The organism is Ramlibacter sp. (genome assembly GCF_028292805.1).
GTDB lineage: Bacteria > Pseudomonadota > Gammaproteobacteria > Burkholderiales > Burkholderiaceae_C > Ramlibacter.
In genome coordinates, this window is sequence record NZ_JAQGLS010000101.1 from 1 (window position 1) to 46,306 (window position 46,306).

The 46,306-nt window shown below is 68.3% G+C and carries 45 protein-coding genes and 2 tRNA genes; 37 read left to right on the forward strand and 10 right to left on the reverse strand.

All coding sequences use genetic code 11. From position 1 onward, the window contains the following. A partial coding sequence (locus JWP65_RS05555) for a M23 family metallopeptidase (protein WP_299761166.1) occupies positions 1 to 487 on the forward strand: 487 nt, incomplete at its 5' end. Between the two features lie 113 nt (positions 488 to 600). On the opposite strand, the gene JWP65_RS05560 is transcribed toward JWP65_RS05555, so the two are convergent. Next, positions 601 to 1,821: a YbfB/YjiJ family MFS transporter gene (locus JWP65_RS05560; RefSeq protein ID WP_299761169.1), complete on the reverse strand. Its 1,221-nt coding sequence runs from the start codon at positions 1,819 to 1,821 to the stop codon at positions 601 to 603. A gap of 61 nt (positions 1,822 to 1,882) precedes the next feature. Here JWP65_RS05560 and JWP65_RS05565 point away from each other — a divergent pair, with 61 nt between their 5' ends. Next, the gene (locus tag JWP65_RS05565) at positions 1,883 to 2,785 is read left to right on the forward strand and encodes a hypothetical protein (protein WP_299761172.1); all 903 of its coding nucleotides are present in this window, start codon (positions 1,883 to 1,885) and stop codon (positions 2,783 to 2,785) included. A 7-nt stretch (positions 2,786 to 2,792) separates the two neighbouring features. On the opposite strand, the gene JWP65_RS05570 is transcribed toward JWP65_RS05565, so the two are convergent. Beyond that, positions 2,793 to 3,233 (reverse strand): universal stress protein, encoded by a 441-nt coding sequence (locus tag JWP65_RS05570; RefSeq protein ID WP_299761175.1) that lies wholly within the window; start codon positions 3,231 to 3,233, stop codon positions 2,793 to 2,795. 77 nt (positions 3,234 to 3,310) lie between these two features. Here JWP65_RS05570 and JWP65_RS05575 point away from each other — a divergent pair, with 77 nt between their 5' ends. The 6 genes from JWP65_RS05575 to JWP65_RS05600 all read left to right on the forward strand — a co-directional run bounded on the left by JWP65_RS05575 (position 3,311) and on the right by JWP65_RS05600 (position 6,245). Next, positions 3,311 to 3,763, forward strand: coding sequence for a DUF2721 domain-containing protein (locus JWP65_RS05575; protein WP_299761178.1), 453 nt, complete (start codon positions 3,311 to 3,313; stop codon positions 3,761 to 3,763). 79 nt (positions 3,764 to 3,842) lie between these two features. Continuing rightward, positions 3,843 to 4,466 (forward strand): FHA domain-containing protein, encoded by a 624-nt coding sequence (locus tag JWP65_RS05580; protein ID WP_299761181.1) that lies wholly within the window; start codon positions 3,843 to 3,845, stop codon positions 4,464 to 4,466. 15 nt (positions 4,467 to 4,481) lie between these two features. Further along, the gene (locus JWP65_RS05585) at positions 4,482 to 5,180 is read left to right on the forward strand and encodes a hypothetical protein (RefSeq protein WP_299761184.1); all 699 of its coding nucleotides are present in this window, start codon (positions 4,482 to 4,484) and stop codon (positions 5,178 to 5,180) included. Between the two features lie 159 nt (positions 5,181 to 5,339). Next, entirely contained in the window at positions 5,340 to 5,720 is a 381-nt protein-coding gene (locus JWP65_RS05590) for a hypothetical protein (RefSeq protein ID WP_299761187.1), read from the forward strand. Between the two features lie 4 nt (positions 5,721 to 5,724). After that, complete coding sequence (locus JWP65_RS05595; RefSeq protein WP_299761190.1) at positions 5,725 to 5,985, forward strand: DUF5985 family protein; 261 nt, start codon at positions 5,725 to 5,727, stop codon at positions 5,983 to 5,985. Between the two features lie 2 nt (positions 5,986 to 5,987). Further along, positions 5,988 to 6,245 carry a DUF5985 family protein gene (locus JWP65_RS05600; protein WP_299761193.1) on the forward strand — a complete coding sequence of 86 codons (258 nt, stop codon included), beginning with the start codon at positions 5,988 to 5,990 and terminating at the stop codon, positions 6,243 to 6,245. Between the two features lie 10 nt (positions 6,246 to 6,255). On the opposite strand, the gene JWP65_RS05605 is transcribed toward JWP65_RS05600, so the two are convergent. Beyond that, on the reverse strand, positions 6,256 to 6,909 hold the full coding sequence (locus tag JWP65_RS05605; RefSeq protein WP_299761196.1) for a CDP-alcohol phosphatidyltransferase family protein: 654 nt from the start codon (positions 6,907 to 6,909) through the stop codon (positions 6,256 to 6,258). A gap of 138 nt (positions 6,910 to 7,047) precedes the next feature. Between JWP65_RS05605 and JWP65_RS05610 the strand changes: the two genes are divergently transcribed. Next, positions 7,048 to 8,331 carry an MFS transporter gene (locus JWP65_RS05610; RefSeq protein ID WP_299761199.1) on the forward strand — a complete coding sequence of 428 codons (1,284 nt, stop codon included), beginning with the start codon at positions 7,048 to 7,050 and terminating at the stop codon, positions 8,329 to 8,331. 4 nt (positions 8,332 to 8,335) lie between these two features. Here the strand turns inward: JWP65_RS05610 and serB are convergent, their stop codons facing one another. After that, positions 8,336 to 9,058, reverse strand: a complete 723-nt coding sequence (gene serB, locus JWP65_RS05615) for a phosphoserine phosphatase SerB (RefSeq protein ID WP_299761202.1) — start codon at positions 9,056 to 9,058, stop codon at positions 8,336 to 8,338. 24 nt (positions 9,059 to 9,082) lie between these two features. Continuing rightward, positions 9,083 to 12,529, reverse strand: coding sequence for a transcription-repair coupling factor (gene mfd, locus JWP65_RS05620; RefSeq protein ID WP_299761205.1), 3,447 nt, complete (start codon positions 12,527 to 12,529; stop codon positions 9,083 to 9,085). A 162-nt stretch (positions 12,530 to 12,691) separates the two neighbouring features. On the opposite strand from mfd, the gene ispD reads away from it, so the two are divergent. After that, positions 12,692 to 13,390, forward strand: coding sequence for a 2-C-methyl-D-erythritol 4-phosphate cytidylyltransferase (gene ispD / locus JWP65_RS05625; RefSeq protein WP_299761208.1), 699 nt, complete (start codon positions 12,692 to 12,694; stop codon positions 13,388 to 13,390). An 85-nt stretch (positions 13,391 to 13,475) separates the two neighbouring features. Next, positions 13,476 to 13,970, forward strand: a complete 495-nt coding sequence (gene ispF / locus JWP65_RS05630; RefSeq protein ID WP_299761211.1) for a 2-C-methyl-D-erythritol 2,4-cyclodiphosphate synthase — start codon at positions 13,476 to 13,478, stop codon at positions 13,968 to 13,970. A gap of 56 nt (positions 13,971 to 14,026) precedes the next feature. Here ispF and JWP65_RS05635 read toward each other — a convergent pair whose 3' ends face one another. Together JWP65_RS05635 and ompR are read right to left on the reverse strand one after the other, a co-directional pair. After that, entirely contained in the window at positions 14,027 to 15,496 is a 1,470-nt protein-coding gene (locus tag JWP65_RS05635; protein WP_299761214.1) for a sensor histidine kinase, read from the reverse strand. An 80-nt stretch (positions 15,497 to 15,576) separates the two neighbouring features. After that, the gene (gene ompR / locus JWP65_RS05640) at positions 15,577 to 16,308 is read right to left on the reverse strand and encodes a two-component system response regulator OmpR (RefSeq protein ID WP_169419489.1); all 732 of its coding nucleotides are present in this window, start codon (positions 16,306 to 16,308) and stop codon (positions 15,577 to 15,579) included. Positions 16,309 to 16,516: 208 nt separating this feature from the next. On the opposite strand from ompR, the gene JWP65_RS05645 reads away from it, so the two are divergent. The 23 genes from JWP65_RS05645 to JWP65_RS05755 all read left to right on the forward strand — a co-directional run bounded on the left by JWP65_RS05645 (position 16,517) and on the right by JWP65_RS05755 (position 41,452). Beyond that, entirely contained in the window at positions 16,517 to 17,230 is a 714-nt protein-coding gene (locus JWP65_RS05645) for an SIMPL domain-containing protein (protein ID WP_299761224.1), read from the forward strand. 86 nt (positions 17,231 to 17,316) lie between these two features. Further along, positions 17,317 to 18,303, forward strand: a complete 987-nt coding sequence (locus tag JWP65_RS05650) for a diacylglycerol kinase family protein (RefSeq protein WP_299761227.1) — start codon at positions 17,317 to 17,319, stop codon at positions 18,301 to 18,303. Next, complete coding sequence (locus JWP65_RS05655; RefSeq protein WP_299761230.1) at positions 18,300 to 19,115, forward strand: metallophosphoesterase; 816 nt, start codon at positions 18,300 to 18,302, stop codon at positions 19,113 to 19,115. The genes JWP65_RS05650 and JWP65_RS05655 overlap by 4 nt, the downstream gene beginning before the upstream one ends. Before the next feature lie 74 nt (positions 19,116 to 19,189). Next, positions 19,190 to 20,134 carry an alpha/beta hydrolase gene (locus tag JWP65_RS05660; RefSeq protein WP_299761233.1) on the forward strand — a complete coding sequence of 315 codons (945 nt, stop codon included), beginning with the start codon at positions 19,190 to 19,192 and terminating at the stop codon, positions 20,132 to 20,134. Then, entirely contained in the window at positions 20,106 to 22,307 is a 2,202-nt protein-coding gene (locus JWP65_RS05665) for a bifunctional (p)ppGpp synthetase/guanosine-3',5'-bis(diphosphate) 3'-pyrophosphohydrolase (RefSeq protein WP_299761236.1), read from the forward strand. The genes JWP65_RS05660 and JWP65_RS05665 overlap by 29 nt, the downstream gene beginning before the upstream one ends. A gap of 167 nt (positions 22,308 to 22,474) precedes the next feature. Continuing rightward, positions 22,475 to 22,551 (forward strand) — tRNA-Val (locus JWP65_RS05670). A 527-nt stretch (positions 22,552 to 23,078) separates the two neighbouring features. Further along, positions 23,079 to 24,455: an acyclic terpene utilization AtuA family protein gene (locus JWP65_RS05675; protein ID WP_299761239.1), complete on the forward strand. Its 1,377-nt coding sequence runs from the start codon at positions 23,079 to 23,081 to the stop codon at positions 24,453 to 24,455. Positions 24,456 to 24,466: 11 nt separating this feature from the next. After that, positions 24,467 to 24,778, forward strand: coding sequence for a hypothetical protein (locus JWP65_RS05680; protein ID WP_299761242.1), 312 nt, complete (start codon positions 24,467 to 24,469; stop codon positions 24,776 to 24,778). Between the two features lie 3 nt (positions 24,779 to 24,781). Further along, entirely contained in the window at positions 24,782 to 26,386 is a 1,605-nt protein-coding gene (locus tag JWP65_RS05685) for a carboxyl transferase domain-containing protein (protein ID WP_299761245.1), read from the forward strand. A gap of 2 nt (positions 26,387 to 26,388) precedes the next feature. Continuing rightward, positions 26,389 to 28,350 carry a biotin carboxylase N-terminal domain-containing protein gene (locus JWP65_RS05690; protein WP_299761248.1) on the forward strand — a complete coding sequence of 654 codons (1,962 nt, stop codon included), beginning with the start codon at positions 26,389 to 26,391 and terminating at the stop codon, positions 28,348 to 28,350. Positions 28,351 to 28,451: 101 nt separating this feature from the next. After that, the gene (locus JWP65_RS05695; RefSeq protein ID WP_299761251.1) at positions 28,452 to 29,228 is read left to right on the forward strand and encodes an IclR family transcriptional regulator; all 777 of its coding nucleotides are present in this window, start codon (positions 28,452 to 28,454) and stop codon (positions 29,226 to 29,228) included. Then, complete coding sequence (locus JWP65_RS05700; protein ID WP_299761254.1) at positions 29,228 to 30,040, forward strand: helix-turn-helix domain-containing protein; 813 nt, start codon at positions 29,228 to 29,230, stop codon at positions 30,038 to 30,040. The genes JWP65_RS05695 and JWP65_RS05700 overlap by 1 nt, the downstream gene beginning before the upstream one ends. A 15-nt stretch (positions 30,041 to 30,055) precedes the next feature. After that, positions 30,056 to 30,925: an enoyl-CoA hydratase/isomerase family protein gene (locus JWP65_RS05705; RefSeq protein ID WP_299761257.1), complete on the forward strand. Its 870-nt coding sequence runs from the start codon at positions 30,056 to 30,058 to the stop codon at positions 30,923 to 30,925. Between the two features lie 103 nt (positions 30,926 to 31,028). Beyond that, on the forward strand, positions 31,029 to 31,475 hold the full coding sequence (locus JWP65_RS05710; RefSeq protein WP_299761260.1) for a MaoC/PaaZ C-terminal domain-containing protein: 447 nt from the start codon (positions 31,029 to 31,031) through the stop codon (positions 31,473 to 31,475). Positions 31,476 to 31,509: 34 nt separating this feature from the next. Next, entirely contained in the window at positions 31,510 to 32,649 is a 1,140-nt protein-coding gene (locus JWP65_RS05715; RefSeq protein ID WP_299761263.1) for an acyl-CoA dehydrogenase family protein, read from the forward strand. 17 nt (positions 32,650 to 32,666) lie between these two features. Further along, entirely contained in the window at positions 32,667 to 33,911 is a 1,245-nt protein-coding gene (locus tag JWP65_RS05720; protein ID WP_299761266.1) for a CaiB/BaiF CoA-transferase family protein, read from the forward strand. Beyond that, a complete protein-coding gene (locus JWP65_RS05725) occupies positions 33,908 to 34,414 on the forward strand; it encodes a MaoC family dehydratase N-terminal domain-containing protein (protein ID WP_299761269.1) in 507 nt (168 codons plus the stop codon). The genes JWP65_RS05720 and JWP65_RS05725 overlap by 4 nt, the downstream gene beginning before the upstream one ends. A 38-nt stretch (positions 34,415 to 34,452) precedes the next feature. After that, on the forward strand, positions 34,453 to 35,427 hold the full coding sequence (locus tag JWP65_RS05730; RefSeq protein ID WP_299761272.1) for a tripartite tricarboxylate transporter substrate binding protein: 975 nt from the start codon (positions 34,453 to 34,455) through the stop codon (positions 35,425 to 35,427). 61 nt (positions 35,428 to 35,488) lie between these two features. Then, positions 35,489 to 36,907 (forward strand): MmgE/PrpD family protein, encoded by a 1,419-nt coding sequence (locus JWP65_RS05735; RefSeq protein WP_299761275.1) that lies wholly within the window; start codon positions 35,489 to 35,491, stop codon positions 36,905 to 36,907. A gap of 50 nt (positions 36,908 to 36,957) precedes the next feature. Then, positions 36,958 to 38,199 carry an acetyl-CoA hydrolase/transferase C-terminal domain-containing protein gene (locus tag JWP65_RS05740; RefSeq protein ID WP_299761278.1) on the forward strand — a complete coding sequence of 414 codons (1,242 nt, stop codon included), beginning with the start codon at positions 36,958 to 36,960 and terminating at the stop codon, positions 38,197 to 38,199. Further along, entirely contained in the window at positions 38,160 to 39,353 is a 1,194-nt protein-coding gene (locus tag JWP65_RS05745; RefSeq protein ID WP_299761281.1) for a CaiB/BaiF CoA-transferase family protein, read from the forward strand. Before JWP65_RS05740 ends, JWP65_RS05745 begins: the two co-directional genes overlap by 40 nt. Positions 39,354 to 39,361: 8 nt before the next feature. After that, on the forward strand, positions 39,362 to 40,249 hold the full coding sequence (locus JWP65_RS05750) for an alpha/beta hydrolase (protein ID WP_299761284.1): 888 nt from the start codon (positions 39,362 to 39,364) through the stop codon (positions 40,247 to 40,249). A 36-nt stretch (positions 40,250 to 40,285) separates the two neighbouring features. Continuing rightward, positions 40,286 to 41,452, forward strand: a complete 1,167-nt coding sequence (locus tag JWP65_RS05755; RefSeq protein WP_299761287.1) for an acyl-CoA dehydrogenase family protein — start codon at positions 40,286 to 40,288, stop codon at positions 41,450 to 41,452. Positions 41,453 to 41,482: 30 nt separating this feature from the next. Here JWP65_RS05755 and JWP65_RS05760 read toward each other — a convergent pair whose 3' ends face one another. Together JWP65_RS05760 and JWP65_RS05765 are read right to left on the reverse strand one after the other, a co-directional pair. Then, positions 41,483 to 42,511, reverse strand: coding sequence for a tripartite tricarboxylate transporter substrate binding protein (locus JWP65_RS05760; protein ID WP_299761290.1), 1,029 nt, complete (start codon positions 42,509 to 42,511; stop codon positions 41,483 to 41,485). A gap of 47 nt (positions 42,512 to 42,558) precedes the next feature. Then, positions 42,559 to 42,930 (reverse strand): hypothetical protein, encoded by a 372-nt coding sequence (locus JWP65_RS05765; RefSeq protein ID WP_299761295.1) that lies wholly within the window; start codon positions 42,928 to 42,930, stop codon positions 42,559 to 42,561. A gap of 277 nt (positions 42,931 to 43,207) precedes the next feature. Between JWP65_RS05765 and phaR the strand changes: the two genes are divergently transcribed. Both phaR and rimO read left to right on the forward strand, forming a co-directional pair. After that, positions 43,208 to 43,744: a polyhydroxyalkanoate synthesis repressor PhaR gene (phaR, locus tag JWP65_RS05770; RefSeq protein WP_299761298.1), complete on the forward strand. Its 537-nt coding sequence runs from the start codon at positions 43,208 to 43,210 to the stop codon at positions 43,742 to 43,744. A 29-nt stretch (positions 43,745 to 43,773) separates the two neighbouring features. Then, complete coding sequence (rimO, locus tag JWP65_RS05775) at positions 43,774 to 45,162, forward strand: 30S ribosomal protein S12 methylthiotransferase RimO (protein ID WP_299761301.1); 1,389 nt, start codon at positions 43,774 to 43,776, stop codon at positions 45,160 to 45,162. A gap of 170 nt (positions 45,163 to 45,332) precedes the next feature. Here the strand turns inward: rimO and JWP65_RS05780 are convergent. Beyond that, a tRNA-Leu gene (locus JWP65_RS05780) sits at positions 45,333 to 45,417 on the reverse strand. 19 nt (positions 45,418 to 45,436) lie between these two features. On the opposite strand from JWP65_RS05780, the gene JWP65_RS05785 reads away from it, so the two are divergent. Beyond that, on the forward strand, positions 45,437 to 46,306 hold an 870-nt coding region (locus JWP65_RS05785; protein WP_299761304.1), incomplete at its 3' end, for an RNB domain-containing ribonuclease.

Here is a 46,306-nt window from a genome sequence, read left to right on the forward strand (position 1 = left end):
CGCCGAGGGCGCGCGCATGCTGGCGGCGCGCCAGCTGGTGGTGCCGGTGGTCGGCATCGCACCGTCGACACTGGCCGACCACTACGACGACGCCCGCGGCCGCCGCGTGCACGAGGCGATCGACATCATGGCGCCGACCGGGCGGCCGGTGGTGGCGGTGGACGACGGCAAGATCGCCAAGCTGTTCACCAGCCCCGGCGGTGGCGGCCTGACCATCTACCACTACGACACGCAAGGCCAGCTGGCCTACTACTACGCGCACCTGCAGTCGTACGCGTCCGGGCTGCGCGAAGGCGCGACGGTGCGACGCGGCGAGGTGATCGGCTTCGTGGGCAGCACCGGCAACGCCGACCCGGCGGCGCCGCACCTGCATTTCGCGGTGTTCCGGCTCGGGCCGCAGCGCAACTGGTGGCAGGGCGAGGCGATCAATCCGTACCCGGCACTGCGCCAGGGCGCGCCGGCGCAGGAACTGGCGGCGGTGCGCTGACGTCGCTGGACTGCGGGGCAGGCCGGCAACGACAAACAGCCTGTCCCGGGCTTGACCGGGCATCCATGCGCGTCCGCTCGGTCTCGGCCTGCCGGCCGCCCTGGCGCGGATCATCAATTCGCCACCGGATACCGCTTGGCCAGCCACAGGTAAAGCCCGGCCCCCGCCAGCAACGCCCCGGTCGCGATCCACAGCGACAGCTGGAAGCCGGCCGCCGCGCTGGCGCTGCGCGTGACCAGCCAGGCCGCCAGCGGTGGGCCGGCGATCTGGCCCAGCCCGTACATGGCCGTCAGCAGCCCCATGAAGCTGGTCGCGCGCAGCGGCTGCAGCCGCCGCACCTCCTGCATCGCAAAGAAGGTGATGGCCGTGAATGGCAGGCCCAGCAGCAGGCTGCCGATGGCGAAGCCGGCGAGCGTCGGGCTGACCAGGCTGGCGGCCACGCCCGCCGCCTGCACCGCGTAGCAGGCCGCCAGCCGCAGCCGCAAGTCGCCGGCGCCGCGGATGCGCGAGGCCAGGAACGCGCCGGCCATCACGCCGGCGCCGAACAGCGGCCAGAACAGGTCCAGCCAGGCCGAGCCGGGCAGGGCCTGGCGGGCGATCACGGGCAGGAAGGTGGCGGTGACGATGTAGCCGATGCCAGCCAGGCCGTAAGCCAGCGCCAGCAGCGCCATCGCGGTGCCGTCCGCGGCGGCCGGCAACGGCGCGGCAGCCGTGGCGTTCGCCGCGACGACAGGGCGGGGGTCGCCGGCGCCGAAGGTGCGCCGGACTGCCGCCGTCAAGGCGGCGGCCAGCAAGCCGAAGGCAAGCCAGGCCGCGGCCGCGTTGGCTTGCATCACGACCAGCCCGCTGGCGGCCAGTCCGCTGGCCAGGATGCCGGCACCGGGGCCGATGTAGATCAACGCGCCCATCGCCGGCACTTGCCGGCGCGCCAGCTGCTCCAGGCACCAGCCCGTGGTGTAGAGGAACACCACCGCGCTGGCCACGCCGGCCAGAAAGCGCAGCCACACCCAGGCGGCGGGCCAGTGCAGCGCCATGCCGAGCGTGAGCAGCACCGTGGCCACCAGCCCGGTGCGCACCAGCGCCGGCCCGTCCACGCTGGTGCTGCTGCCCAGGCGCCGCCACAGCCAGGGCTGGAAGGTGCAGGCCAACGCGCCGATCAGGTAGCCCAGGTAATTGGCGCTGGCCAGCAAGCTGGCGCCGGGCAGGTCGACCGCGCCTTCGGCCAGCATCATGGGCAGGATCGGCGTGAAGGCGAAGCGGCCGATGCCCATGGCGACGGCCAGCGCCACGAGGCCGGCGACGGCGATGGAGGCGGGGCGCAAGGCGGCGGTCATGCCGCGCGCAGTTTCGCATGCGCGGCGGGCGCCCGCCGGGCAACGGCTACCATTGGTCCCCATGAAAATCATGCTCGCGCTGCGGCCCTGCAGCCCCGCCCTGTCGCACCGCCTGGCCGCCGATGCGGCGCTGGCCAAGGCGCTGGGCGCCAAGCCCAATGCGGCGGTCGGCTACCTGTTCCCCAAATTCTTCGACGGCTCCGGCGCCGTGCTGCCCCGGCTGCTGCAGCTGACCGAGGGCGAGCCGGTCAGCTTCCTGCGCGAGCTGCAATGCAGCCCGGCGGAACTGGAAGCGGCGTCGCACCTGGAGGCCGTGTGCCGCTCCACCATCGGCCAGAGCCGGGCCGATTCCAAGGCCACCATGGCCGCCTATCACCAGGACAGCCTGCATCCCACCGCCAGCCGCTGGCCGGTGCGGTTGCCGCAGCGCATCTACCTGAGCAAGCCGGTGGCCGACGCCACCATCAGCCATGTCGACGAGTGGACCGGGGAGTACGTGGTGGGCAGCCAGGCGGCGCAGGGCCTGCGTGACAGCGGCCTGACCGGCTTCGAGCTGCGCCCGGTGCTGCATGCCAGGACCGGCGAGGCACACGCCGCCGGCCACCACCTGGTCACGCGCGAGCTGTTGCCGGCGGCGCTGGAGGACGCGACGACCTTCGAGACCTTTGACGACGGCCCGCGCCAGCCTTCGACGCCGCGCCGTTACGGGCTGCTGTCGTATGCGCGTGGCGCGCTGGAGGCCAGCCCCGACCTGGCGCGCACCGCGGAGCCCTGGGGCGCTTGGCGCACGCCGGTGTGGATCGTGCGGCAACGCGCGCGCGCCTGGCTCGATGCGGCGCAGGTGCGCGGCTGGAAGTTCCAGCCGGTGCTGGACCAGGACGGCCCGCTGCACGGCGAGCACAGCCAGCGCTGGGAAGAGTTGCTGGGCCGGCTGCGGCCGGCGGGCGCGAGCGTGCTGGCCTGAGGGGCTGCTAGCGCACCACCAGCACCGGCACCGTCGCCTCCGCCAGCACCCGGGTGGTGACGCTGCCCAGCACGATCTTGCGCAGCGCGCCGTGGCCGTGCGAGGCCATCACGATCAGGTCGGCGCCCTCGTCGTGCGCGGTTTGCGCGATGCCGTGGGCGGCCGTCGCTTCCTCCACGATCCGTGTTTCCAGCGGGGTCGGCTCGCCGCCGTCGTCGCACAGCTCGGCGACCCGCGCCAGCGCCCGCCCGGCATGCGAGTGGGCCGCGGAGATGTAGGCCTGAAAGCCCATCGGATTGGTCTGCCCCATGCCCAGGTAGGGAAACGGATCGATCACGTACACCGCCGTCAGGCCGGCATCGTGGGTGCGCGCCAGGCCGATGGCGACGCGGGCCGCCTGGTCGCAGGCGGGCGAGCCGTCGGTGGCCAGCAGGATGTGTTTGAACATGGCAGCGTCCTCATGCGCGAAGGCGCCCGGGCAGGGTAGGCCGCACCAGCGCCCGCGTCAACCGCATAATCGGCGCCATGGTCTTCGCCATCGACAACACCGCCATCACCCATGGCATCCAGCTGGCGGTCGCGCCCGTGTTCCTGCTCACCGCCGTCGCCGGGATGATCGGCGCCGTGGCCGGCCGGCTGGCCCGCATCATCGACCGCGCGCGGCTGGTGGAGGGCCGCTCGCTGGACGCGACCGATTCGGCGGTGCTGCAACGCGCGGCGCAGGAGCTGCAGCAGCTGCGCCTGCGCGGGCAGCTGGCCAACGGCTGCATCGCCTTGCTCACCTGCTGCGCGCTGCTGATCGGGCTGACCATCATCGTGCTGTTCCTGCGCGAGACGGCGGCCATGCAGATCAGCGGCTACGCCGTCGCCAGCTTCCTGCTGGGGGTGCTCTGCTTCATGGCGGCGCTGCTGTGCTTTCTGGCGGAAACCTTCCTGGCCACCCGCCTGCTCGATTTCCAGGTGGCGCGGCGGCATTGACAACCTGATCCGGGCTTGAGCCGGCGGCGGCGCGGCGCTAGCATGGGCCCACGGCCGCCTTCGCGGCACGGAGGTGCACATGCCGCAGCTGATCGCCAGCGTCAAGGGTGTCGAGCTCAACCACGTCTACCTGACCAAGGACCGCACCACCCTGGGCCGCAAGCCCGACAACGACATCGTGCTGGACACGCTGGTGGTCAGCGGTCGCCACTGCGCCTTCGACCTGGAAGGCGTGGCCGACGTGTTCCTGCAGGACCTGGGCAGCACCAACGGCACCTACGTCAACGACCACATGGTCAAGGAGCGCACCCGCCTGGGCGACGGCGATGTCATCGCCATCGGACCGTTCCGCATCCGGTACCTGCAAGCGTCCGGGGATCCCGCCAGCACCTTCGGCGAAACCCAGATGATGGCAGCCGACAGCCAGATGCCGAGCCAGATCCGGGCCAGCTTCGAGCTGGTCTCGGGCACCTCCGCGGGGCTGGAGGTGCCGGTGGTCAAGGCCGTCACCACCTTCGGCAAGGCGGGGGTGGCGGTGGTTTCGGTGGCGCATCGGCGCAACGGTTTCTTCGTCACCCATCTGGCCGGCTCCAGCACGCCGCTGCTCAATGAGAAGCCGCTCGGGGCCGACGCCGTGCAGTTGTTCGACCACGACGTGCTCGATCTCGCGGGCACCCGGATGCGCTTCCTGTTGAGCGAATGACGCACAATGGAGCCCATGGGCTGGCTCCAGAAAATCTTTGGCGGGACACACAGGCAAGCGGCTCACGCCGGCGCGCCCCCGACCTCGCAATTCCACGAGAGCGAGCCGACCGGGGACGACGACAGGGTCTCGCGCAACGCGCCGCGGCGCGAGCTGGTGCAGGTGATCCTGCGCGACACGATGCGCCAGCACGGCATCCCGTCCGACTGGATCGAATGCCGCATCCTGTCCACGGGCGGCCGCGGCGGCCGCCCCGGCATGCACGTGAACTTCGTCGTCAAGCAGGCGCATGAGCGGCTGCTGAACTACGTCTTCGCCTTCCAGCAAAGCTTCGAGCGCGAGCTGTCCCGCTTCGAGCCGCGGTCCCGGGAATGGATGCTCGGCCTGAGCTGGGAATTCCAGGACTACAAGGCCGGCCCCCACGGCATGCCGGAGCCGGGCAGCTGGGTACGCGCCTCGGCGCAGCAAAGGTCGCTGGTCGCGGCGGGCCTGCCGGGACCCGAGGAGGCCGACCTGGAGCGCGGCTTCGCCCCGACCACCGATCCGCTGGGCAACGAGGCGATGAAGTCCGAGGACGACGTGCAGCGGGACCTGGAGGCGCTGTTCGCGATCCGCGATGCGGCGATGGCGGACACCGCCCGCAAGGCGCCGGCCCACCACAAGGATTTCGAGAACACCCGCCCGTTCGAGGATTCGGGCGGCGGCCGCGACTGACCTTGCGCCGGCGCCGGGGCAGCGTCGGCAAAAACCCATGGATGAGCAGGACGGGCCGGTGAATCGCGGTACAGTTCCCCCGATGCATACGCGCAGCCAGACGCACCGATACCGGGAATCCACCGCGCCCGCGCGCGCCGGCCCGCGCCGCCGCGGGTGATGGCCAAAGGCGAAGTGCCGGCCGAAATTCGCCGGTTCATCCTCACCACCATCCCGTCCGTTCCCTACCTCGAAGCCGTGCTGCTGTTGAGAGCGGAGCCGGACCATGCCTGGGACGCTTCCTTGCTGGCGCGCCGCCTCTACGTGGGCGAACGCACGGCAGCGGAGCTGCTCGCCCTGCTGACCGCCGCGGGCGTGGCCAGCGCCCAAGCCGGCGTGGCCGGCGTGCGCTACGCACCCGCGCCGGAAGTGGCCAGCCTGTTCGACCAGGTGGCCCTTGCGTACGCCACCGACCTGGTGGCCATCACGGACCTCATCCATTCGCGCATCGACAAGCGGGCCCAGCAGTTCGCCGATGCCTTCCGGTTCCGCAAGGAGTGACGTCGTGGGTACCCTGATCTATTCGTTGTGCGCCCTGACCTCCGTCACCTGCGCCGTGCTGCTGTGGCGCAGCTGGCGCGCGAGCGGCGCCCGCCTGCTGTTCTGGTCGGCGCTGTGCTTCGCGGCCTTGAGCGCGAACAACGTGCTGCTGGTGATCGACCGCGTGATCCTGCCGGTGGAAGTCACCCTCTACACCTGGCGCCTGGTGGCGGCGCTGATGGCGGTGCTGCTGCTGCTGTTCGGCCTGATCTGGGAGGAGGACTGACCATGGCGGCCATGCTCACCGGCGCCATCGCGCTCGGCTGGCTCGCGGCCGGCCTGTTCTTTTTTCGGTTCTGGCGCCATACGCGGGACAAGTTCTTCCTGTATTTTGCGCTGTCGTTCTGGCTGGAGTGCGGCAACCGCGTGGCGCTGGGCCTGATGGCGAACGCCAACGAAGGCCACCCCGGCTTCTACCTGGTGCGGCTGGTGTCGTACGCACTGATCCTGCTGGCGATCTGGCAGAAGAACCGACCGCGCAGCTGAGCGCGCCGGCTCAGAGCTTTGGGATCCGCAGCGTCTTGCTGATCATCAACGTGCCCGACAGCGCGAACATCAGCGCCAGCGGGTGCAGCTCCCACGGGCCCAGCTGCAGCACCCCGCCCCACAGGTTGCCGGCCAGCCGGTCCTGCCAGGCCGCCAGCGCCAGCACACCGGTCAGCAGCACGCTGGTGGGGATGGGCGTGCCCTCGAAGTACTTCACCTTGCCCGATTCGTCGCCGGCCAGGCTTTCCGCGGTGACGTTGTAGCGCGCCAGCCGGCTGACGCCGCAGCAGACGAAGTAGATCAGCATGACCGCGTCCCAGCCGCCTTGCAGGCCGGCCGCGAAGCCCAGGGCGGCGGGCGCCACCCCGAACGAAATCACGTCCGACAGCGAGTCGAGCTCGCGGCCCAAGGCCGAGTGCTGGTGACGGGCGCGCGCGATCCGGCCGTCGAGCACGTCGAAGATGAAGGCGGCCGGCGCCAGCGCCGCAGCCCAGAAAAAATGCTCCAGCTGGCTGGAGGCCATGAACATCATGGCCAGCAGCACGGCCCCCACGCCGCAGGCGGCGTTGCCCAGGGTGAAGAAATCGGCCAGGTGGAATTCCCGGACCATGGAAAAGTGGCGAGGCGCGATGCGCTGCATGGGTGTCCCATCGTTGTTCTTCATCCACGCACCATAGTCCAATGCGGGCGCGCACGCGTCGGCTCGGGTCAGCCGCGGCTGTCGGTCGATGCCGACGGCTGGCCGCCCCCTGTGGAAAGCCCGGCTGGTGCGCAGGGGCCCGGATGCGGTCCAATCGTCGCCATGCACACAGCAACCCGCGACGCCGTCGAGTCGTCTTACGCCTGGGGCCGACTGGCCATTTCCCTGCTGCTGATGACCATCGGCGGCGCCGGCATGTACTCGATCACCGTGGTGCTGCCTGCCATGCAGCAGGACTTCAGCGTCAGCCGCGGCGAGGCCTCGCTGGCCTACACGCTGACCATGATCGGCTTCGGCGTCGGCGGCATCCTGATGGGCCGGCTGGCCGACCGCTTCGGCGTGATGGTGCCCGTGATGCTGGGCGGGCTGGGCCTGGGGCTGGGTTTCATCGGGGCCGGGCTGGCGCCCAGCTTGTTGCTGTTCTGCCTGGCCCAAGGGCTGCTGGTCGGGCTGCTCGGCACCTCGGCCACCTTCGCGCCGCTGGTGGCCGACACCACTCAATGGTTCGACCGCCGGCGCGGCATCGCGCTAGCCATCTGCATGAGCGGCAACTACACCGCCGGCACCGTCTGGCCGCCCATCATGCAGTTCTTCATCGACAGCGTCGGCTGGCGTCAGACCTACGTGGGCATGGGGCTGTTCTGCATGCTGAGCATGGTGCCGCTGGCCTTGGTGCTGCGGCGCCGCCCGCCGCCGGCACCGGCGCCGGTCTCCATGCAGGCCAGGACGGCGGCCGACGTGGCGGGACCGCGCACATCGACCCGGCCGCTGGGCCTGAACCCAAATCTGTTGCTGGGGCTGCTGTGCGTGGCCGGCGTGTCCTGCTGCGTGGCCATGTCCATGCCGCAGGTGCACATCGTCGCCTACTGCGGCGACCTGGGCTTCGGTGCCGCGCGCGGCGCCGAGATGCTGTCGCTGATGCTGGGGCTGGGCGTGGTGAGCCGGCTGGTCTCGGGCTGGATCTGCGACCGCATCGGCGGGCTGCGCACGCTGCTGCTGGGCTCACTGCTGCAAGGCGTGGCGCTGCTGCTGTTCCTGCCGGCCGACGGGCTGCTCTCGCTGTACCTGGTGGCCGGGCTGTTCGGGCTGTTCCAGGGCGGCATCGTGCCGGCCTACGCCCTGATCGTGCGCGAGTACTTCCCGGCCAACCAGGCCGGCGCGCGCACCGGCACCGTGCTGATGGCGACGTTGCTCGGGATGGCGCTGGGCGGCTGGATGTCGGGCGCCGTGTTCGACCTGACCGGCAGCTACCGCGCCGCCTTCTTCAACGGCATCGCCTGGAACTTCCTGAATCTGGCGATCGTCGGCTGGCTGCTGCATCGCGCCAGCGGGCTCGGGCTGGTCAAGCCCTGGCGGCTGGTGGAAGCGGGGCAGGTGCGGGCCTGAGGGTTCAGGCCATCAGCTCCAGCAGCCGGTCCAGCCCACCCGAATTGATCGCCACCATCGCCTGCTCGCGCACCGCCGGCTTGGCGTGGTACGCCACTGACAGGCCGGCTTCCTTCATCATCGGCAGGTCGTTGGCGCCGTCGCCGACGGCGATCGCCTGCTTGGCAGAGATCCCGAGCAGGGCGCAAGTCTCCAGCAGCATCTTGCGTTTCTCGGCGCCGTCGCAGATGTCGCCCCAGGGCTGGTCCAGCAGGTAGCCGGTGAGCTCGCCGCAGTTGGCGCCCGAGCGCAGCTCCAGCACGTTGGAGCGGGTGAAGTCGATCTCGAGCCGGTCGCGGATGCGGTCGGTGAAGAAGGTGAAGCCGCCCGACACCAGCAGCACCTTCATGCCCGCCGCCTGGCAGGCCCGCACCAGCTGCTCGGCGCCGGGGTTCAGCTGCAGCCGCTCGGTGTAGACCTGCTCCATGTCGGCCACGGTCACGCCCTTGAGGAGCCTGACGCGCCGGCGCAGGCTTTCCTTGTAGTCGGCGATCTCGCCGCGCATCGCCGCTTCGGTGATGGCCGCCACTTCCTCCTTGCGGCCGACCGCGTCGGCGATCTCGTCCACGCACTCAATGTTGATCAGCGTGGAGTCCATGTCGAAGGCGGCGAGCTTGAAGTCGGCCAGCTTCAGCGGCGGGGTGATGTCCTGGATGACCAGGCCGGGGGCGAATTCTTGGGCGGGCATGGGTGAATTGTCGCAAACCCGGACCTACGCCGGCTCCGCCACCTTCGGTTGCCCCAGCGACTTGAGCACGTCGCGAACCATCTGCGCCCGGTCTTGCGGATCGGGCAGGGCGCGTTCGATGCGCAGCTTGTCGTTGCCGGCCAGTTTGATGTGCTTGTTCTTTTGCACCAGCTGGATGATGGCCAGCGGCTCGATCGGCGGATTCGCCTTGAAGGTGATGTGGATCATCGTCGGCGCCGCATCCACCTTCACCACGCCGTACGGCCGCGCGATCACGCGCAGCCTGTGCACGTCGACCAGGGTCTGGCCCTGCGGCGGCAGCTTGCCGAAGCGGTCGACGATTTCCTCCAGCAGACGGTCGATCTGGTCGACCGTCTTGGCGGTGGCCAGCTTCTTGTAGAACGACAGCCGCAGGTGCACTTCGCCGCAGTAGTCGGTGGGCAGCAAAGCCGGCGAGTGCAGGTTGATCTCGGTGGTGACCGACAGCGGCGCCAGCAGGTCCGGCTCCTTGCCGGCCTTCAGGGAGCGCACCGCCTCCGACAGCATTTCGTTGTAAAGCTGGAAGCCGACCTCCAGCATGTTGCCGCTCTGGTTCTCGCCCAGCACCTCGCCGGCGCCGCGGATCTCCAGGTCGTGCATCGCCAGGTAGAAGCCCGAGCCGAGCTCCTCCATCTGCTGGATCGCCTCCAGCCGCTGCGACGCCGCCTTGGTCAGGCCCTCCACGTCCGGCACCATCAGGTAGGCATAAGCCTGGTGGTGGCTGCGGCCGACGCGGCCGCGCAGCTGGTGCAGCTGCGCGAGACCGAACTTGTCGGCGCGGCTGATCACGATCGTGTTCGCCGTCGGCACGTCAATGCCGGTCTCGATGATGGTGGAGCACAGCAGCACGTTGTGGCGCTGGCCGATGAACTCGCGCATCACGCGCTCGAGCTCGCGCTCGGGCATCTGGCCGTGGGCGACGGCGATGCGCGCTTCTGGCAGCAGGCGCTCCAGCGCCTCGCGCCGGTTCTGGATGGTCTCCACCTCGTTGTGCAGGAAGTAGACCTGGCCGCCGCGCTTCAACTCGCGCAGCACCGCCTCGCGGATCACGCCGTTGCTTTCGCTGCGCACGAAGGTCTTGATGGCCAGGCGCCGCTGCGGCGCGGTGGCGATCACCGACAGGTCGCGCAGGCCTTCCAGCGCCATGCCCAGCGTGCGCGGGATCGGCGTGGCGGTCAGCGTCAGCACGTCGACCTCGGCCCGCATCGCCTTGACAGCCTCCTTGTGGCGCACGCCGAAGCGGTGCTCCTCGTCGATGATCAACAGGCCCAGGTTGGCGAACTTGGTCGACTGCGCCAGCAGCTTGTGGGTGCCGACCACGATGTCGACGCTGCCGTCCGCCAGCCCCTTGAGCGCGGTGTTGATCTCCTTGGTGGAGCGAAAGCGGCTCATCTCCGCCACCTTCACCGGCCATTTGGAAAAGCGGTCCACCAGGGTCTGGAAGTGCTGTTCCGCCAGCAGCGTGGTCGGCGCCAGGAAGGCCACCTGCTTGCCGCCGGTGACGGCGATGAAGGCGGCGCGAAGCGCCACCTCGGTCTTGCCGAAGCCGACGTCGCCGCAGACCAGCCGGTCCATCGGCTGCGGCGACACCATGTCCTGGATCACCGCGTGGATCGCCGCGTTCTGGTCCGGCGTCTCCTCGAAGCCGAAGTCGTTGGCGAACTGCTCGTAGTCCTGCGCCGAGAAGCGGAAGGCATGGCCTTGCCGCGCCGCGCGCCGCGCATAGAGGTTCAGCAGTTCGGCGGCGCTGTCGCGCACCTGCTCGGCCGCCTTGCGCTTGGCCTTTTCCCACTGGCCCGAGCCCAGCCGGTGCAGCGGCGCCTCGTCGGCGGCCACCCCGGTGTAGCGGCTGATCACGTGCAGCTGGCTGACCGGCACATACAGCGTGGCGTCGCCGGCGTATTCCAGGTGCAGGAATTCGGTGCTGCCCTGGCCCAGGTCCATGTTGACCAGGCCCTTGTAGCGGCCGATGCCGTGCTGCGAGTGCACCACCGGGTCGCCCACGTTCAGCTCCGACAAGTCCTTGATCAGCGCCTCGACGTCGCTGACCTGTTCCTGCTTCCTGCGCCGCCGCACCACCTGGGTGCTGTGGAACAGCTCGGTCTCGGTGACCAGGTCGACGCCTTCTTCCACCCACGAGAAGCCGCTGGCCAGGGCGGCCGTGGCGATGCCCAGCTTCTCGTCGCCGTCCAGGAACTCCTGCAGCGACTCGAAGGCCGGCAGCGTCAGGTGGCTGGCGCGTAGGAAGTCCAGCAGGCTCTCGCGCCGGCCGGCGCTTTCGGCCAGCACCAGCACCTTGTAGGGCGTGCGCTGGGCGTGCTCCTTGAAGCGGGCCAGCGGGTCCTGGGCGCCGCGCACCACCGACAGGTCGGGCAGCTTCTGCACCCAGGCGCTGTCTTCCACGTCCTGGACACTGGAGCGCAGCGCCACCTGCGCCTGCTGGTTGGCGCGGATGAAGAACTGCTCGCTGCTCAGGAACAGCGCCTCCGGCGGCAGCACCGGGCGGTCCGGGTCGCCCTGCACCAGCCGGTAGCGGTCTTTCGTGTCCTGCCAAAAGCGCTGGAAGGCCGGCTCCAGCTCGCCGTGCAGCACCACCGTGGCCTGCTCGCCCAGGAAGTCGAAGACCGTCGCGGTGTCCTCGAAGAACAGCGGCAGGTAGTACTCGATGCCGGCGGTGGCCACGCCGTTGCCCATGTCCTTGTAGATGCGGCTCTTGGTCGGGTCGCCTTCCAGCAGTTCGCGCCAGCGGCTGCGAAAGCGCGCCCGCGCGTCCTCGTCCATCGGAAACTCGCGGCCCGGCAGCAGTCGCACCTCGGGCACCGGGTACAGGCTGCGCTGGGTGTCGGGGTCGAAGGTGCGGATGGAATCGACTTCGTCGTCGAACAGGTCGACCCGGTACGGCACCGGCGAGCCCATCGGGAACAGGTCGATCAGGCCGCCGCGCACCGCATATTCGCCCGGGCTCACCACCTGCGCCACGTGGTTGTAGCCAGCCAGGGTCAGCTGGGCCTTCAGCCGCGCCTCGTCGAGCTTTTGCTGCACCTTGAACTGGAAGGTGTAGCCGGCCAGGAAGGCTGGCGGCGCCAGCCGGTACAAGGCGGTGCTGGCCGGCATCAGCACCACGTCGGCCTCGCGCTGCAGGATGCGCCAGAGCGTGGCCAGCCGTTCGCTGATCAGGTCCTGGTGCGGCGAGAACTGGTCGTACGGCAGCGTCTCCCAGTCCGGGAACAGGGCGCAACGCAGGCCGGGGGCGAAAAAGGCGACTTCCTCCAGCAGGCGCTGGGCGTCCGTCGCGTCGGCCGTCACCACCGCGGTGATGCGCCCGGCGGCGTGCTCGCGCTGCGCCAGCCGAGCCAGCAGCAGCGCGTCCGCCGAACCCGTGGGTCGCGGCAGGGTCATTCGCCGGCCGGGGGTGAGCTTGGGTAATTCCATTGGAGACTGCGAAGCAGGAAAATGCAAAACACCCCGCGCCTGGACAGGGCGGGGTGTGCGAGGATTTGCGGGCTGCAGCGCAGGCTGCAAATCGTTCCCGGCGCGCGCATGCGTGCCGGGAAGATTGTAGGGTGAACAGTCTCTTGGGATGAGAATACGGACATGAATGGCAACGCTATCCAACAACGTTACTTCGCCTTGATCCCCTGCGCCGGCAACGGCAGCCGCGCCGGCACCTCGGGGCCCAAGCAATACGAACGTGTCGCCGGCCAGCCCATGGTGTGGCACACGCTGTCGGCCTTTGCCGGCGTCAAGCGCATCGCCCGCACCCTGGTGGTGGTGGCCGCCAGCGACGGCTTCTTCGAGCGCAACCCCACCACGTCGGCCCTGGTGGTGCCGTGCGGCGGCGCCACCCGGGCCGCCAGCGTGGCCAACGGCCTGCGCGAGCTGCGCCGGGTGGGCGCGACCGACGCCGACTGGGTGCTGGTGCACGACGCCGCCCGTTGCCTCGTCACGCCGGACCTGATCGACCGGCTGATCGACCGCTGCTCCGGCGACGAGGTCGGCGGCCTGCTGGCCCACCCGCTGGCCGATACGCTGAAGATCGCCAAGGACGGCCGCGCTGCCGGCACGCTGCAGCGCGACGACAAGTGGCTGGCCCAGACTCCGCAGATGTTCCGCCTGGGCATGCTGCGCCAGGCGCTAGAGGGGGTGGGCGACGCCATCACCGACGAAGCCGGCGCGATCGAGGCCATGGGCCTGCAGCCGCTGCTGGTGGAAGCCGGGGCGCAGAACTTCAAGGTCACCTACCCGGAAGACTTCGCCATGGCCGAGGCCGTGCTGCGTGGCCGGGCGCGATGAGCCCCCACGCTCCGCACTGCGTGTCGTCGCTGCTCCCCGGGGGGGCGCTGGCGCTCGTCGGGCGGCCGGGCAGGCGGGCTTGAGCATGCATTTGCGCATCGGCGAAGGCTGGGACACGCACGCACTGGTGCCCGGGCGCAAGCTCGTCCTGGGCGGGGTGGAAATCCCCTACGAACGCGGCCTGCTGGGGCACTCCGATGCCGACGCATTGCTGCACGCGATCACCGATGCCTTGCTCGGCGCGGCCGGCCTTGGCGACATCGGCCGCCATTTCCCGGACACCGACGAACGCTTTCGCGGCGCCGACTCGGTGCTGCTGCTGCAGGAGGCGATGCGGCGGGTGCGGGCCGCGGGCTGGCAGCTGGTGAACGTCGACAGCACCATCGTCGCCCAGGCACCGAAGCTGGCGCCGCACATCGAGGCCATGTGCGCCCGCATCGCCAAGGCGCTGGGCGTGACGCCGCAGCAGGTGAACGTCAAGGCCAAGACGGCCGAGAAGCTCGGCCCCGTGGGCATGGGGCAGAGCATCGAGGCGAGGGCGGTGGTGCTGCTGGTGGTGCTGCCCGAGGAGCGTGCCTAGCTTGCGTAGCCGGGGTAACCGCAGGGCACCTCAGCGCTTGCGCGCAATCGCCGCGGTCAGCCCGCCTCTTCCGGTTGCGCCTGCCGTTGATGGCCGTTTCCCCCGCCCGGCACCGGCGGCATTTGCCGCGGCCGCTGCAGCTTGATGTGCGCGGCCAGCCCGCCCGAGGTGGTGTTGGCCAGCGCGAAGATGCCGCCCATGCGCTGCACCGTCTTGTCGACGATCGCCAGCCCCAGGCCGGCGCCGGTGGCGGCGGTGCGGGCCGCGTCGCCGCGAAAGAAAGGCTTGACCAGGTTGGGCAGCGCCTCGGGCGAGACCCCCATGCCGTGGTCGCGCACCTTGAGCAGCACCCATTCGTTGCGCGCACGGGCCGCGATGTCCACCACCGCGATGCCGGTCTCCGGCGTCTTGCCGTAGCGGCGGGCGTTCTCCAGCAGGTTGGAGATCACGCGCGCCAGTTCCACCTCGTCGGCCAGCACCTGCACGTTCTTGGGCAGGTCGAGGTTGACGCGGATGTCGCCGTGGTCTTCGATGGCGTACATGCAGGCTTCGATCACGTCGTTCAGCACCACCGGCTTGAGCTCGGCGTGGTCCGGCCGCGCGTAGTCGAGGAACTTGTCGATGATGGCGTCGAGCTGGTCGATGTCGGCCGCCATGTGGTCGCGCGCGTCGGCGTCCACCACGCTCATCTCGGTTTCTAGTCGCAGCCGCGCCAGCGGCGTGCGCAGGTCGTGCGAGATGCCGGCCAGCATCACGGCGCGGTCCTGCTCGATCTTGGCCAGCTGCTGCGCCATCCGGTTGAAGCCGATGTTGACTTCGCGGATCTCGCTGGTGACGGCCTTCTCGTCCAGCCGGCTGGCGTCGAAGTCGCCGTCGCGCACGCGGCTGGCTGCGAACGACAGCTGCTTGAGCGGCCGGTTGATCAGCCGCGCGATCACCGCCGCGCCGGCCAGCGACAGCGCTGCCGCCGTGATCAGCCAGACCAGCCAGGTCTTGCCCCCCACCTGCGAAAAGCGGGTGCGGTCCATCAGCATCCAGTAGTCGTCGCGGTCGATCTTGAAGCCGATCCACAGGCCCTCCTCGCTGTTGACGCTGCTGGCCATCAGCGCGGCATCGCCCAGCCGGCTGACCAGCTCGTCGATGATGCGGCGGTCCATGGCGCTGGCCGACATCGGCGTGAAGCGGTCCCTGGGCTCGCGCGGCAGGATGCGCACGCCTTCCTGGTCGGCCAGGGTCTTGATCAGCGAGACGCGGGCGATCGGGTCGGCGTGGACCAGCGCCGCCCGGCTCAGGTTGACCAGCGAGGCGATCTGCTGCGCCGTCTGCACGGCCCGCGGCTCGAACTCCAGCGCCCGGAAGGTCTGCAGCCAGGCGACGATGGAGCCGATCAGCAGCAGCGAGAGCAAAAAGAAGGTGCGCCAGAACAGCGACAACCCCAGGCGGGGCCGCATCTCCAGCGGCGCGGGCGCGGTTTCCAGCGGCGCGGGGCTGGTGGCCTCCACGCTCGTGACGTTGCCGCGGATCATGAGGCAAGGGACTGCAAGGTCATCCCTCGATTAGAAGCGCAGCGCGGCAGCTTTGTCACCCGTTGCCGCGTAACTCAGCGTCAACCGGCGCCGTCCGGCACGAACACGTAGCCCACGCCCCACACGGTCTGGATGTAGCGCGGCGAGGCCGGGTCGGCCTCGATCAGCTTGCGCAGGCGCGACACCTGCACGTCCAGGCTGCGGTCGAACGGCTCGAACTCGCGGCCGCGCGCCAGCTGCGCCAGCTTTTCGCGCGACAGCGGCTGGCGCGGGTGCCGCACCAGCGCCTTGAGCATGGCGAACTCGCCGGTGGTCAGCGGCAGTTCCTCGCCATTCTTGCGCAGGGTGCGGGCCCCCAGGTCGAAGGCGAACGGGCCGAACGACACCACCTCGTTGTCGGAGGAGGGCGCGCCCGGCGCTTCCTGCGCCGGTCGGCGGCGCAGCACGGCGTGCACGCGCGCCAGCAGCTCGCGCGGGTTGAACGGTTTGCCCAGGTAGTCGTCGGCGCCGACTTCGAGGCCGACGATGCGGTCGACGTCCTCGCCCTTGGCGGTCAGCATGATGATCGGGGTGCGGTCGTTGGCGGCGCGCAGGCGCCGGCAGATGGACAGGCCGTCTTCGCCGGGCATCATCAGGTCCAGCACGATCAGGTCGGCGGTTTCGCGCAGCATCAGGCGGTTCAGCGCCTTGCCGTCTTCGGCCAGGATGACCTCGAAACCTTCCTGCGTCAGGTAGCGACGCAGGAGGTCGCGGATGCGAGCGTCATCGTCGACGACAAGAATCTTGTCGGTACGGGCTGCGGCTTGGGTCATGGTTCTCCAGAATCCAACATGTAACAACGGCCATTCTGAGGGCCTGCGTAGCGCGACAGCCGGATTTTGGCGAATGCCTTTCACAGTGTTACAAGTATTGCGCCCCATGGCCGAGCTTCACATCTGCTACGCACGCCGCAACGCTGGCGACGCCGTTTTCATGGGTCCGGCGGCTAGCATCGGCCCTGCCAGAACAAAGGATCCCCTGATGAAACTGAAAGCTCAAGCCTTGCTGCTCTCCTGTGCCTTGCTGGCTCCGGTGGGCTCCGCGCTGGCCCAGGGCGGCGTGCTGCCGCCGCAGAATGTGCTTGAGCTGCAGGCCAGCGGCACGGTCGAGGTGCAGCAGGACCTGCTGACGATCAACCTGACCACCACCCGCGAGGGCCCCGACGCCACGGCCGTGCAGACGCAGCTGAAGACGGCCCTTAACGCGGCGCTGGCCGAGGCGCGCAAGAACGCGCAGCCCGGGCAGATGGACGTGCGCACCGGCAACTTCGGGCTTTATCCGCGCCACGGCCGGGACGGCAAGATGACGGGCTGGAGCGGCACGGCCGAACTGGTGCTGGAAGGCCGCGACTTTGCGCGCATCACCCAGGCCGCCGGCCGCATCCAGACCATGACCATGGGCGGCGTCGGCTTCGGCCTGAGCCGCGAGCAACGGGCCAAGGTGGAAACCGATGCGCAGACGCTGGCCATCGAGCGCTTCAAGGCCAAGGCGGCCGAGCTGGCCAAGGGCTTCGGCTTCGGCGGCTACACCTTGCGCGAGGTGGCGGTCAACGCCAGCGACCAGGGCTTGCAGCCGCGCATGCGCATGCAGGCGATGGAGGCCAAGGCCGGCAGCGCGGCCGAGGCATCGGTGCCGGTCGAGGCCGGCAAGACCAGCGTGGTGGTGACTGTCTCGGGCTCGGTACAGCTGCGCTGAGTTCCGGCCAGCTTGCGCCGCCGGCTCATCCGAACCAAGCCCCAGTCCGACAGGCGGGGCCGGCCGCAGCCCCTAAGCTGCGGCCAATGTCAGCCATCCTGTCCGATCCCGAACTCCAGGCGCCGCCGCCCGGCGCGAGCCCCGAGGCCGAACTGTTCATCGTGATGAACCCCGGCTCGGGCCATAACGAGAAAGACGGCGTGCGCGAGGCCATCGAGGCCGAACTGCAGGCCGCCGGGCGTCGCTACCGCTTCGTGCCAGTGGCGCCCGGGGAGATCGTGCAGGCGTGCCAGCAGGCCGCCCGGCTGGCCAAGGAGAACGGCGGCGTGGTCGTCGGCGTCGGCGGCGACGGCACCATCAGCGCCACTGCCCAGGCAGCGCTGGCCCACGACACCCCGCTGGGCGTGATTGCCCAGGGCACCTTCAACCTGTTCGCCCGCACCCACGGCTTGCCGCTGGATGCCTCCGAGGCGATCCGGGCGCTGTTGCAGGCGCGGCCCGAGGAGGTGCAGGTGGGGCTGGTGAACCAGCGCGCCTTCCTGGTCAACGCCTCCCTGGGCCTGTATCCCAAGCTGCTGGCCGACCGCGAGCTGGTCAAGCAGAAGCTGGGCCGGCGCCGCTGGATCGCCATGCTGGCCGGCCTGGTCACGCTGTTCGAATGGCGGCTGCGGTTGCGGCTGGACATCGATCTGGACGGCACCGTCACGCGGCTGAAGACGCCCGGCCTGTTCATCTGCAACAACCGCCTGCAGCTGGAGCGGCTGGGCATCGCCGCCGAGGTGCTGGACCAGCTCGGCCAGGGTCGGCTGGTCGGCCTGCACGTGCCGTCACTCAAGCTGGGTACCAAGCTGCGGCTGGCGGTGCGGGCCTTGCTCGGCAACCTGGGCGACACCGAGGAGATGCAGAGCTTCACCTTGCGCTCGCTCACCACCGGCACCCGCAACGCGCGGCGGCTGAAGGTGGCCACCGACGGCGAGGTGCAGTGGATGCAGCTGCCGCTGCACTTCACCGTCTCGCCGCGCCCGCTCAAGCTGATGCTGCCGCCGCCGGAACTGCGAGTGGCTGTCGAATGACGGTGCTGCTGCATATCTCCGACACCCACTTTGGCACCGAGCAAGCGCCCGTGGTGGCGGCGCTGCAGGCGCTGGTGCGCGACCAAAAACCGGACGGGCTGATCCTGAGCGGCGACATCACCCAACGCGCCCGCAGCGCCCAGTTCGCGGCCGCCCGCGCTTTCGTCGACTCGCTGGGCATCGCCCAGGTGCTGACGCTGCCGGGCAACCACGACATCCCCCTTTACAACATCGCCGCCCGGCTGTTCCAGCCCTACGCCGGCTACACCGCCGCCTTCGGCCCTGACCTGGAGCCGGAGCTGGACTTCGGCGACGTGCTGGTGCTGGGCGTGAACACCACGCGGCCGCATCGCCACAAGGACGGCGCCGTCTCGGCCCGCCAGGTCAACCGGGTGGTCAAGCGCATGCACGCGGCCCGGCGCGAGCAGCTGCGGGTGGTTGTGACGCACCAGCCGGCCTGCGTGATGCGGCCGGAGGACGAGAAAGACCGGCTGCACGGCGGCGAGGTGGCGGTGCAGTCCTGGGCCCGGGCCGGCGCCGACCTGGTGCTGGGCGGCCACATCCACCTGCCCTACGTGAGCGACCTGTGCGCGCGGGCGAAAGGCACGCCACGCGCGCTGTACTGCGTCCAGGCCGGCACCGCCGTCTCGCACCGGGTGCGCCACGGCACGCCCAACTCGGTCAACATGATCCGCTGGACCGCGCCGACGCCGCACGAAAAGCGCGTGGTGCGGGTGGAGCGCTGGGACTACGACCTGGCCGACGACCGCTTCGAGGAGAGCAAGGGGCAGGAGCTGCCGCTGGCCGAGTAGGGCGGCCTGGGCCGCGATGATTTACGATGGCGCGAACCCTGCGGCAGCGTTTGCCGCCCGGCATTGCCGCTTTCATGACCGAACCCACGCTGAACCACGTCACCTGCCCGGACAGCGCCGGCAGCCACCGCATGGCCTACTGGCTGTGGGGCCCGGAGGACGCGTGCGACCTGGTGGTCTGTGTACACGGCCTGTCGCGGCAGGGGCGCGACTTCGACACCCTGGCGCGGGCCCTGCTGGCGCGCAGCCCGGTGCCGCTGCGCGTGGCCTGTCCGGACTTGGTGGGGCGCGGGCGCAGCGAGTGGCTGGCCGAACCGATGGGCTACGGCATTCCCACCTATGTGTCCGACATGCTCCAGATGCTGCAGCAGTTGCACGCGGCCGCGCCGCTGGGCAGCCTCGACTGGGTCGGCACCAGCATGGGCGGCCTGGTGGGCATGGGCATCTGCGGCAGCGCCAGCCTGCCGCTGCCGGTGCGCGTGCGGCGGCTGGTGCTCAACGACGTCGGGCCGGTGATCCAGTGGAGCGCGCTGCAGCGCATCGCCCGGTACCTGGGGCAGGGCGGCAGGTTCGACAGCGTGCGGCAGGCGGCCGACGCGATGTGGCAGCTGTCGCGGAGCTTCGGCCCGCACACGCCCGAGCAATGGCTGGAGCTGTCGCAGGCGATGGTGCGGCCGCTGCAGTCCGGCGGCTTCGCGCTGCACTACGATCCTGCCATCGCCGTTCCCTTCCGCACCCTCGACGAAGCCATGGCGCTGGCCGGCCAGGCCGCTCTCTGGCCGCTGTACGATGCCATCCGCGCCCAGACGCTGCTGCTGCGCGGCGCCGAGTCCGACCTGCTGACGGCGCAGACCGCGCGCGAGATGACGCGCCGCGGCCCGCGCGCCAAGCTGGTCGAGTTCGCCGGCGTCGGGCATGCGCCGACCCTGATCGCCAACGACCAGGTCGAGGCCGTCGCCTCGTTCCTGCTGCCAACCGGACCCACCCGCGATGAAAAGCCAGGCAGCGGAACTGGCTGAGCCCGCGGCGGCGCCGGAGCTGATGGCGGCCGCCGAGCAGGCACTGCCGCACCAGGCCAACGCGCTGGCGCGGGCCCGCGCCTTCGCCGAGCCGCTGATCGCCGGCGAGCTGCTGGAAACCGGCGAGAACACGCTGGCCCACGCCGACGGCGTCGCCGGCATCCTCAAGGCCATGGGCGGCAGCGAGGCCATGCAGGCCGCCAGCTACCTGGTCTATGCCTGCACCCACCTGAACAAGCCGCAGGAAGTGATCGCAAAGGCCTTCGGCGAGAGTTACGCCGCACTGGCGGTGGAAACCACCAAGCTGGTGCGCGTGCAGCAGCAGGCCCGTGGCGCCGCGGACGCCGTCTATTCGGCCGACGACCCACGCGCCCAGACCGAAACCGTGCGCAAGATGCTGCTGGCCTTTTCGCGCGACCTGCGGGTGGTGCTGCTGCGGCTGGCGTCGCGGCTGCAGACGCTGCGCTTCTTCGCGGCCACCAAACGGGTGATGCCCGGCAGCGTGGCGCGCGAGGCGCTGCATGTGTTCGCGCCGCTGGCCAATCGGCTGGGCATCTGGCAGCTCAAGTGGGAGATGGAAGACCTGGCGTTCCGCTTCCTGGAGCCGGACACCTACCGCCAGGTGGCGGGCTGGCTCGACGAAAAGCGGGCCGAGCGCGAGGAGTACGTGGACCAGCTGCGCTCCGGCCTCGAGGCGGAACTCAAGGATCAGGGCATCAGCGCCCAGGTGCACGGGCGGCCCAAGCACATCTACAGTATCGTCAAGAAGATGCGCGGCAAGTCGCTGGACTTCGAGCAGGTGCTGGACATCCGGGCGCTGCGGGTGATCGTGCCGGACGTCAAAGACTGCTACGCCGCGCTGGCCTGGGTGCACTCGCGCTTTGCGCCGCTGGGCGAGGAGTTCGACGACTACATCGCGCGGCCCAAGCCCAACGGCTACCAGTCGCTGCACACCGTGGTGCGCGACGCGAGCGGGCGGCCGATCGAAATCCAGATCCGCACCCAGCTGATGCACGACCACGCGGAGCATGGCGTGGCCGCGCACTGGGCGTACAAGGAGGCGGGCCAGAAAGGCTACGCGGGGGTGGCGGCCAGCGGCGAGTACGACGCCAAGATTGCCGTGCTGCGCCAGCTGCTGGCTTGGGAGCGGGATCTGGCCGGCTCGGCCGACGGCCTGTTCGACGACCGCATCTACGTGCTGACGCCGCAGGCTTCGGTGGTCGAACTGCCGCAGGGCGCGACGCCGGTGGACTTCGCCTACACCGTGCACACCAGCCTGGGGCATCGCTGCCGCGGGGCCCGGGTGGACGGCGCGATGGTCCCGCTCAACACCCAGCTGCGCAACGGGCAGACCGTGGAGGTCGTCGCGGCCAAGGAGGGCGGGCCTTCGCGCGACTGGCTCAATGCGGAGCTCGGTTTCCTGGCCAGCCACCGCGCCAAGTCCAAGGTGCGCGCCTGGTTCAACGAGCAGGTGCGGCACGAAACGGTGGCGCGCGGTCGCGAGCTGGTGGAGCGGCTGCTGCAGCGCGAAGGCCGCACCGCCTTCAAGCTGGAGGACCTGGCCGGCCGGCTGGGCTTCAAGTCGGCCGAGGACCTGTTCGACGTGGTCGGCAAGGACGAGTTTTCGCTGCGCACCATCGAGATCCTGCTGAACCCGCCGGCCGCCCCGTCGGCGCAGGACGAGCTGCAGCTGAAGAAGCCGCGTGCGCCGGCCAAGGGCGACAAGGGCGGGGTGCTGGTGGTGGGGGTGGATTCGCTGATGACGCAGCTGGCCAAGTGCTGCAAGCCGGCGCCGCCCGACGCCATCGGCGGCTTCGTCACGCGCGGCAAAGGCGTGAGCATCCACCGCGACGACTGCACCAATTTCCGCCAGCTCGCCACGCGCACGCCGGAGCGGCTGATCGACGTTGCCTGGGGCGCGCCCAGGTCGACCGAGGGTGCCGTCTACCCGGTGGACGTGACCATCGAGGCGGCCGACCGGCAGGGCTTGCTGCGCGACATCTCCGAGGTGTTCACCAAGGAAAAGATGAACGTGATCGGCGTGCAGACCCAGTCCGTGCGCGGCACGGCGTGGATGACATTCACGGTGGAGATCACGGACTCGCAGCGGCTGGCGAAAGTGCTGGGGGTGGTCAACGAAGTGCAGGGCGTGCGCTCGGCGCGGCGGCGCTGACGCAGCTTTCTCCTCCCCTCCGGGTGGTCGGCAGCGGGGCGCTGGGGCGCTCGATCGCGGCCGCGTGCCCTCACCGCAACCTTCCCCGAAGGGGCGGCAGCAAGACAAATCTTCAGGCCTCAATGCCCGCGCACTTTTTTCGCTATATACTCGTGGGCTTCGACGACAGGCGCGTAGCTCAGCTGGTTAGAGCACCACCTTGACATGGTGGGGGTCGTTGGTTCGAGTCCAATCGCGCCTACCAAATTGACCCCTTTGGAATCAAGCTTTTATGTGAGGGCTTGGTTCCTCTGGGGAGCTTTGGGGACATCAAAGCCTGTCTTTCGAAAGGCGTGGAGTCAGCGGCGCGTGCCGCTGACGAGCTCCGCCGGAGGATGGCATCAGACGAAAGAGCCCGCATCAGCGGGCTTTTTGCCGTTTGGCGATGGTCCCCGTCGTCCCCATAACTTGTGAGTCATTGGTGCAGTGACGCAGGGACTCCAGCGAGGCGCTCAAAGCCTGCCCCACATTCACCACCTCGAACGCATCTGACGTGGGCGATCTTCGGACTCGACCACACGGTCGGTCTTGCTTCATCGAACCCGTATTCCGTGTCGGCTCCATCTGCAGCGAGCGAGCGACCATGTCAGCACCGATCTTCTCCATTCCCGCACGTGGCACATCGACAGGTGGCGTGCTCTACACCGCATTTGACAAGTCATGTTGTCGTCTTCATAATGGAATTTGTGCTTCAGAAACGAAATTCGCACGATTTCCCACAAGGATGGCCGCATGAAGAAGATCGTTCGCCTGGGGGCCGGTTCCGGCTTCTGGGGAGACGCAATGGATCCAGCAATGGAATTGCTGGAGCACGGGAACCTGGATTACCTGTGCTTTGACTTCCTGGCTGAGCTCACAATGGCATTGCTGCAAAGGCAGAAGCTCAAGAACCCGCAGGCCGGCTACGTGCCCGATGCGGTCACGTACATGAACGCGATGCTGAAGATGGCACGTCAGCGCGGTACGCGGCTGATCTCGAACGGTGGCGGCGTCAACCCCAGGGCTGCCGCGGAGCGCGTGGCGGAAGGCGCCCGGGCGGCCGGACTGCAGGGAACCCGGATCGCCTTGGTGGAAGGGGACGACCTGCTGTCTAAGCTCGACACCCTGGTCGCGGATCGGATTCCGCTTGTCAACATGGATACCGGCGACGAGGATTTCGCCGCCATTCGCTCGCGGGTTGTCTCGGCCAACGTCTACACCGACAGCACCGGGATCGTCGCGGGTCTGGAAGACGGCGCCGACGTCGTGATCGCCGGACGCGTCTCCGACAACGCCGTGTATGTCGGGCCACTGGCGCACGAGTTTGGCTGGAAACGGGATGCGGCCCACGTGGACCGGCTTGCGGCGGCGGTCACCCTCGGGCATATCGTCGAATGCGCGTCCGCCTGCACCGGCGGCATGTCTTCGCGTTTCGCCGAGATGCCTGCCATGGGCCGGGTCGGGTTTCCGATCCTCGAAGTCGCTTCCGATGGAAGCGCCGAAATCACGAAGCTGCAAGGCAGCGGCGGCCGCATCGACGAGTTCACGATCAAGGAGCACCTGGTCTACGAGATCGGCGATCCCCGCAGCTACCTGATGCCGGATGCGATCGCGGACTTCACGTCCCTGCGGCTGCAGCAGAGCGGAACCGACCGCGTCCGAGTCTGGGACGTGAAGGGGCGCACGCCCCCCGAGATGCTCAAGCTGGTGGTGGGCTACCAGGACGGATGGATCGGCGAAAGCATGGCGTTCTTTCCCTGGCCCAACGCCTACGACCGGGCGCTCAAGGCTAAGCAGACGATGCTGGAGCGGTTCGAGCGCATGGGCCTGGAAGCATCGCAGGTGCACTTCGACCTGATCGGCCTCAACACGCTGCACGGACCGGCCGCGCCTGCGCCCGATCCGGCCGCCGCCAATGAATTGCCGGAGGTCGGCTTGCGTTGCGCCGTGCGCACGCGCACGATGGAGGAGGCCGACAAGGTGCGGCGCGCCGGCGCCCACCTGTGGATCATGGGTCCGGGCGGGACTTCGTTCGGCACGCCGATCAAGCCGCGGCCGGTCATCTCGCTGTGGCCGACGCTCATTCCCCGCTCGTACGTCGAGCAGAAAACACAAACCCTCGTGGCTTGAGGAGCAGGACGATGACCAAGATTGTTCGCGACATTGCATACGTCCGTTCCGGCGACAAGGGAGACATTTGCACGGCCGGCGTCATTGCCCGCACCCCGCAGGACTATCGCGCGCTGAAAGCCAGCGTGACGCCGCAGGCCGTCAAGGCGCTTTACGGCGACTGGGTGGCAGGTGACGTCGATTGCTACTCCATGGACAACATCGAAGCGGTGGTCGTGGTGATGCGGCAAGCGTTGGGCGGCGGCGCCACCCGGACCCTGCGCCTCGACCAGACCGGCAAGTCACTGGGTTACGCCCTGCTGCGCCTTCCGGTTCTGGACTGAGAGATGGCGCTGCTAGGTTCGCCCGTCCGCCCCGCAAGCTCCGAATTCACAGCAAACCTCGCCCAGCATCGCGCCTTCTCGCAGCAGGTCGACAGCGCGCGAAGTAGCGCGATCGCCGGGGGCAGCAATCAGGCTCGCGATGCCCATGGCGCGCGCAACAAGCTCCTGCCGCGCCAGCGCATCGATGCCGTGCTGGATCCGGCCACCCCGTTCCTGGAAATCGGGCAGCTGGCGGGGCACGGTCTCTACGAGGGCGGGGTGCCCAGCGCGGGAATCATCACCGGCGTCGGCATCGTCGAGGGCCGGCCTTGCATGGTCATGGCCAACGATGCCACGGTGAAGGGCGGGACGTACTATCCCCTGACGATCAGGAAGCAGATCCGCGCACAGACCATCGCGCGCGAGAACGCGCTGCCGTGCCTCTACCTGGTCGACTCCGGCGGCGCCTTCCTGCCGCTGCAGGAGGACATCTTCCCGGACGAGAACCACTTCGGGAAGATCTTCCGCAACATCGCAGAGATGTCGGCGCTGGGCATTCGCCAGGTCGCGGCCGTCCTCGGATCGTGCACGGCGGGAGGTGCCTACATTCCTGCCATGTGCGACGAGACCGTGATCGTCGAGGGCAACGGCACCATCTACCTGGGCGGGCCGCACCTGGTGCAGGCGGCCACGGGTGAAGTCGTCGACCACCAGTCTCTGGGCGGTGCCGACGTGCACACGCGGATGTCCGGTGTGGCGGACCACTACGCGCACGACGAACTGCATGCGCTCTCCCTGGTCCGCGACATCGTCGCGCGGCCCGGCCCCGCCCGCATCGCAAAGCCGCCGCTGGTGCCGGTCCCTCCCAAGTACGACCCGGCGGAACTGCAGGGGCTGATTCCCGCCAATCCGAAGCAGCCGATTCCGGCACGCGAGATCCTCGCGCGCATCCTCGATGGCAGCGAGATTGCGATGTACCGTGAACGCTACGGCGCCACCCTGCTTTGCGGAACGGGTGCCATCGGCGGCTATCCTGTCGGGGTTCTCATCAACGACGGGGTGCTGATGAGCGAGAGCGCGCAGAAGGCCGCGAACTTCATCCAACTGTGCAGCCAGAGCGGTATTCCGCTCGTGTTCCTGCACAACGTCAGCGGCTTCATGGTCGGCGTGTCGCACGAGCAGGGCGGGATCGCCAAGGATGGCGCGAAGATGGTCAATGCAGTGTCGACTTCGCGCGTGCCCAAGTTCAGCGTGATCGTCGGCGGCAGCTACGGAGCCGGAGCCTATGCGATGTGCGGCCGGGCCTTCGGGCCGCGATTGATGGCGATGTGGCCGAACGCCCGCACTTCGGTGATGGGAGGCGAGCAGGCCGCAACCGTCCTCGCCCTGGTTCGGCAAGAGCAACTCGCGCGCAAGGGCCAGCGGTTCACGGCCGAGGAAGCCGAAGCCTTCAAGCAGCCCGTACGCGAGAGCTACGCGGCGCAGAGCACTGCCCTTCATGCGGCGTCCCGGCTCTGGGTGGATGCGATCATCGATCCCGCGGACACCCGCGCGTGGCTGGCGATGGGGCTTTCGCTGGCCGCCGCCAGCCCGCCGCAGGAGACGCGGTTCGGCGTTTTCAGGATGTGAGCATGTTCCGTCGGATCCTGATCGCCAACCGCGGCGAAATCGCCTGCCGCATCGCACGCACGTGCCGGGCGCTGCGCGTCGAGTACGTCGCGATCTACACGGATGTGGACGCTGGCGCGCTTCACCTTCACGACGCGGTGACGGCCGTGCGCATCGGCGCGGGGCCGGCGGCGCAAAGCTATCTCGACGGCGCGCTCATCATCGCGGCCGCGCTGGAAACTGGATGCGATGCGGTGCATCCGGGCTATGGCTTCCTGTCCGAGAACAGCAGGTTCGCTGCCGACGTCATCGCAGCCGGGTTGACCTTCATCGGCCCGAAGCCGGAAACCATCGCCGCTCTCGGCGACAAGGCCCGTGCCAAGTCGCTCATGCAAGCCGCCGGGGTACCGGTCGTGCCGGGAGGGGAGGGTGCAAGCGACGAGCCGGCGGTCATCCAGGAGATGGTGCGCAGGGTTGGCCTGCCGGCGCTGTTGAAGCCCAGCGCCGGCGGCGGTGGCAAAGGCATGCGGGTGGTCGCCTCGCACGCGGAGCTGGACGAGGCGGTGGCGTCGGCCATCCGTATCGCGCGCAGCAGCTTTGGGGACGGGCGGCTGATCGTGGAGCGCTACATCGAGCAGCCGCGCCACATCGAGGTGCAGGTTTTCGGCGATTTGAACGGGGACGTCGTCCACCTGTTCGAGCGCGAGTGCTCCTTGCAGCGGCGCCACCAGAAGGTGGTGGAGGAAGCCCCGGCACCCAACCTGCCCGCCGCAGTGCGGCATCGCCTGATCGACGCAGCCGTGCGCGGCGCGCGCAGTGTCGGCTATTTGAACGCGGGAACCTTCGAGTTCATCGTTGGCCGGGACCTGCAGTTCTATTTCCTCGAGGTGAATACCCGCTTGCAGGTCGAGCACCCAGTGACCGAATGCGTCACCGGCCTCGACCTGGTCGAGTGGCAGCTGCGTGTCGCGGCCGGCGAACCCTTGCCGTTGCAGCAGGACATGATCCGCTGCAACGGGCATGCCGTGGAGTGCCGGATCTACGCGGAAGATCCGGCCCGCGATTTCATGCCCGCTCCCGGTACCGTCGGCGTCGTCCGCTGGCCCGCCGGGGTCCGCGTGGAAGCCGGCATCAGCTGCGGCGGCAGCGTGCCGTCCTTCTACGATCCGATGGTTGCCAAGCTCGTGGCGCACGCGCCCGACCGCGTCGGCGCGCTGGCGAAGTTGAGCGTCGCCCTGAGCGAGACCTTGCTGCTGGGCCTCACCACGAACATCGGCTACCTACGGCGCGTCCTTGCCGACCCGGGAGTCAAGATGGCCCAAGCGCACACAAGGTATCTTGATGAACATTCCACGCGCTTCGTGCCGGCTGCGGGCGAAGCCCGGGCTGCGGCTTGCGCGGCGGTTCTCGGGGTCGCGCCCAACGCCGGCGGCCACCCCTGGGCCGTCGACGAGAACCAAGGCCCGGCGGATCGCGCCTGCCTCGACCCGCAGGCCCCATTGGGCAGGGTCCACCTCTGGATCGGCGAGACGCGCTGGCAGTGCGCACTGCAGGCGCGATCCGCTTGCGGCTTCGTGGTGGCCGTGGGCGGCACGGCTTGGCAAGTCCAGGGCGCCCCAGATCCGTCCCGCCTGTGGACGGGCAGCGTCGGATCGGCTCCATGGTCGGCGCAATGGGGCGACGGTGTCTGGGAGTTGCAGGTGGACGGTGACCGCTTCGCGCTGCAGCCGGCTCGCTCGCGGGCCTTCGCCAGCGCGGCGGCTGCCGGCGCGGCGGTGGCCCCCATGTCCGGAACCGTCGCCGCGGTTGCGGTCGCTGTCGGAGACCGGGTCCGCCAGGGCGATTCGGTTGCGGTGGTGGAAGCCATGAAGATGGAGCACAACGTGGTCGCGGCAGTGGACGGCACGGTGCGCGCAGTCGCCTTTCGCGTCGGAGAGCCGGTGAAGGCCGGGGAGCTGATCGTCGACATCGACGCTTCGCAGTGAGGGAGGCGGGCGCCCGCGTTGCCACTGTTAGACTCGACCCGAATTTCATTCCGATGATGGCTTCGAGTCCCGCGATCTCCTCTCATGAACCGCCGACGGCCTTGACCGAAGTCAGGGTGCTGGCGCGCGGATTGGCGCTGCTCAGGGCGTTCGAACCCGCCAACGACTGGAAGACGAATGCTGAGCTTTCCAGCGTCACTGGGCTGCCGAAGCCGACGGTCTCCCGCATCACCGCCAGGCTCACTGAGGCAGGCTATCTGATCTATTCCGGTGAACGGGCGGCCTACCGGCTGGGCACGTCGATCCTGGCGCTCGGCTACGGCGCGGCATCCAATCCCAACCTGGTCGTGATTGCGCGGCCATTGATGCAGCAGTTTGCCGACCAGCACAAGGTGTCCGTCGTCCTGGCCTCTTCGGATGCCGACAGCATGGTGTGCGTCGACGTGGCGCACAGCCGGGCAATGATGTTCACCCTGCGCGTTCGCGCGGGCTGGAGGTTCCGGATGGACCAGTCGGCACTGGGTCGGGCCCTGATCGGATCGATGGGCGATGCCGAGCGGGAGCGGATGCTGACGAGGCTGGCCGAAGCCGATCACAGCACCTGGTCGGCGCTCCTTGGTCAAGTCAAGTCGCTGGTCACCCAGATGCAGCGACGGCAATACTGCATCGCCGCAGGCACTCTGGAACGAGGCACCAACGGAGTCGCGGTGGTTATCGATACGCCGGACCGGCCGCATTCGTACGCGCTCGGCTGCGCGGCTCCTTCCAACGTCATGAGCGTGGCGCGCATCGAAAGCGATGTGGGTCCAGGCTTGGTCGCGCTCAAGCACGCGCTCGAGAAGGAACTGGGTGCGGCAGTCGAAAGGACGGAGGACTGATGGTCAGGAGAAGGAGTCCGGATACGCTCGCGCTGAACCCGGAGCGGGTCCATGGTCCCGGCGAGGAGGTCGATTCCCTGCTGCGCGGACTGGAACTCCTGCGGCTGTTCGACGTGCGCCATCGCGTTCTGGAGACGACGGAGATTGCCGCCAAGCTCGGTTTGTCGCGCGCCACGGCCGCCAAGCTGGTGGCAACGCTGCAGCAGCACAACTTCCTGCGCGCGCGAAACCCGGGCGGCGGCTTCGAGCCCCACGTCGCTTGCCTCGCCCTGGGGCGCGCCGTCAAGCGGGGGCTGCCGATCGTCACCGCGGCGCAGCCGCGCATGCTTGCGCTGTCGCAGCGGTTCGGCGTGCATGTCACGCTGTCCACCCGCGACCGCTCGCACATGCTGGTGGTCGAGCACGTCGTCCCCGCGGGGCAGGTTCGCCTGGGACTCGACACCGGGGCACGGCTGCCGCTTGCCGCCTCCGCATCCGGCCGCGCGTACCTGTGGGCCCAGCCACCGGCCTTGCGTGACCAGTTGCTGGAACGCATCCGCGAGCATGACCAAGACGGCTCGTTCCGGCTGCTGTCCAACGTGTACGCGGCATTCCAGGAGCTGGCGGAGAAGGGCTGGTGCTTCCTGGCGGCGCCGATGACGAGCCAGACCGGCTCACTCGCCGCGCCGATCGAGGTCTTCGGGCGTGTCGACTACGTGCTCACCGCCATGGCCGTGGGGCCGGACGCGCAACGACAGCTGCGCGCGCGGGTGGCCCCCGAGCTCGTGGCGCACGCCAGCTTCATCGCGCAGGACCTGACAGCCGCGTCCTGAGGTCGCCAGCCTGGGGTGCGGGCCCTGATTCCGCTTGGATCGACAAATGAAATTTGCCGGTCCATAATGGAATTGATGAAAGAACCTACCGACCATGCCGCCGGTGCGGCCCAGCACGTCCTGTACAGCGTCGAGGGATCCGTCGCCACCATCACGCTCAACCGGCCAGAGCGCCGCAATGCGCTCTCGCTGGCAGCCAATGAGCGCTTGCACAGCCTATGGAGCAGCATCGATGCGGACCCCGCGATCCGCGCGGTCGTGCTGACCAGCACCGACTGCGGCACCTTCTGTGCCGGCATGGACCTGAAGGAAGCGGCCGAACTCAGGCAGAGCACCGGGCGGGACATCCTGGACCTCCTCGCCGATCCGTTCTATGAACGCATGCGCCGGCTGTCCGTGCCCATCATCGCCGCCATGACGGGCCACTTCACCGCCGCCGGCATGGTGCTGGCCGCCAGCGCCGACATTCGCATCGGGCTGGCCGGCACCCAGGGCGGCATCACCGAAGCCCTGGTGGGGCGTGGCACCCCCTGGGCCGCCCGCATGCAGGACTTGCTCCCCTTGGGCATCCTGATGGAATTGGTCGCCACCGCGCGGATGATGCCGATCGAAAGACTGCACGCGCTGGGCTTCGTCAATGCGATCGAGGCCACCCCGGAGGCCGTTCGCGGCAGGGCGCATGAGATGGCGGCGGCCATCGCCGGCAATGCGCCGCTGTCGGTGCGGGCCGGCAAGGCCGGCCTGCTGGCAGCCAGCGATTTCGGCAGCGAGGCGGGGTTCGCGATTTCCCGCGCGCTGCATCGCCAGGTGTATGCGAGTGAGGATGCGCAGGAAGGGCCGCGCGCTTTCGCCGCCAAGCGGCGTCCGCAATGGCTTGGTCGTTGACAAACCAAAACGAAATTGTTGAAGTCAAAACGAAACTGGCGCTATGATGCATCGTGGCTCACGCAACGCACCGTGCCGGCGATCTATTGAGGAATGACCGAAGATGATGAATCTCCTTTACGGCGAACTCGCGATCGGCGACCGCGCGCGCTCGCGCGGCCGGACCATCACCGAGACCGACGTGGTGAACTTCTGCGGCCTGACGGGCAACTGGCTGGAGATCCACGCGAACGCGGAATTTGCCAAGCAGTCCATGTTCGGCCAGCGCGTGGTGCAGGGTGGACTGGTGTTCGTCATCAGCAACGCGCTTTTCGGCTTCGACTCCGCGGTGGTGGAGGCGTTCTACGGCGTCGACAAGCTGCGCTTTCTCAAGCCCACCTTCATCGGCGACACGCTGCACGCCGAGAGCGAGATCATCGCCATGCGCGAAAAGGGTGACAAGCACGGCATCGTCACAGCCCAGCTGTGGGCGGTGAACCAGCGTTCGGAGAAAGTCCTGAGCTGCGAATTCATGCTCCTGATCCGGCGCGAGCGCCTGCTCGCGGACTGACCTTCACCAACATCCAACGAGACAGGCAGACCCCATGAATTTTCTGACCGAAGAGCAGCAGTTGTGGAAAGACACCGTCGATCGCGTGATGCTGGAGGAGATCACGCGTGAGTACGTGCGCGAGTGCGACATCAGCCGCAATTACCCCTACGAGGCCTACGAGAAGGTGGCCAAGATGGGATGGCTGCGGCTGCTGGTCCCCGAGGAGAACGGCGGCGACGGCGGCAGCATCTTCGACTACGCGCTGATGTGCGAAGGCCTGGCGCGCTACGGCTTCGACTTCGCCACCGCGTTCATGGTTTCGACCTTCACGGCGATGAACATCTGCAAGTTCGGCACCCGGGAGCAGCAAGAACAGTACCTGCCGGCCTTCATGAGAGGCGACATCCGCTTTTCGATCTCCATCTCCGAGCCCTCGGCCGGATCGGATGCCGCCAACACCCGCACGCGCTCGGAGCAGACGGCGCAAGGCTGGAAGATCACGGGCCAGAAGCTCTGGTGCTCGGGCGCCGCCGCGCGCAACACGGTGATCGCGATGCTGACGCGCAGCGACAAGGCTGCGGCGAAGCACAAGGGCCTGACCGTCTTGCTCGTGCCGAACGACACGCCCGGCCTCGACATCCGCCGGCTGCCCACGATGGCGCGGCGCGCCACCGGCACCACCGAGATCTTTGCCGACGCGGCGGTGGTGCCTTCCGGCAACGTGCTGGGGGAGCCGGGCGATGGCTGGAAGATCGTCACCGACCACTTGGAACTGGAGCGGATCGCGGTTTCGGCAGCCTACGTCGGCAACGCCCAGCAGGCCGTGACGGATGCCCTGCGCTACGCGCACGAGCGGATCCAGTTCGACAAGGCGATCTACGAATTCCAGGTAATCCGCCACATGCTGGCGGACATGCAGACCGCCGTGGACGCCGCCCGGCTGATGGTCTATCGCGCTGCCGACCTGGCCTCGCGCGGCATACCCTGCCAGCGCGAGGTTTCCATGGCGAAGCTGATGGCGTCCGAGACCTTGCAGACCGTCACCCGTAACGGCATGCAGATCCTCGGCGGCCACAGCATGCTCCCCGAGGCCGACATGGAACGCTATTTCCGTGAGGGGATGCAATCCACCATCGGTGGCGGCACTTCGCAGATCCAGCGCACGATCATCGCGAAATCGCTGAGCCTCTGATGTCACAGACCGCTTCCATGCCGAAGAACGCGGCGCCCCTGACGGGTGTGCGGGTGCTGGACCTCACGCGCATCCTGGCGGGCCCCTGGGCGACCCAGAACCTGGCCGACCTGGGTGCGGAGGTCATCAAGATCGAGCACCCAAACGGCGGCGACGACACCCGGCAGATGGGGCCTCCCTTCGTGCGTGACCAGCACACCGGCGAGATTGGCGACGCGGCCTACTTCCTGGCGGCCAACCGGGGCAAGAAGTCGGTTGCGATCGACATTGCCAAGCCGGAGGGGCAGAAGCTGGTGCGGGGGCTCGCGGCGAGCTGCGACGTGTTGGTGGAAAACTTCAAGGTCGGCGGCCTGGCCCGCTATGGCCTTGACTACGCCTCGCTGCGCACCGAACTGCCGCGGCTGGTCTATTGCTCGATCACCGGCTTCGGCCAGACCGGGCCCTACCGGCAGCGCGCGGGCTACGACTACCTGATCCAGGGCATGGGGGGCCTGATGAGCGTGACGGGGGAGCCGGACGACAAGCCGGGCGGCGGCCCCCAGCGGGCCGGCGTGGCGCTGGCCGACGTCATGTCGGGCATGTACGCTGCGCTGGGCATCCTCGCCGCACTTCGGCACCGCGACGCTACCGGCGCAGGGCAGCATCTCGACATCGGGATGCTCGACGTGCAGGTGGCGGTGCTGGTCAATCAGTCGATGAACTTCCTCACGACGGGAACGCCACCGCAGCGCATGGGCAACGGCCACCCGAACATCGTGCCGTACCAGTACTTCCCGGCCACCGACGGCCAGTTCATCCTTGCAGTCGGCAACGACGCCCAGTTCCGTCGGGCGATGCAGGTGCTGGGCCTCGGGGTGGAAGGTGCCGACCTTCGGTTCGCGACGATCGCGCTGCGGGTGGCGAACCGTGAGGCGCTGCTCGCGTTGATGACGGAGCGCACCCGCACGCGGAGCGTCGATGATTGGGTCAACGCCATGGAGGCGGTGGACGTCCCGTGCGGCCCAATCAACACCATCGACCGGGTGTTCGCCGATCCGCAGGTCAAGGCGCGCGGCATGCAGATGTCGCTGGCGCACGAATGCGCGGGCGAGGTGCCCTCCGTCGCCAATCCGATGCGGTTTTCGGAAACTCCGATCCGCTATCAAAGCGGCCCGCCGCTCCTTGGACAGCACACGAGGGAGGTGCTGCGCGACGTGCTGGGAGCCAGCGATGCGGACATCACGACCTGGATCGGGCAGGGTCTGGTCAAGGAAACACCATGAGGAACACAGCAGCCGAGAGCGGACCCGATTCAAGCTGGGATGACGCCCCGGTCATGGGGTTGGGCCTTCATTGGGACGACGTCAAGCCGGGGCACCGTTTCCGCACACTGGCTCGCACCATCACCGAAGCCGACATCACGCTGTTCGTGGGCGTGACGGGCATGGTCGAGGAGATGTTCACCAACCTCGAATACATCCAGGCCGAGTCGAAGATCGGTGCGCGGCCCGCGCCCGGGTCGATGGTGTTCTGCATTTGCGAAGGGCTGCTCATGCAGTCCACCATGCAGCGCACCGGCATGGCCTTCCTCGAGTGCGACCTGCGCATCCTCAAGCCGACCGTGGCCGGCGACACCATTCACGTGCAGGCCGAGGTTGTGGAAGCTCGTGCGACCAGCAAGCCGGGCCGCGGCCTGATGCGAACCTTGAACCGGGTGGTGAACCATCGGGGCGAGTTGGTCGCCACCTACAACCCGCTGCGCATGGTCAAGGGACGCCAGCACTGACGCCACATCGTGCCAACCAAAACCAAAGGAGACCGACCATGACTTTCCCCACAGCGTTCCGTAGACTGCTCGCCGGCTGCATTCTGCTCGCGACCGCATGCGCTTCGTTCGCGCAGACGGCGGCGACGTTCCCCAACAAGCCGATGCGCATCATCGTGCCGTTTGCCGCGGGAACCACGACGGACCAGGCGGCGCGCTACATCGGCCAGAAAATCTCCGACCAGTACAAGCAGCCGGTGATCGTGGAAAACAAGGCGGGTGCCAACGGCTTCATCGCGCTGCAGTATCTGCTCAGCCTGCCTGCGGACGGCTACTCCATCACCATCGGCACCAACACTACGCACGCGGCCAACACGGCGCTGTTCAAGAAGGTGCCTTACGACCCGGTTGCCGACTTCGTGCCTCTCTCCGGGGTGACCATCGGCGGCGTGGTCCTGGTGGTGGCGCCCAGCACCCCGGCCAACAACGTGCAGGAACTGCTCGCGCTCGCCAAGAAGAAGAAGATGACCTTCGGCGCCGGCAATTCGTCTTCCCGCGCCGGCGGCGAGGTGTTGCGCGAGCTCGCCGGGATCGACCTCCTGCACGTGCCCTACAAGGCGCTGCCGGCGGCCCTGACCGACCTGATGGGCGGGCAAATCGACATGGTCTTCGGTGATGCGCCGGCAGTGATGCCACTGGTGAGGGGCGGCAAGCTCAAGGCCCTGGGCGTCTCCACCAAGGAGCGCATGCCCGGTTACGGGGAGATCCCGACGATCGCCGAACAAGGCGTCGCCGGCTACGAGACCAATGGCTGGCTTGCGGCATTCGCCCCCAAGGGCACGCCGCCCGATGTGGCCGACAAGCTCAGCAAGATGATCTTCGACATCATGCGAACCCAGGATGCCGCGGCCCACTTCGGCGCGAATGCGTGGAAGCCGATCCCGTCGACCCGTGACGAACTCGCGACTTTCCAGAAGGCGGAGATTGCCCGCTGGGCGCGCCTCGTCAAGAACGCCGGCATCGAGCCGGAATGACCCCCGCCGGCCACACGCCACGCCTGTGGCGGTGGCCGCAACAAGACGGCAGGTGAGAAGCATGGCAACCCTCGTCGAACAACTGGCGGCATTCACGCAGGTGCCTTACGCGAAGCTGCCGGCGCCCGTCGTCGAGGAGAGCAAGCGACTGCTGCTGGACTCCATCGGGGCGGCACTGGCGGCGGTCGATTCGCCGAAGGGCCGCATCGGCATCGAGTACGGCCGCATGCAGGGCGCGAGCGGCCGCGCGACGGTGATCGGTACCTCCGAGCGTCTCAACGTCTTCGGAGCCGCTTTCGCCAACGCGGAGCTGATCAACGCGCTGGACATGGATGCGATCCTGCCGCCGGGCCATGTCACGCCTTACGTCCTGCCCGGCGCGCTGGCCGTGGCGGAAGACCAGGCCCTCGCTGGCAAGGACCTCATTCGGGCGATCGCGGTCTCCCATGAAATGTCGTGGAGGCTTGGCAAGGCGATGGACTACCTACGCGACACCAGGGACGGCAAGGTCGCCACGCCGCTCGTCTTCGGCTACAGCAGCACCGTCTTCGGTGCGACGGCGGCCATCGGCCTGCTGCAGGGAATGTCCGCCGAGGTCATGGCGCACGCGCTCGGCATTGCCGGCTGCATCTCTCCCGTGAATGCCCAGATGGCCTGGTTCGACCACGCGCCGAGTTCGACCATCAAGTACCTGCTGGGTGGCACCCTCACGCAGGCGGCCATGACGGCAGCGCACATGGCGGCGCTCGGACATCGCGGCGACCTGACGGTGCTGGACGACCGGGAAGTCGGCTACGCCCGCTTCATGGGCACCAGCCGCTGGGAGCCGGCGGTGATCCGCGCCGGGCTGGGGACGGACTGGAACTTTCCCGCCGAGACGTCCTACAAGCCCTACGCGCATTGCCGGATCCTGCACGCCCTGGCGGACGTGCTGATGGAGATCGTCCGCACGAACGCCATCCGGCCGCAAGAGATCGACGGGATCAAGGTCTGGGTCGAAGGCATGGTCGAACGCCCCATCTGGCTCAATCGCCAGATCCACGAACCGATGGACGCGCAGTTCAGCATCGCCCACGGGATCGCGCTTGCGGCGCACTGCCCGCCGACTGCGCGTGCCTGGCAAGACCCCGCCTTCATCTTCCGCCCATCGGTGCTGGCTCTGATGGACAAGGTCAGCCACGAGGTCCATCCCGACTACGTGAAGCTTCTCACGAGCCACGGGTCGAGCCGGCCCGCCAAGGTAGAGGTACGCGCGCGCGGAACCAGCTTTACCGGCGAGAAGCGTTTTCCGAAGGGCAGCCCTTCGCCCGATCCTTCCACGGCGATGACGAACGGCGAGTTGATCGCCAAGTTCCACGACAACGCACAGGGACGAATCCCGGATCGGCAGGCGCAGGAGCTAGTCACCGCGGTGTTCGGGCTGGAGGCGGTGCAGGACATCGGCGACCTGATGGTCCTGTCGGCCCCAGGTCGCGCATGACGCCTGCGGCTCGCCTCTGTCCCGCCGACGCATTCAGTTTCCATGGACTGTTGGCGGCCGGCGACCACATTGTGTGCGGCCAGGCGGCGGCAGAGCCGCTGACGCTCACCCGCAAGCTGGTCGCGCAGGGAGCGGCCGTGGCGCCCGTGACCTTGTTCCTGGGCGCGACGCTCAGCCCCACCTTCGACGGCGGCGTTCCCGCAGGCATGCGCTTTTTCTCGTACGGAACGCTCGGGCACAACGCGTCGCTGGCCGACCGCGGCCTGCTCGAGATCCTGCCCGAACGCTACAGCCGCATCGCTCCGCTGTTCCGGGCCGGCACGCTGCCCGCCGACGTGGTGTTGCTGCAGTTGGCGCCCGGCCGCGGCGGGCGGCGGCCCAGCCTGGGCCTTGCCCACGACTACTGCGTCGATGCCGCCCGCCGTGCGCGGTGCGTGGTCGCCGAACTCAATGCAGGCGTGCCCTGGACGCACGGGGCCGAACTGCCGCCCGACGTGCGCATCGACCACTGGGTCCAGGCCGACACCGGGCCGGTCGTCCTGCTGCCCCCGGCTGCAGGAGCGGTGGACGTGGCCATCGGCAAGCATGTTGCCGGCATCGTGCCGGATGGTGCGACGCTGCAGGCCGGCATCGGCAGCCTGCCCGACGCCGTGTTCCGGCAACTGCGCGGGCATCGCCACCTCGGCTTGCATTCCGGTGTCTTCGGCGACGCGGCTGCGCTCCTGATGCAGGCGGGCGCACTCACGAACACGCGCAAGGGGATCGATGCCGGAACCTCCGTCACCAACACCGTGGTCGGCAGCACCGACCTGTACCGATGGGTCGACGACAACCCGGGCGTGCAGGTGCGGCCGGGCAACTACACGCATGCGGCGGAGGTCATCGCGCGCATTCATTGCCTGTACGCCATCAACGGCGCGCTGCAGGTCGACCTCACGGGCCAGGTGAACAGCGAGGCTGTGGGCGGCCGGCAGCGGGGCGGAATCGGCGGGCTCCTCGATTTCTGTCATGCGGCACGCCAGTCGGACAGCGGCGGCCGGGCCATCACCGTGCTGCCCGCGACGGCGCACGGCGGTCGGCAAAGCCGCATCGTGGTCGATCTCGACGGTCCCGCCACTGTCGGCCGCGGCGATGTGGACGTGGTGGTGACGGAGTTCGGCGTGGCCGATCTGCGGCATGCGACCTTGGAGCAGCGCGCGGAGCGACTGATCGCCATCGCGGCGCCGGCATTCCGCGAAACCTTGCGTCACGCGTGGCGCAAATCTACCTGGGGATACAGGGCATGGCATTGAAAGGCGGGCCGCTTGCGGGCGTCCGGGTGGTCGAACTGGCGGGCATCGGCCCCGGGCCGATGTGCGGCATGCTGCTGGCCGACATGGGTGCGCAAGTGCTGCTGGTCGAGCGGCTGGAGCCGGCGAACGTCGGTATAGCGCGGCCACGCAAGTACGAATTGCCGCACCGTGGCAAGCAGTCGATCGCGATCGACCTCAAACACACGGACGGCGTGGCCCTCGTGGCTGACCTGGCCGCCGCCGCGGACGTGTTGATCGAGGGCTTTCGGCCCGGCACCATGGAACGGCTCGGCCTTGGGCCAGACGCCTGCATGGCGCGCCAACCGCGCCTGGTCTACGGCCGCATGACCGGCTACGGCCAGAGCGGGCCAATGCGTCACGCCGCCGGGCACGACCTGAACTACCTGGCGCTGTCCGGCGCGTTGTCGGCCATCGGCCGTGCCGGCCAGAAGCCGAACGCACCGCTCAACCTGCTGGCCGACTATGCCGGTGGTGCCATGAACCTGGCCTTCGGGATCGCGTGCGCGCTGGTCGAGCGCGACCGCTCTGGCTTGGGGCAGGTGATCGACGCCTCGATGGTCGAAGGCACGGCACTGCTCATGACCTCGATGTTCGGCATGTACGCGGCCGGCATTCACAACGCGCCGCGCGGCCACAACATCCTGGACGGCGGCGCGCCTTACTACGACACTTACGCTTGCTCGGACGGCGCGTACGTCGCGTTCGCCGCGATCGAACACAAATTCCGGGCGGTCTTTGCCGAGCGCGCGGGCATCGCCTACGAGGCTCTCACGCAGCTGGATGACCCGCTCACCTGGCCGGAAGGAAGGGCCATGCTCACTGCCGTGTTCGCGAGCAGGACACAACGCGAATGGTGCGAACTGCTGGAAGACAGCGACGCATGTGTCACTCCCGTCCTGAACCGCGAAGAGGCGCCTGGCCACCGGCACAACGCGGCGCGGGGCAGCTTCGTTGTCAGCGATGGTGTGGCCCAACCGGCCGTCTCGCCCCGTTTGTCCCGCACGCCCGGAGCCAACCCTGCGCCGCCGCCGGAGCGGGGCGAACGGGGAGACGCCACAGCGATGTCGTGGGGCATCCCGCTCGCGCGCCTGGAGCGGCTGCGTGGCGCGCGCGTGCTGGGCCCGACGTCGTGAGGGATCTCGTGCAGGAACTCGTTTCCTCCATGCCGGCTTGGGCCATCGCCGCGCGCGCCATGGAGAGCCGCAGCGGCTTCATCGAAGTCGACGGCTGCTCCATCCACTATCTCGCGTGGGGCGATGCATCCTTGCCGCCGCTCGTCCTGGTCCACGGCAATGCGGCGAGCGCCGAGTGGTGGCGCTTTGTCGCACCCCTGCTCGCGAACGCGTACCACGTGATCGCCCCCGACCTCGGCGGGATGGGTGACAGCAGCCATTGCGGCCGCTACGCTCGCGAGCGCTATGCCGACCAGGTCATGCATGTGGCGGACAGCCTCGCGCCAGGCCGAGCGCCTGTCGTCGTCGGCCACAGTCTCGGCGGTTTCGTGGCGATCATGGCCGGGGTCAGCCATGGCGACCGCATGGCCGGGCTCGTGGTGCTCGACTCTCCACCGCGCGAGCCGGACGGCGCGACCTTCGTTTCGTACGTGCAGTCCCGCCCGGTGCCCAAGATCTATCCAGACCGGGAAAGTGCACTGCAGCGGTTCAAGGTGCTGCCCGACCAGCCCGTCAACTGCGCCTTTTACCTGGACCATATCGCGCGGACGGCGATCAGGCCGGAGGCCGGCGGCTGGCGCTGGAAGTTCGATCCCGCCGCCTTGACGCACCCACGCCGGCTCGACTACGTCCAGGACCTCCTGGACATGCGCTGTCCGGTGGCGTTGATGTGGGGCGAGCTGAGCGAGCGCTTCGGCAGCGAGGCCCGCGGGTTTGCGCACGCAGCGTTCGATGGCGTGCTGCCGCTGGTGGAGATCGCGAACGCACGTCACCACATCATGCTGGACGAGCCGCTCGCACTCGTCACCGCGCTGCGCACCCAGCTGGCGAACTGGAAGGCCGCCCGCAAAGGGTGACTCCGGCATACCGACCTTACTGACCGAACACCACCCATGGACCTCGAATTCACATCCAGCCACTTGGCCCTGCGCGAGGCGATCCTCGACCTGTGCAGCCGTTTCGACGACGCCTACTGGCTCAACAAGGACCGCGTCGGTGGTTTTCCGGAAGATTTCTACCGCGCCGTCGCCGATGCCGGATGGCTGGGCATCGCGATGCCGGAGGAGTACGGCGGCTCGGGCCTGGGCATCACCGAGGCGGCGGTGATGATGCTGGCCATCGCGGAGGCAGGGGGAGCCTTGTCCGCGGCGTCCTCGGTGCACATGAACATCTTCGGCCTGAACCCCGTCGTGGTGTTCGGCAGCGACGAGCAGAAGCGCCGCGCCTTGCCGCCGCTGATCCGGGGCGAGACGAAGGCTTGCTTCGCAATCACCGAACCCGATGCCGGGCTGAATACGACCCAGCTGACGACGCGCGCGGTCCGCAACGGCGATCACTATCTGATCTCGGGGCGCAAGGTCTGGATCTCGACGGCGCAGGTGGCGGATTACATGCTGATCCTGGCGCGCACGACGCCCCTGGATGAGGTAAAGCGACCGACCGACGGGCTGAGCCTGTTCTATACGAAGCTTGACCGCAACTACATCGACGTGCGCGAGATCGACAAGATGGGCCGCAAGGCGGTCGATTCCAACGAACTGTTCATCGACGGCCTGCTCGTGCCCGTGGCGGACCGGATCGGCGAGGAAGGCAAGGGTTTCCAGTACATCCTGCACGGCCTCAACCCCGAGCGCGTGCTGGTCGCGGCGGAGGCGGTGGGCATCGGCCGCGCCGCCCTGGGGCGCGCCACGCGCTATGCAAAGGAACGCGTCGTGTTCGGCCGCCCGATCGGCCAGAACCAGGGCATTCAGCATCCGCTCGCCATCTCATGGGCGGAGCTGGAGGCGGCGCAACTCATGGTCTTTCGTGCAGCGGGCCTGTATGACCGCAACCTGCCTTGCGGGCCGCAGGCCAACGCGGCAAAGTACCTGGCGGCGGAGGCGGCGGTCAAGTGCTGCGAAACGGCCATCCTGACCCACGGCGGGTACGGATACGCCAAGGAATACCACGTGGAGCGCTACCTGCGCGAGGTGATGATCCTGCGCATCGCGCCGGTCAGCCCGCACCTGGCGTTGTGCAACATCGCCGAAAAGGTGCTGGGGCTACCGAAGTCCTATTGAGAGCCAAGCGCCCGGGGAGGGCGCCGCTGCTCACTCCAGCGTGACGCCGGAACTCTTGATGATGGGTGCCCACTTCTCGCGTTCTTTCTGCAGCAACTTCGACAGGTCGGCCGACGTGCCGCCGATCGGGATCAGTCCGCCATCGATGAACTGCTGCTGCAGCGCGGGAGCTTTCATGGCGTCCATTGCGGCGCGCTGGAGTTTTGCCAGCACGGGCGCGGGCGTGTTGGCCGGCGCCAGCAGGCCGCCATAGGCCTCCATTTCGTAGCCGGGAACGCCGGCTTCCGAGATCGTGGGGAGCTCGGGAAAGATCCGGGAGCGGTACGGGTTGGCCGCCGCGATTGCGCGAATCTTGCCGCCCTTGATCAACTGGCCTGCCACGGCGGTGGAAATGATGGCCGCGTCGACGCGTTCGCCGACGAGATCCAGGATCGCGGGGCTCTCGCCTTTGTACGGCACGTGCGTCATCTCGGTGTGGGTCATGAACTTCAACAGTTCCATGGCCAGATGCTGTGGCCCGCCGGTTCCGGACGAGCCGTAGCTCAGCTTGCGCTCCTTCGCCACCTTGAGGAATTCCTGTACGGTGCGCGCCGGCAGCCCGTTGCGCACCACCAGCAGGTGGTCGTACGTGACGACATGGCTGATCGGCGCGAGGTCCTTGTCGACCTTGTACGAAAGCTTCGGATCCATGATCGGACGCAACGTGAGGTTCCCCGCGCCGCCGAAGACGAGCGTGTATCCGTCCGCGGGCGACTTGGCCACCAGATCCGTGCCGATGACGCCGGCGACGCCTGGCTTGTTTTCCACGATGACGCTTTGCGCGAGCAGCTTCGCCATCTCCCCGGCCACCAGGCGAGCGGACACGTCGGTGGCTCCCCCCGGCGGGTACGGCACCACGATGCGGATAGGCCTGTCCGGAAAGGCTCCTTGCGCGATGGCGGACACGTGCGCGCTGAAGACGCAGGTGGCAACAAGGCCGACCAGCGCGGGGAAATGACGTCGCTTCATGGCAATTCCTTCGATGCATTGCTGCGCTTGGACGCGCCTGGTGGTGCGCATTCGCGAGCCCATGATAGCGCACCAATTTCATTGTGAGAACCCTAATTTCATTGCGAGGCGAACGTGATCGTGGCGGGCGCGCTGTACGGCAAAGGGCTACCCGTGGCCGACTTCATCGAGTCCACGCAAATAGACCGGTCGCCACGGGCTCGCCCGACATGTCCAGCAAGGGGTCGGCCGGCACCACGGGCGAACCGGGCCGGCACCACCGGCGAACCGACTTCCCAGTCGGCGGGCTTGCTTGGCGCCGCTCGCGGTGCCGTGACGGCGGCGGTCACCGCAGCCTTCAGGTTGGCTAGGGCCAGCGACGTGCGCCGGATGCGGGTGCGGCACTCCTGCTGGATCTCCGTGCCGTGCACTGCGCTGGAGGATTGCCACTGCATGTCGCGGATGTCCCCGCCGGAGGAGAAGGCGCTCACGGCGCCGGCGAAGAGGACCGTGGGCGCCGCGGCCGGGGTGGATGCGCTCGTGCTGCCGCAGCCTCGGCTGGCGCCAAAGGTTCCGCAGCGTGGAGAACCCCTATAATGCCTCATGACTGCAGACCTGATTTTTTAGTTCAAGTCCAACCGCGCCTACCAGTTTCTCGTTCCGCATCCCAGCCCGTAAGGGTTATACCCCGGGCTTGCGGCCGAGCTCCTCCCTAGAATCTGCTGCTATGCAATAGCGGGCTGCTCGCCCGTGCGAGGAGCTTCGTTCGTGACCAGCAAGAAGACCAATGCCGGCACCAAGCCGGCGCAGCGGGTGATCAAGAAGTACCCGAATCGCCGGCTGTACGACACCAACACCTCCACCTACATCACGCTGGCCGAAGTCAAGCAACTGGTGCTGGACACCGAGTCGTTCATCGTTCGCGATGCCAAGACCAACGAAGACCTGACCCGCGCCATCCTGCTTCAGATCATCCTGGAGGAGGAAGCGGGCGGCGCGCCGATGTTCAGCGAGGCGGCCCTGGTCAACATCATCCGCTTCTACGGCCATGCGATGCAGGGCTTCATGGGCAACTACCTCGAAAAGAACGTGCAGGCGATCACCGACATGCAGGCCCAGATGGCGCAGCAGTCGCAGACGCTCACGCCCGAGGCCTGGACCAAGTTCGTGAGCATGCAGAACCCCATGATGCAAGGGCTGATGGGCAACTACACCGAGCAGTCCCGGACCATGTTCGAGCAGATGCAGGAGCAGATGCAAAAACAGACCGAGCAGATGCTCGGCGCACTCGGGATCAAGAAATAAGTCTTTCAGATACTGGGACAATACGGGGGATGAGCGTCCTTGCTGCCCCCCAACCCATCACCGCCACCCCCAAGGTCGGCTTCGTCAGCCTCGGCTGCCCGAAGGCGCTGACCGACTCCGAACTGATCCTCACCCAGCTCAGCGCGGAGGGCTACGCCACCTCCAAGACCTTCGAGGGCGCCGACCTCGTGATCGTCAACACCTGCGGCTTCATCGATGACGCCGTGCGGGAAAGCCTGGACACCATCGGCGAGGCGCTGGCCGCCAACGGCCGCGTCATCGTCACCGGCTGCCTGGGCGCGCGCACCGGCGACAGCGGCGGCAACATGGTGCGCCAGATGCATCCCTCGGTGCTGGCCGTCACCGGCCCGCACGCCACCCAGGAGGTGATGGACGCGGTGCACCTGCACCTGCCCAAGCCGCACGACCCGTTCGTCGACCTGGTGCCAGCCATGGGCATCAAGCTGACGCCCAGGCATTACGCCTACCTGAAGATCAGCGAAGGCTGCAACCATCGCTGCACCTTTTGCATCATCCCTTCGATGCGCGGCGACCTGGTCAGCCGCCCGGTGGGCGACGTGCTCAAGGAAGCGCGCGCGCTGTTCGAAGGCGGCGTCAAGGAGCTGCTGGTGGTCAGCCAGGACACCTCGGCCTACGGCGTTGACGTCAAGTACCGCACCGGCTTCTTCGACGGCCGGCCGGTGCGCACCCGCATGCTGGACCTGGTGCAGGCGCTGGGCGAGCTGGCCGAGCCGCACGGCGCCTGGGTCAGGCTGCACTACGTGTACCCGTACCCGCACGTGGATGAGGTGATTCCGCTGATGGCGCAGGGCCGGGTGCTGCCTTACCTGGATGTGCCGTTCCAGCACAGCCACCCTGACGTGCTGCGCCGGATGAAGCGTCCCGCCTCGGGCGAGCGCAACCTCGAGCGCATCGCGCGCTGGCGCGAGATGTGTCCCGAGCTGGTTGTGCGCAGCACCTTCATCGCCGGCTTCCCGGGCGAGACGGAAGAAGAGTTCCAGCACCTGCTGGACTTCGTGCGCGAGGCCCAGATCGACCGCGCCGGCTGCTTTGCCTACAGCCCGGTGACGGGCGCCGCCGCCAACGAACTGCCGGGCGCGCTGCCGGCGGAACTGCGGGAAGAGCGGCGCGCCCGCTTCATGGCGGTGGCCGAGCAGGTGTCGGCCGAGCGGCTGCGCCGGCGCATCGGCGCCACCATGCAGGTGCTGGTGGATTCGGCACCGGCGCTGGGCCGCAAGGGTGGAGTCGGGCGGTCGTACGCGGACGCCCCGGAAATCGACGGCATCGTCCGTCTGCTTGCGCCACGCAAGTTGAGCAAGCGCCTCGCCGTCGGCGAGTTCACGCAAGCCCGCATCGTCAGCACGGATGGCCACGATCTCGTGGCCGAGCCGATCTGAGCGGGCTCCAGGCTTCGAGCGCAGCCATCGGCTGCGGCCACGCGACCGCGAAAATGACGAAGCCGGCGTTGCCGGCTTCGTTTGGAACGCTGCCGGCATTGCCGGCTTGCGTTGTTCTCTCGCGGAAACAACAAAGCCGGCAAAGCCGGCCTTATCATCTCGTCATGAGTTGGTGCCCAGGAGAGGACTCGAACCTCCACGGAGTTACCCGCTAGTACCTGAAACTAGTGCGTCTACCAATTCCGCCACCTGGGCATTTCAGGAAAGAAACGCATTGTATAACAAAAGCACAGACCCTTCTCCCACCGGAATCCTCGATGAAATCGAGGGCGCGATCCAGGGCCACCGCGATGGCCACGGCTACGTCGCGCGCGACGACGGCGGCCCCGATATCTATCTTCCGCCCAACGAAATGCGGGCCGTCCTGCACCGCGACCGGGTGCGCGCGCGCATCGTGCGGCAAGACCGCAAGGGCCGCCCTGAAGGCCGAGTCGTCGAGATCATCGAGCGCCCGCCGCATCCAATCATCGGCCGGCTGCTGCACGAAAGCGGCGTCTGGCTGGTGGCGCCGGAAGACAAGCGCTACGGCCAGGACGTCCTGATCCCCAAGGGGGCGACCGGGCTGGCCAAGGCCGGCCAGGTGGTGGTGGTCGAACTGACCGAGCCGCCCAGCCTGTACGGGCAGCCGGTCGGCCGCATCAAGGAAGTGCTGGGCGAGATCGACGATCCCGGCATGGAAATCGAGATCGCGGTGCGCAAGTACGGCGTGCCGCACGAGTTCTCCGACGCCTGCATCGCGCAGGCCCGTTCGCTGCCCGACAAGGTGCGGCCGCAGGACAAGGAAAATCGGGTCGACCTCACTGATGTGCCGCTCGTAACCATCGACGGCGAGGACGCGCGCGACTTCGACGACGCGGTCTATTGCGAGCCGGCCAAGGTCGGCCGCGCCAAGGGCTGGCGGCTGCTGGTGGCCATTGCCGACGTCAGCAATTACGTGGAAACCGGCAACGCGCTGGTCATCGACGCCTACGAGCGCGCCACCAGCGTCTACTTCCCGCGCCGGGTCATCCCTATGCTGCCGGAGAAGCTATCGAACGGGCTGTGCTCGCTCAACCCGGAGGTCGAGCGGCTTTGCATGGTTGCG

Bases quoted from the DNA above. Each gene is read 5' to 3' on its own strand.
- JWP65_RS05560 (WP_299761169.1), bottom strand. From the start codon at position 1,821: ATGACCGCCGCCTTGCGCCCCGCCTCCATCGCCGTCGCCGGCCTCGTG.
- JWP65_RS05565 (WP_299761172.1), top strand. From the start codon at position 1,883: ATGAAAATCATGCTCGCGCTGCGGCCCTGCAGCCCCGCCCTGTCGCAC.
- JWP65_RS05570 (WP_299761175.1), bottom strand. From the start codon at position 3,233: ATGTTCAAACACATCCTGCTGGCCACCGACGGCTCGCCCGCCTGCGAC.
- JWP65_RS05575 (WP_299761178.1), top strand. From the start codon at position 3,311: ATGGTCTTCGCCATCGACAACACCGCCATCACCCATGGCATCCAGCTG.
- JWP65_RS05580 (WP_299761181.1), top strand. From the start codon at position 3,843: ATGCCGCAGCTGATCGCCAGCGTCAAGGGTGTCGAGCTCAACCACGTC.
- JWP65_RS05585 (WP_299761184.1), top strand. From the start codon at position 4,482: ATGGGCTGGCTCCAGAAAATCTTTGGCGGGACACACAGGCAAGCGGCT.
- JWP65_RS05590 (WP_299761187.1), top strand. From the start codon at position 5,340: ATGGCCAAAGGCGAAGTGCCGGCCGAAATTCGCCGGTTCATCCTCACC.
- JWP65_RS05600 (WP_299761193.1), top strand. From the start codon at position 5,988: ATGGCGGCCATGCTCACCGGCGCCATCGCGCTCGGCTGGCTCGCGGCC.
- JWP65_RS05605 (WP_299761196.1), bottom strand. From the start codon at position 6,909: ATGAAGAACAACGATGGGACACCCATGCAGCGCATCGCGCCTCGCCAC.
- JWP65_RS05610 (WP_299761199.1), top strand. From the start codon at position 7,048: ATGCACACAGCAACCCGCGACGCCGTCGAGTCGTCTTACGCCTGGGGC.
- serB (WP_299761202.1), bottom strand. From the start codon at position 9,058: ATGCCCGCCCAAGAATTCGCCCCCGGCCTGGTCATCCAGGACATCACC.
- mfd (WP_299761205.1), bottom strand. From the start codon at position 12,529: ATGGAATTACCCAAGCTCACCCCCGGCCGGCGAATGACCCTGCCGCGA.
- ispD (WP_299761208.1), top strand. From the start codon at position 12,692: ATGAATGGCAACGCTATCCAACAACGTTACTTCGCCTTGATCCCCTGC.
- ispF (WP_299761211.1), top strand. From the start codon at position 13,476: ATGCATTTGCGCATCGGCGAAGGCTGGGACACGCACGCACTGGTGCCC.
- JWP65_RS05635 (WP_299761214.1), bottom strand. From the start codon at position 15,496: ATGATCCGCGGCAACGTCACGAGCGTGGAGGCCACCAGCCCCGCGCCG.
- ompR (WP_169419489.1), bottom strand. From the start codon at position 16,308: ATGACCCAAGCCGCAGCCCGTACCGACAAGATTCTTGTCGTCGACGAT.
- JWP65_RS05645 (WP_299761224.1), top strand. From the start codon at position 16,517: ATGAAACTGAAAGCTCAAGCCTTGCTGCTCTCCTGTGCCTTGCTGGCT.
- JWP65_RS05650 (WP_299761227.1), top strand. From the start codon at position 17,317: ATGTCAGCCATCCTGTCCGATCCCGAACTCCAGGCGCCGCCGCCCGGC.
- JWP65_RS05655 (WP_299761230.1), top strand. From the start codon at position 18,300: ATGACGGTGCTGCTGCATATCTCCGACACCCACTTTGGCACCGAGCAA.
- JWP65_RS05660 (WP_299761233.1), top strand. From the start codon at position 19,190: ATGACCGAACCCACGCTGAACCACGTCACCTGCCCGGACAGCGCCGGC.
- JWP65_RS05665 (WP_299761236.1), top strand. From the start codon at position 20,106: ATGAAAAGCCAGGCAGCGGAACTGGCTGAGCCCGCGGCGGCGCCGGAG.
- JWP65_RS05675 (WP_299761239.1), top strand. From the start codon at position 23,079: ATGAAGAAGATCGTTCGCCTGGGGGCCGGTTCCGGCTTCTGGGGAGAC.
- JWP65_RS05680 (WP_299761242.1), top strand. From the start codon at position 24,467: ATGACCAAGATTGTTCGCGACATTGCATACGTCCGTTCCGGCGACAAG.
- JWP65_RS05685 (WP_299761245.1), top strand. From the start codon at position 24,782: ATGGCGCTGCTAGGTTCGCCCGTCCGCCCCGCAAGCTCCGAATTCACA.
- JWP65_RS05690 (WP_299761248.1), top strand. From the start codon at position 26,389: ATGTTCCGTCGGATCCTGATCGCCAACCGCGGCGAAATCGCCTGCCGC.
- JWP65_RS05700 (WP_299761254.1), top strand. From the start codon at position 29,228: ATGGTCAGGAGAAGGAGTCCGGATACGCTCGCGCTGAACCCGGAGCGG.
- JWP65_RS05710 (WP_299761260.1), top strand. From the start codon at position 31,029: ATGATGAATCTCCTTTACGGCGAACTCGCGATCGGCGACCGCGCGCGC.
- JWP65_RS05715 (WP_299761263.1), top strand. From the start codon at position 31,510: ATGAATTTTCTGACCGAAGAGCAGCAGTTGTGGAAAGACACCGTCGAT.
- JWP65_RS05720 (WP_299761266.1), top strand. From the start codon at position 32,667: ATGCCGAAGAACGCGGCGCCCCTGACGGGTGTGCGGGTGCTGGACCTC.
- JWP65_RS05725 (WP_299761269.1), top strand. From the start codon at position 33,908: ATGAGGAACACAGCAGCCGAGAGCGGACCCGATTCAAGCTGGGATGAC.
- JWP65_RS05730 (WP_299761272.1), top strand. From the start codon at position 34,453: ATGACTTTCCCCACAGCGTTCCGTAGACTGCTCGCCGGCTGCATTCTG.
- JWP65_RS05735 (WP_299761275.1), top strand. From the start codon at position 35,489: ATGGCAACCCTCGTCGAACAACTGGCGGCATTCACGCAGGTGCCTTAC.
- JWP65_RS05755 (WP_299761287.1), top strand. From the start codon at position 40,286: ATGGACCTCGAATTCACATCCAGCCACTTGGCCCTGCGCGAGGCGATC.
- JWP65_RS05760 (WP_299761290.1), bottom strand. From the start codon at position 42,511: ATGCGCACCACCAGGCGCGTCCAAGCGCAGCAATGCATCGAAGGAATT.
- rimO (WP_299761301.1), top strand. From the start codon at position 43,774: ATGAGCGTCCTTGCTGCCCCCCAACCCATCACCGCCACCCCCAAGGTC.